Genomic DNA, 56,755 nt, shown 5'->3' on the forward strand with positions numbered 1-56,755 from the left:
TTTCTTCAGCAAAAACTACAACCCAAAAAAGGTGAAATTGTAGAAATTCCTGCTGAAGAAAAAATGTATTCACAAAAAGCGGAAGAATTTTCTTCAACTCAAGAAAAACTAGAACAATTAAGTCAGAAATACAGCTATCAAAAAGAATTAGGAAAAAAAGTTGGTGTGCACAACGGAGCTCATTATTTTACAAAAGGACAACGTAAAGGCTTGGCTGTTGGCGGCACTCCCGAACCTCTTTTTGTAATTGAAACCGACGTAGAAAAAAATATTATTTACACAGGGCAAGGTAAAAACCATCCCGGACTTTTACGCCAAGGACTTTTTGTTCAGCAAGATGAAATTCATTGGGTGAGAGAAGATTTAGAGCTAGAAAACGATCAAGAATTAGAAGTCAGCGCCAGAATTCGTTACCGTCAACCTTTAGAAAAAGCTAAACTATATAAGACAGAATCCGGTTTGTACGTAATTTTTGAAAAACCACAAACTGCCATCACCGAAGGGCAATTTGTAGCTTGGTATCACGGCGAAGAATTACTAGGTTCTGGTGTAATTTCATAACTTTGGTTTCAATTTAAGATCAACTTCATGCAAAAAAATAGAATCACTTCTTTATTCAATATAAAATATCCACTAATTCAAGCCGGAATGATTTGGGCCAGCGGGTGGAAATTAGCTAGTGCTGTTAGTAATTCCGGTGGTTTAGGGATTATCGGTTCAGGTTCTATGTATCCTGAAATTTTTAGAGAACACGTTCAAAAATGCAAAAAAGCTACCGATAAACCATTTGGTGTAAATGTGCCGATGTTATATCCGGATCTCGATAAAATCATGGATATTATTATTGAAGAAGGAGTTGAAATTGTGTTTACTTCTGCGGGAAATCCAAAAACATGGACGCCAATTTTAAAAGAAAATGGAATTAAAGTTGTTCATGTTGTCAGTAGTGTAAAATTTGCCTTAAAAGCTGAAGCAGCTGGAGTAGACGCTGTGGTTGCCGAAGGTTTTGAAGCCGGCGGACATAATGGTAGGGAAGAAACAACTACATTTACTTTAATACCGATGGTAAAGGAGAAATTAAGCGTACCGCTTATTGCTGCCGGAGGTATTGCCAATGGAAATGGAATGTTAGCTGCAATGGTGTTAGGCGCCGATGCCGTACAAATTGGTAGTCGTTTTGTAGCTAGTAACGAGGCTTCTTCTCATCAAGCGTTCAAAGATTTAGTGGTAAATTCTCAAGAAGGTGATACGCAATTAACCTTAAAAGAATTGGCTCCCGTAAGAATGATTAAAAATAAATTCTTTGAAGATGTAGTAGAACTCTACAAGAAAAATCCATCTAAAGAAGAATTAATAGAATTATTAGGAAGAGCACGCGCTAAAAAAGGAATGTTTGAAGGCGATTTAGAAGAAGGCGAATTAGAAATAGGTCAAATAAGTGGACTCATCAATGAAATAAAACCCGCAGCAGAAATTGTTAACGAAATAATTTCTGATTTTGAAGCTGCAAAAAAAAGAGTTGCTGAGTTGTAGTTTTTTTTAATAATTAAAGATGAATCGACTATTAATAACTCTTTTAATAATTCCTCTTCTGAGTTTTTCTCAAACTCATTCTAACTGGAAAAAAGGTGATTTAAAAAACTATAAAGTTTATAAAGATTTAAAAATAGCTCTTGAAAATCCAGCTAAAGTTAAAATACTAGATTTAGGAGGTAAAAATCTTAAAAAAATACCTAAAGAAATTTCTCAATTCAAAAATCTTCGAGTTCTATTACTTGGTTGGAGACCAAAGACAGATTTAGATAGCAGTACTCATAAATTGGCAAAAAATATTGGTTGAGGTTAATTTGCATCTGGATCGAAAAAAAGGGACTGTATTGGAATATAATTATATAAAAAAATTACCTCCTGAGCTTTTCACCCTTAGTAAACTAGAATATCTGGAACTAGATTATAATCTAATTAAAGATTTACCTGATGAATTGGCTAATATAAAAAACCTAAAGCAAATTTCGCTCTATGGTAATTCAACTATTTTCAAAAACCATAAAATCGTAGAGAATATTGAATTAAAAATGCCAAGCTGTGAGTTTCTTACTTCGGATAATTATTTAAAAAATAAAGACAACAAAAAATAAAACATTAATTTTTTAAAAGCTCTAACACAAATTCTTGAAATAAAAATAAGAGGATGTCTAAAATGTCCATTTTTGTCAACCTGAACCTGATTCAGGTTCTCATACTAATTTGTATTTCGGCAAGATGATATTCTGAAATAAACTCAGAATGACTCTTTTTAATCTTTTTAGACAGCCTCTTGATATATTTTAGTTTATTTTCATTAAAATTCTGAACTTCCTAAAGAACCTAATAAAGCTGTTCCGCCGATAACGAAGAAGAAAAGAATATTTACAATAATTAAAATAAGGTAAAGTAATAACATGCCTTGTGCCCAATTTTTTCGGGTTTCGTTACCATCATTTCCAAAACCCCAAACAAGCAACATTATCAAGCCGATTAGCGGAATACTTGCCACAAAACCATATAAAGCCCATTTTTTTGGTGTTATTTTTTTCTGAGAAGCGTAATTTTCTTGAACTTCCATAAAATTTAGTTTTAGTTAGTAATAATCTAAAATACTAAAATTTAAAGTAAAAAGAGTATCGGTTTAATTGAAGTAAAATTAATCACTTAATTTTTGTTGAATTAAAAGTGACCATTTTTTTTGAGATTCCTTATTATTTCCGTGTTGTGTTTCTTTATCATATTTATTTTGAATCGCTTCACGTTCGTGTTCTATACGCTGATAGATTTTCTTCATGCGTTGTTTTATTTGGCTTATAGAACCAGAAGTATCAAAGCTTGACAATGCTTTTTCAAATTTCCGAGCTTGTAATTCAGAAATATCAAAATGTAATTGTTCGTGAGCTAATAAATATGGATTTGCTTTTCCTTTTTTTACCCAAGATTGATTTGGTAGAAAATAACTTTTTACATCAAATGAAAAATTTCTTCCATTTTCATCTTGATTAATCGACCAAGAAAAAGTAAACCCTGAATAGGTATTGGCATGATAAGGATCTGATGGATCCGGTTGTGCTTTAAAATCTTGCCAAGTTAATTTTGTAGTTGACCAATATAATTTTTCATCATTTTCTTGAGCTTGAATTACTGTAAATCCAAACAAAAAAATTAATATGAAAAATTGTTTAATCATTTGGATAATTAAAATGTATTAACTTTTCAATATTAGGATGTAAACTGTAAAAGACAGGGCAAGTAACGGCGGCTTTTTCTAAAATTGCTTTTGTTTTTTTATCAAATGCATTTACAAAATTCATCTGAATTTCAATCTTAGAAATTCGTCGCGGATTAGAAGCCATTGTTTTAGTGATTTCTGCCGTAGTCCCAATGATATTAACCTTTTTTTCTTCGGCTTTAATTCCCATAATTGTGAGCATACAATTTGCTAAAGCTGTAGCAACAGTATCGGTCGGAGAAAATGCTTCTCCTTTACCATTATTATCTATTGGGGCATCGGTAAAATAAGTAGAGTTACTTTGCAGGTGCGTATTTTCTATACGTAAATTCCCTTTGTAAATCGCTTTTGAAGTCATTTAGTTTAATACTTTTAATTCTAAATTCTTCTCGTATTGAATAAGAAAAACTGCATCATTAAAATAACCACCAATCATTTTTTTGTGATAATTAAAACGATTTTCAACATATTCAGTTGTGCCCTCACGCTCTATAGATTCGATTAAGTTTTCTGAAGTTGCCATGCGCAGTAACAAATCATACGTAATATCAAAACCTCTTACGGCATATTTGCTCGGTGTAATTCCGTAATTAGCTACATAGTTTTTAACAAATGAATCAATAGGTTCTTTACTATATTCTGCAGCTATAGAAGCGTAAGTAAATTTTAAATTACTTAAATATTGATTAGAAACCTCATCATCATAAGGTTCACTTTTATTTGAAGTAAATAACCTGATATCATATTCATCTACCAAAGAATTTAGATAGGAAGTTGCATTACTTATTAGCCCTAATTCATCTGATTCTAAAACGATCCAGTTTTCCTGTTCTTTAGATAAATTATTTATCAAATCTTCCCGCTGCAAATATTCTTTATTTTTTTGCTGAATAACCTTTGCTTCAGGAAAACGATACGAAAGTTTGTTACGTAAATACGTATGTTTCTGGTCGGTTAAAATAAGTATATTTTTTCCTTCCTTTAAACTATCAATATACGTCACTAGCGCTTTTTCCATTACAATAGAAGAAGGTCTAGTTTGAAATAAATTTTCTTCGCCTTCTAATTCTCCATTAGTTAAAGGAGATAAAACAGGAATTTTAAAAGGATTCAATTTTTTGGAAACTGCTTCTAAATTTGAACTTAATAACGGACCAATAACCGCATGATAATTTTGAAAGTTTTCCTCCGTTAAAAGCGACTCTATATGATTTTTACTTTGTTGTGTATCAAAAAATTTAGCTTTTACCGGAATTCCTAAATGCTCTACAGAATCTATTGCAGCAACCACTCCGCTATAAAAATCTAAAGAAATTCGTAAAATACGATCACTTTTAATCTGCTCTTTTTTATTTACACTATCTTTTTTAAACTCGTGTAAGTTAAAAGGTAACATTATTGCAATACGCTTTTCTGAAGTGTTTGTTATGTAATTCTCTAATTGAATTATACTAGTTTTTCCTACTTTCAGCGTATCACTTTCCATATAATCCGGTTTAGGGATTTTAAGTGTCATTCCTGCCTCTAAACCTTCTTTTGCTAATTGTGGATTTATTTGTTCAAGTGAATCTTTAGAAATTTGAAATTGTCTTGTTAAACTATAAAAAGTTTCTTTTGGTTTAACTTCATAAGTTAGAAAACCATCATTCTTTTCCTCCTTCTTTTCTTTTTTAGCTTTAGGGTTTTTCACATTTAATACTTGACCCGGTTTTAACGTTCCCATTTCAGGATTTAGGGCTTCAAGTTCTTCAACACTCATCCCGTATTGCTTAGCAATTCTATACTTCCCCTCTTTTGGTAGAACAATATGCTTTAAATTTTTAAAAGTAGAGTTTTGAACAGATTCATTAAAATTTACAACCTCTTTTTTATTGAAAATAGGAATACGAATTCTGTCTCCATTTCCTAATTCTTCTTCATATAAATAAGGATTGTATTTTTTTAAATCTTCAACACTAATATTATTATCCTTAGCAATGCTGTACAAAGTCCCCTTAGCTTCTACTTCGTACTCTTTGAAACGCAACACATTAGACCCCGAAACGCCGTCTGGTGTTTCTCCATAAGGAATCACTAAAACCGTTGCTAAAATATTTCCATTTTTAGCATCAGGATTTAGTTTGTAAATAGCAGCTTCGGTAACTTCGTATTTTTTTGCAATTTCTGCTATTGTTTCGCCTTGTTGAACGCGATGCGTTTTATAGTTTTGAGCCAAAACAATAGTTGAAAAGAAATTTACAACTACTAAGAAAACCAATATTTTTTTCATCTAGAATAATTTTATTCCCACTCAATCGTAGCAGGTGGCTTAGAGCTAATATCGTACACTACTCTATTAACGCCTTTTACACGATTTATTATAGTATTTGATGTTTTTTGTAAAAATTCATGTGGTAAATCTACCCAATCTGCAGTCATTCCATCAGTAGATTCTACAGCACGAAGAGCAACTACTTTTTCATAAGTACGTTCATCTCCCATTACTCCTACAGAACTCACTGGTAGTAAAATTGCGCCGGCTTGCCACACTTTATCATACAACATCCAATCTTTTAGTCCTTGTATAAATATGTGATCTACTTCTTGTAACACACGAACTTTTTCTGCTGTAATATCACCTAAAATACGAATTGCTAAACCTGGTCCGGGAAATGGATGTCTTCCTAATAATTCAGGATCAATGCCCATTTCTGCTCCTACTCTACGCACCTCATCTTTAAACAACATGCGTAAAGGCTCTACAATTTTTAATTTCATAAAGTCAGGTAAACCACCAACATTATGATGTGATTTTATAGTTGCAGAAGGCCCATTTACTGAAATAGATTCAATAACATCTGGGTAAATTGTACCCTGTGCTAAAAAAGTTACACCGGTAATTTCATGCGCCTCATCATCAAAAACTTCAATAAAAGTGTTTCCTATCTTTTTTCGTTTTTCTTCAGGATCACTTATACCTTTTAGAGCATCTAAAAAACGTGCAGAAGAATCTACACCCTTTACATTTAAGCCCATGTCTTTGTATTGATCTAGTACGCTATCAAATTCATTCTTACGCAAAAGACCATTGTTTACAAAAATACAGTATAAATTATCACCAATAGCTTTGTTTAATAAAACCGCCGCAACAGTAGAATCTACTCCACCACTAAGACCTAAAACAACTTTTTCATTACCAATTTGTTGTTTTAAATCTGCTACCGTCATATCAACAAAAGCCTCTGGTGTCCACTCTTGTTCAACTTTAGAGATTTTAACTAAGAAATTTTCTAGTAATTGTTTTCCATCGGTTGAATGATAAACTTCTGGGTGAAATTGTATAGCATACGTTTCTTCGCCATCAATTCTATATGCTGCATTTAGTACGTCGTGCGTACTTGCTAAACGAACGCCATTTTTTGGTAATTCTTTAATAGTGTCACTATGCGACATCCAAACTTGCGAATTTTCAGTAATATCATCAAAAAGCATTTCTGCATCTTTAATTACCGAAAGATTGGCTCTACCATATTCTCTTGTTTCTGATGGTTCTACTTTTCCGCCATGAAAATGAGCTAAGTATTGTGCTCCGTAGCAAACGGCTAACATTGGCACTTTACCTCTAATTTTTGATAAATCTGGATGCGGGGCATCTTCAGCTCTGACAGAAAACGGACTTCCAGAAAGGATTACCGCTTTAAATTCTGAAACATTCTCAGGTATTTTATGGAATGGATGAATTTCGCAGTAAATATTTAATTCTCTTACTCTTCGCGCAATTAATTGCGTGTACTGCGAACCGAAATCTAATATAAGTACGTTATTTTGCATAGGCAAAAGTAATCATTTGCGATAAAAATTAAAGGGCAAATTTCAGATTTTTATTCATTTAAAATAAGTAAAAGTTATACCTTACAGAAAGCCAATTACTTCATAGAGGCTAAAATTTCTTCGATATCTTTTTCTGTGGTATCTGGATTGATAAAGCAAAAACGAGAAATAGTTTCTGACTCTCCATTTTTGGTCCATTTAGTTGGAGTTACTAAAGCAAAACCAGATTTATGATTTTCGTAAGTCCAATCTCTATAATCCTCTGCCGTCCATCCTTTTCTCCTAAACAAAACACAAGATAAACTTGGCTCTCTTACCAACTCTAAATGTGGTGTTTCTTCAATTTGTTTAGCAGCATTAATCGCTAAACTTAGCCCCCGTTCTATAGCTTCGGTATATTTTTCGGTTCCGTGCATTGCCAGAGAAAACCATAACGGCAAACCACGCAAACGTCTGGTTAATTGAATTTGATAATCTGCAGGATTAAAACCCTGTGCACCTTCATCTTTAAAGATATCTAAATAAGCACCTTTTTGCGAATGGGCGTTTTTAGCGAGTTCTAAATCTTTATAAATTACCGCACCACAATCATACGGAGAAAACATCCATTTATGCGGATCTATAGTAATGCTATCTGCGCGTTCTATTCCGTTAAATAAATGCCTAACCGAAGGAGCTGCCAACGCACCACCACCATAAGCTGCATCTACGTGAAACCAAAGTTGTTCTTTTTCGCAAACATCGGCTACGGTATCTAGTTCATCTATAATTCCCGCATTTGTGGTTCCGCCGGTTGCCACTACCGCAAAGAGACGTTTTCTGTCAAACTCGCTTAAATTATCAATGGCTTTTTGCAACCATTTTCCTGTTAATCGATCATCTTCATCATCATCAACTAAAATAATATCTGCATCAATAACTTTTGCCATCGATTTTACAGATGAATGCGCTCCGTTAGAAGTGATTAAAAGGGCTCTAAAAGCTCTATTTTCTTCATTTTGATCTCGCCAAGCTTCACGAGCTGCAATCATTGCCGAAAGATTTGCTGAAGTACCGCCACTGGTAAAAACACCAAAAGCACCTTCGGGTAAACCGGTTAAAGAAACTAACCACTTCATGGCTTGGTTTTCACAAAAAATTCCGCCGGCACCCGTCATCCAATAAGCACCGTGCATACTTGATGCAGAAGTAACCAAATCAAATAAAGTTGCTGCTCTGGTAGGTGCTGCTGGTACAAATGCTAAATGCCTTGGGTGATCTGCAGGAACAGTTGCTTTTACAAAAACATCTTTAAATAACTCAAATGCTTTTTCGCCACCAATTCCTTTTTCGGTGACTGTTTCTCCCACTAACTTTAGTAAATCTTCTTCTTTTTTGGGAGAGCCCATTTCTGGAGCAGTATTTGAAATTCTATGAATGGCATATTTCATAATATCTAAGGTCATTTCAACCGTATCGATATCAATGGAGTGCATACTTTTCATGATGGTTATTTTTTTTGCGAAAACCTAGATTCGCTTTTTATGATAGGTAAATAATTGAAAATTCTTGTTGAAGTGGATTTAATTCTTGCTTTAATTGCTGAATTAAACCTTTACCATAAGCTTGATAAAATTCACTAAAATTAGCCTGACGCTCTTGTAAATTTTGCTTCGGAAATAATTGATCTTGTAAATTTACTAAACGATCTAGCTCGTCTTTTAATTTTCTCTTTTGCGCTTTTAGCAAGCGTTTCTCTAAATGAGACAATCCGTTAATTTGTTTTTTTTCTTGCGCTGCAACTGCTCCCACAAAAGATTTATCTGTTTTTTCTGCTAAAGCATATAAATCTTCAAATTGTTGCTGAAGGTGTTTTTTTTGCACAGAAAAATCAATATCAATTTTAGAAATTTCATTGGTGCGCTTTGTTTCTAAGTCGGATTGATTTAAAAATAAATCGGTTACACGTAGATTTAAATTCTTTATTTTTTTGTCTTGTTTTTCTGTAATTAACAAGGCAGAATTTCGTAATAATAAGATTGGAAATGGAATTTTTTCTACTTCAAAAAACTCTTTTAATTGTAACCAGTAAGCCAACTCTCCGCCACCGCCAATGTAGCAAAGGTTTGGTAATATTACTTCTTGGTATAAAGGACGCATAATTACGTTTGGCGAAAAACGTTCCGGATAATTTTCTATTTCCTTTAAAAGTTCATTTTCGGTAAAACGGATTTCAGTTTCATGAACAAAATATAAATCTTCTTCTTTTATGATTCTTTCTCGAAGATTCTCTTTTAAATAAAATAGATTGATTTCACGCGGATTTACTTGAATTTTAAAACCTTCACTTTCTAACTTCTCAGTGGTTTCTGTAACTTTTTTAAAAGAAGTCTGTTTTATTAACTCATTTTTTACAAATGGGCTAAACTCTTTTTTTAAAGCTTTATCGTTTCCATCTAAAATTACCAAACCATATTTCCCGAATAATTCATTTGCTAAAAACCGTGTAGCTTCGGTTAAAGTTGCGTGTTCCGTATATGCTTTTTTGAAAATGCTTTTTATATATTCTGCATTTTCAGAACTGTTTAATTTTGAAGAAAATTGCTCTAAAACTTCTTGTAATCCTTCTGTTGAAAGTTCTCCTACAGCTCCTTTCGATTCTTTTTTCCACTGAATTTTTTCTTCATTAAAATTAAAGAAATTAATTTCCTCAAAATCATGATCTTCCGTTGCCATCCAATAAATTGGCACAAAATTTTTATCGGGATATTTTTCAGCTAAACTTTCGGTTAAATTTAGTGTTGATATTATTTTATATAGAAAATAAAGTGGTCCGGTAAATAAATTTAATTGATGACCGGTTGTTACCGTAAATGTATTTTCTTGAGCTAAGGCTTGTATATTTTCTTCAGTTGAGGCTGAAATCAACATATTTTTGTATTGCTGCTGAAGACTTTTTACTAAAACTTTTCTGGTTTTAGTTGAATAGTTTTTTTGTTTTTCTTGAAGCTGTTTTTCAAAATTTTCTAAGCTGGGAAAATGTTGATAAAATTGTTGAAGTGATTTTTTTTCAGCTAAATAATCTATTATTAGTTTAGAAAAATAAAAAGTCTCTTCGTAAGAAATACAGTCGGCCATAAGTAAGAAAATCTTGAAAGTGCAAAGATAAGTTTATCTCATATTTTTTCTACTAATTTTTAGTTAAAGGCTGAAAGCAAGATTAACCTATAATAATTATCATTGTTATCTGGTAAAGAATTAAGACCGCTTTGCTTTTAGAACCAAGAAACAAGACTTGACTGTAACTAACTGATAAACAATAATAAAATTAATTAGCATTACTACCTTTATATTTTTACAAAAAGCAAAGCGTCATATTTTGAAAGCATTTGAAACTCAATTGTAATAGTTCTTTATGTTAATTCAACAAATTTCACTCGGACTCGAACGAATAATTATAGATAAGACTGTTCTATGATTGCACGTTATCTAGCATAAAACTGTATGGTCACCCTAAATCTAATTCAGGGTTTCATATTCTAAATATTGATTTTTAACACTGTATGAAATTTCGTATCAAGCCCGAGATGACGAAAATCACAATTATCACAAGTAACAAATATCCTAAAAAGTAGAAGCATAAAAAAGCCGAAACAAAACTTCGGCTTTTAGAAATAAAAATTCAATATTTTTTTATGAATTTATCGGGACACCGTACAAATCAAAATCGGCAGCTTCGGTAATTTTAATTTCTGTTAAATCTCCGGTTTTTAAATAATGTTGAGTAGCATCAATTAATACTTCATTATCTACATCAGGAGAATCATACTCAGTTCTTCCAACAAAATAATTACCTTCTTTCCTATCAATTACGCATTTAAACGTTTGCCCTATTTTTTGTTGATTAAGCTCCCAAGAAATCTGCGATTGAATTTCCATAATTTCGTTAGCACGTTCTTGTTTAACATCTTCAGGAACATCGTCTTCTAAATTATACGCATGTGTGTTTTCTTCGTGTGAATATGTAAAACAACCTAAACGCTCAAAACGCATTTCTTTTACCCATTCTTTTAATTCTTGAAAATGCGCTTCGGTTTCTCCCGGATAACCAACAATAAGTGTCGTTCTTATTGCCATTTGTGGCACGATTTCTCTGAATTTATAAATTAAATCAGTCGTCTTTTTATGAGTAGTTCCGCGACGCATAGATTTCAGTAAATCATCAGAGATATGCTGTAACGGAATATCTAAATAATTACAAACTTTTGGCTCTTCGTTTATTACATCTAATACATCCATTGGGAAACCGGTAGGAAATGCATAATGCAAACGAATCCATTCTATCCCTTCGACTTTTACCAATGCACGGAGTAATTCTGCTAAGTTTCTCTTTTTATAAAGATCTAATCCGTAATAGGTTAAATCTTGCGCTATAAGAATCAATTCTTTTACACCATCTCTTGCTAAACCTTCGGCTTCTTTTACCAATTGTTCAATCGGAGTAGATTTATGTCCACCACGCATTAATGGAATCGCACAAAATGAACACGGACGGTCACAACCTTCAGCAATTTTTAAAAATGCATAATTTTTTGGAGTAGTTGTAACACGTTCTCCTAATAGTTCGTGTTTATAATCGGCTCCTAATGCTTTTAAAAGTGAAGGCAATTCTGTTGTTCCAAAGTATTGATCAACATTCGGAATTTCTTTTTCTAAATCAGGTTTATAGCGTTCAGAAAGACATCCAGTTACAAAGACTTTATCTACAATTCCTGCTTCTTTCTTCTGAGCAAAATCTAAAATTGTATTTACCGATTGTTCTTTAGCATTATCTATAAATCCGCAGGTGTTAATAACAACTACGTTACCTTCTTCTTCGTGAACAACCTCTTTATTATTAGCTTTTAATTGTCCCATCAACACTTCAGAATCATAGATATTCTTACTACAACCCAGCGTTACTACATTAATCTTGTTCTTCTTCCGTGATTTTGTTCGCATAATTTTTTAAAATGTGTGCAAAGATACAAAATCTTATTTTGAACCTTTTTGAAACTATTTTTTGGGGTTAGGACTGAATAATTAAAAGTTTATCTACAAGGTCTTTTGAAGATATTGCATGAAAGTGAATTCATAATAGCGCATAAAAGAAACTAGTAAAACACCTAAAATAACATACCACCAAGAAAACTTATTGTTTCTTGTCATCCACAGACCGATAATTGCAAAAATTAAATATGGTAGACTTAGTATTAGATTAGGGATTACAGCCATTCCTTTAAAAGCTGCAATAACTTTCATAACCACATAAAAAACGCTGTAGAAGAAAATCACTTTGCATATGGTTGCCTTAGTTCGCTCTTTTGAAAATGGCTTTGGTCTATTTTCGTTATCCATTATTTAAATACTTTGTTTGAAGAATGAATCTACAAATTCCATTTTATTGAAAATTTGCAAATCTTCTATTCCTTCCCCTACGCCAATGTATTTTACAGGAATTTGAAATTGGTCACTTATACCAATTACTACACCCCCTTTTGCTGTACCGTCAAGTTTTGTAACGGCGAGAGAAGTTACTTCTGTCGCGGCGGTAAATTGTTTTGCTTGTTCAAAAGCATTCTGCCCGGTAGAACCATCTAGCACTAGTAAAACTTCGTCAGGAACATCATCAACAACTTTTTTCATAACGCGTTTAACCTTAGTTAATTCATTCATTAAATTAACTTTATTGTGTAACCTTCCGGCAGTATCTATAATTACAACATCGGCATCATGTTTAACAGCACTTTGAATAGTATCAAAAGCCACAGAAGCTGGATCGCTTCCCATTTTTTGCTTCACAATAGGAACATCTACTCGATCTGCCCAAATTTGTAATTGATCTATAGCTGCTGCTCTAAATGTATCTGCTGCACCTAAAACTACTTTCTTACCTTGCTTTTTAAATTGATGCGCTAACTTGCCGATTGTAGTTGTTTTCCCTACACCGTTTACACCAACAACCATTATTACGTATGGTTTTTTTTCTGGCAATGGAAAACTAGCATGATCTCCAGAACCGGTTTCACTTAAAAGAGCGGCAATTTCTTCTCGAAGAATTTTGTCAAGTTCGTCTGTACCTAAATATTTATCGCGAGCTACACGCTCTTCAATACGATCTATAATTTTTATTGTTGTAGCAACTCCAACATCGCTAGATACGAGTACTTCTTCTAAATCATCTAAAACTTCATCATCAACTTTTGACTTTCCGGCAACTGCTTTACTAAGTTTACCAAAAAAACTTGATTTAGATTTTTCTAGCCCTTTATCTAAGGTTTCCTTTTTTTCTTTTGAAAATATTTTCTTAAATAACCCCATATATACTCGTATTTGCGTTAGGGATAAAGGCTTTGTTGGAGCTCATTTGTTTACTCAAAAAACAAATAGCGACTGCCGATAGCCCGACCCCGTTAAAACGGGGTAACGCCCTAATTATTTTTAAAAAGCAAATATACACAAAACAAAAAAGCCGTCCCGAAAAAACGGAACGGCTTTTTTATTATATAATGAACTTATTTTTTCTTGAAAAAGTCATTTACCTGGTCTGGTGCCATAATTTGCTCTACAAATGTATATGCTCCAGTTTTTTCTGACTTCACCATTTTTACAGCTTTGGTAAGTCTTTTAGATCCCGTTTGTAATGATGCTACCGATTTCTTTGCCATAACTTATTACTTTATTTCTTTGTGAACCGTCATTTTATTAAGAATTGGGTTAAATTTCTTTAACTCCATTCTATCCGGCGTATTCTTTTTATTTTTAGTTGTAATGTATCTTGAAGTACCTGGTTTTCCAGATGACTTATGCTCTGTACATTCTAATATAACCTGAACTCTATTTCCTTTCTTTGCCATTTCTCTTAGGTATTAAAGGGTTTGATTACTTTTTTAAGAATCCTTTTGCTCTTGCATCTTTGATGACAGCAGAGATCCCTCTTTTGTTAATATTTTTTAAAGCAGATGTAGATACTTTTAAGGTAATCCATTTATCTTCTTCAGGAATATAAAAACGTTTTTTAACTAAATTCGCATTGAATTTACGTTTAGTTTTATTCATTGCGTGAGAAACGTTATTCCCAACCATTGCTTTCTTCCCGGTAAGTTCACAAACTCTTGACATTTTTTCTGATCTTTTCTCGTTATTTCAAAACAGGATGCAAATTAACAATTTTTTTACCTAACTTACAACTATTACTTTATAAATTTTAATTTATTTCTTCCAATTCTTTCAGCAACAGCTCAAAAGCTTTATTTACTGCTTTTTCTGTAACTTTTTCTCGTTGATTTCCTAAATTGAATTCAAAACTTTTTACTGTACTTGAAGTGGCTACTGCAATAAAAACAGTACCAATATCTGCCTCACTGTCTCCTTTTGTAGGGCCGGCATTTCCGGTTGTGGCAACAGCAAAATCTGAATTAAACAATTTTTGCGTACGTATTGCCATTTCTTCAGTGATTTCTGCACTTACTACTGAGTATTTTTCAATAAAATCTTTAGGAATATTAAGGACATCATTTTTTGCTGATGTGGCATAAGTAACAATACTTCCTTTAAAAAATAAAGAAGCTCCCGGGATTGATGTAAAACGAGCTGCAATTTTTCCGCCAGTACAACTCTCGGCAGTAGCCACACTCCATTCATTTAAAGTGAGGTATTTTGCGATTCGCTCTTCAATATTTTCTTCTTCTTCGTAACCTTTTATTATATCACCAATTAAATGATGTAAACCTTTAATTTGTTCGTCTATTGCTGAAATTAATTTCTGTTCGTTATCACCCCTTGCTGATAAACGCAACCTTACTCTACCTAATCCAGGTAAATACGCTAACTTTATAAAATTTGGCAAGTTATTTTCCCAAGATCCAATTTTCTGAGCAATGGTACTTTCGCCAACACCGTAGGTTAGAACAGTTTTATGAATTATATATGGGCGCTGAAACCGATCTTTTATTAGCGGAATTACTTGATCGGTCAACAGGCTTTTCATTTCAAAAGGGACACCCGGTAAAGAAACATACACTACATTATTTTCTTCAAAAAACATTCCCGGAGCTGTGCCGTACGCATTATGAAGCGCAATTGCTTTTGAGGGCAACATAGCCTGATCTCTATTTAAATCTGAAATTTCTGTGTCTAATTTTTCAAATAGTTTTTCAATATGTGTCAGAACACTTTGATGATGTGTTAACTCATCTTGAAAATAAGTACATAAAGTTTTTTTTGTTATATCATCATTTGTAGGACCTAGCCCTCCAGTGAGAATAATAACTTTTGCACGTTTTGAAGCTTGTTTTAAGCTATCTAAAATATGCTGTTCTTCATCTTGAATAGATGTTATTTGCGCTACATCTATTCCTATTTTATTAAACTCTTTTGCAATGAAAGCAGAATTTGTATCAATTATCTGACCTATAAGAATTTCATCGCCAATGGTAATTATTTCTGCATTCATAAAAATCAATTAGAGATTAAAATCTTCTTTTAATTCTTTACAAGCAGTTAGAACAGTTTCTGAAACACTATTAGCGTAAGGTAAAATTTCTTCTTTCGTAGAATCGCTTTTTGCCCAACCTTCTATTTTTTTAACTTCTGGCGCAAGGTCTAATCCAAAAATAATTAAGTTTGGTTTCATTTTGTGTGCGCTTTGATATGCTAATTGAGCATTACCGTTTTCTACAGCTTCGTTCATCGCTCTAATATCTTCTGGCAATTCTTCAATAAAAGTGGTTACCATTTCAAGAATAAATTCTTGATCGCCTCCTGCCATTTCTTCAACTTGCTCTAAATTATACTTTTTCATTTTCTTACTTCTTAAATCACTTTACATCTATAGCAAATACACTTTTTTGCTCTATAAATCCTTCTAAACGATCATTTTTTTCTACCGGACCAACTCCTGCGGGTGTTCCTGTAAAAATAACATCACCTATTTTTAAGGTAAAAAACTGCGAAATATACGCAATTAATTGGTCTATTTTATATATCATTTGCTCGGTATTACCTTGCTGAACGGTTTCTCCATTCTTTTCTAAATGAAATGAAAGTGACTGAATATTAGTGAAATTTTCTTTTGAAAACCAATGTTGCCCAATTACGGCTGCACCATCAAATCCTTTTGCTTTTTCCCAAGGCAATCCTTTTTCTTTAAGTTTTTGCTGCAAATCTCTTGCCGTAAAATCTATTCCTAAACTAATTTGATCGTAATATTTATGAGCAAATTTTTCTTGTATAAATTTACCTACTTTTTTTATACGAACCAACACCTCTACTTCATAGTGAACATTTGAAGAAAAATCTGGAATAAAAAAGGGTTGTTTTTTTAGTAAAACCGATGTGTCTGGTTTTAAAAACAATACTGGATCGGTCGGTTTTTCATTTTTTAATTCGTCAATATGCTTTGCATAATTTCTACCTACACAAATTATTTTCATAAACCCCTAATTTAATTTTTCTGAGAGTTTTCTTAATTTAATTGCGGTAAGCACTTTTTTTGTATAAAGCGGAAAATCAGCATTTTGCATCCATCCATAATAACCCGGCTCTTCATCTAGTACTTTCTCTACTAATTTGCCACGGTGTTTACCAAAAGAGAATATTTCTTTACCTTCTTTATTATAAGCTAGTAAACCCGCAAAATCTGCAAATTTTTTATGTGCACTAAATTCTGCTAACCATTTGGTATCATTTTCTAAGTCTGGGTAACGATCTAATTGTGATTCTAAAACTTCAAAAGTAGCCATTGTATCTGCTTCAGCACTGTGAGCGTTTTCTAAATTTTTATCGCAATAAAATTTATAAGCGGCTTCTAATGTTCTCTTTTCTTTTTTATGAAAAATTGTCTGTACATCAATTGCAACAGCATTTTTAATATCAAAATCTATTTCTACTCTTAAAAATTCTTCTGCTAAAAGTGGAATATCAAAACGATTACTATTGTATCCGCCAAGATCGCAACCTTTAATAAATTCGAATATTTTTTTTGAAAGTGCTTTAAAGGTTGGTTCTCCAGCCACATCTTCATTAGAAATTCCGTGTATTTTTGTTACTTCAGGCGGAATCGGCATTTCTGGATTTACCCTAAGCGTTATGCTTTCTTTATTACCATTAGGAAACACTTTAAGAATAGCAATTTCTACGATTCTGTCTTTAGCTATATTTGTTCCGGTAGTTTCTAAATCGAAAAAACAAATAGGCTTTGTTAGGTTTAATTTCATTGCAATAGAATTTGACAGCAAAGGTACTACAAGGTAGCGAAGTGATAAAAAAAATAGCCTGTTTTAAAATATTTTTTTAATTTTAGTCCTCAAAAATATTTCAGTTCTAACTAAACTGAATTTTTTAATTGACTAAAACTTATAACAACAACCAAAAAACGCCCGATAATTCGGGCGTTTTTTTATTTATATCTACAAGAAATTAAATATCTCTATTCTCATCAAAAGCTTCTAAGTATTGTGCAACACGTTGCACAAATTGACCGCCTAGAGCTCCGTTTACCACACGGTGATCATAACTATGAGATAAGAACATTTTCATTCTAATACCAATAAAATCTCCATCTGGCGTTTCTATAACTGCCGGTACTTTACGGATTGCTCCTAAAGCTAAAATACCTACTTGTGGTTGATTGATAATTGGAGTTCCCATAATACTTCCAAAGGTTCCCACATTGGTTACTGTATACGTTCCCCCTTGTGTATCGTCTGGTTTTAATTTTCCGTTTCTGGCTCTGTTTGCTAAATCATTAACTTGTTTAGCCATTCCTATTAAATTTAACTGATCGGCTTTTTTAATTACCGGAACAATTAAGTTTCCATCTGGTAAAGCAGCAGCCATTCCTAAATTAATATCTTTTCTTTTTATGATTTTATCACCATCAACAGAAATATTAATTAATGGGAAATCTTTAATAGCTTTTGTTACCGCTTCCATAAAGATTGGGGTAAAAGTAAGCTTCTCTCCTTCTCTTTTTTGGAATTCGTTTTTTACTTTATTCCTCCAGTTCCAAATTTTAGTAACATCAACTTCTATAAATGATTGAACATGAGCTGAAGTTTGTACTGAATTTACCATATGATGAGAAATCATTTTGCCCATTCTAGACATTTCAATAATTTCATCTTCACCATTTACACTTACTGGTGCAGCAGCTGGTTTTGGTGCGGCGGCTACAGAAGTTTTATTTGATTGTTGCTTTTTAGCTGTTTCTTGCGGAGCATTTTGACGATTTTCTATGTATGCTAAAATATCGTTTTTAGTAACTCTTCCATCTTTTCCTGTTCCTTGAACTTTTTCTAATTCTTCTAGGCTAATATTTTCTTCTGAAGCAATACTTTTTACCAATGGAGAATAAAAACGTTCTGAATCAGAAAAATCCTGCTGACCTGTACTTTCTTGAGCTTTATTAACCGTATCTTGAACAGCTTCTACATTTTCTTTAGTTGCTGGAGTTTCTGAAGTACTTTCTGTTTCTGGAGCTTCATCTCCATCTGTTTCAATTATAGCTACAGCTTGCCCTACTTGTACCACATCATCTACATCAAAAAGCATTTCAACCAAGGTACCTTCAACTTCACTAGGCACTTCGCTATCTACTTTATCTGTTGCTATTTCTAAAACGGCTTCATCTTCTTCAATTCTCTCTCCTACTTCTTTCAGCCAATTGGTTACGGTTGCTTCCGCAACACTTTCTCCCATTTTGGGTAATTTCAGTTCAAATTTTGCCATATTTATAACCCGAAGGTGCTTTTTTTGTTATCGGTTGCGAATTTAATTAAAAAATGCTTTTCTTAGTAATAATATTTCAAACTTTTAGATTTTAATAACATCTCCTTTTCCTGTATTGCTATCGCTACCGATGATAAAATTAAAATTTGTTGGTTTTATACGAAAATAATTCTGTCCTTTTTTCTGATTTTCCATGATACTAAAAATTTTCTTTAATGCCATAAATTTTGAATCAAAAACAAATAAAGAATTATTGATTTTCTTTGTTGATATTTTTTCAGGATTCAAATAATTAAAGGTAACCCCTTCAATCCTTGGTGTTTTCTCATCCTTAGAAACCCAGTACGTTTGTTTGTAATCTATAATTTCGCTTTGAGCTGAAGAAAAAGAATGGCGCAGTTTTGCCATTTGTAAAGCTAAAGTAACGGCAGAATTTAAAAAAAAATTTTGCTTAAAATGTTTATGGTAAAAAATCTGCATTGCGCCATAAAATCTTTTTCTATAAATTTTATCTTTATTGGTACTTTCACCTTTATAATGCAAAACCGTTTCTGATCCTACATAATAATTTTTATAACCAAATTTCAAGAATTTATAACTTAAGTCTATATCTTCTCCATACATAAAGTAATCTTCGTCAAGACCGCCAACTTCTATATAGCGATCTTTTCTCATCAACATAAAAGCACCGACTAAAATGTCCACTTCTCCTTCTTTATCTGAACCTAGGTTTGAATAATACTTACTTGAATTTCCTATTAATTTTTGAAATGCTATTTGGGGTGTAGGTAAATTGCGTTTACTTTCCGGTAAAAAAAAGCCTCTACCATCTATTAATTTAACTCCTAAAGCTCCAATATGCTCATGTTTTTCTGCAAAAAGCAAAGTTTTTTCAAAAACTGTTTCACTAACCACCGTATCAGGATTTAGCAAACAAATATATTTTCCACGAGCAATTTTCACTCCTTGATTATTACCTTTACTAAAGCCACCATTTTTAGTATTTTCTATTAGGATAACTTCAGGAAAGTGTTTTTTCACCAGTGTGCAACTTTCATCCTCAGAATTATTATCAACAACAATAATTTCTGATTCAATATTTTCTACCGCTTTCTTTACACTCCAAATACATTGAAGTAAATAAAAAGGAACTTTGTAATTTAAAATAATAACCGATAAATGCACTTACTGACTTTTAAGTGAGTTTTCAAAAGGAACTCGATTAGTTATACTTCTTCCTAAAGTAATTTCGTCTGCATATTCCAATTCATCACCAACGCCAATTCCTCTTGCAATTGTAGACATATTAACCTCAGAATTCTCTAATTGTTTATAAATATAAAAGTTTGTAGTATCTCCTTCCATAGTACTGCTTAGTGCAAAAATAAGCTCTTTAATTTCTCCCTCTTTAACTTTTTCTACTAGTGAATTTATAGTTAATTGACCAGGACCAATTCCATCCATTGGACTAATTTTTCCTCCCAAAACATGATACAAACCTCGAAATTGACTCGTGTTTTCTATAGCCATAACGTCACGAACGTCTTCTACAACGCAAACCAAACTTTTATCACGAGAAGTATTAGCACAAATTGCACATAATTCTGTATCACTAATATTATGACACTTTTTGCAGAAATTTATTTCAGTTCTTAAATCGACTAATGCTTTTGCTAAATGTGCTGTTTGACTTTCTGGTTGACGTAATAAATGTAAAACCAAACGCAAAGCTGTACGCTTACCAATACCTGGCAATTGCGACATCTCTGAAACAGCATTACTTAACAATTTCGAAGAAAATTCCATAGCCGCAAATTTACAATTTTAAAAAGGCTATTTTATAAACTTTTAAATTTTATTAATAAAAAAGCCTGATGATTATCTCATCAGGCTTTTTATAATGTGCGGGCGGAGAGACTCGAACTCTCACGCCGTGAAGCACTAGATCCTAAGTCTAGCGTATATTGCACCAAATTGAAACAAAGTCATTCATTTTCAATTGATTATACGATTCTACATTTTCTTTAATATCATCTAATATCAATTGATTTCAACATTTGTTGTACCTATGTTGTACCTGAAAAGAACAATAATTTCGTATCTTTATGGTGTACTTAGGTAAAGGAATACATTCAAAATGGAATGTTGTACCTATGTTGTACCTGATTTGACTTTCGTACTCAAAACAGGTCAATTATGTCATCAAACGCAAAGATAGTTCTACGTAAAAAACCAAACAGTAAAGGGCTTTACCCATTAGCTGTTCGAATTACAAAAAATCGTCGTTCAACATATCAATATATAGGTCATTATATTGACATAGAGGATTGGGACGAAAAAAATATTCGAGTAAGAAAGTCTAATTCAAATGCTGATAGTTTAAACAAGTTGCTATCACAGGAACTCTCGAACGCCAATAAAGCACTTATTGACTTACAATCCGAGCATAAAGATGCATCTGCCAACCAAATCAAAAAAGAGATATATGCCTCGGGAAACTCTGCTACCTTTTTTGAACTAGCACAAGAGCATCTGGACGAATTGGAAATCGCCGAAAAATTAAACCGCTTATCTACGGATAGTGCTTTGGTTAGCTATATCATAAAGTTTAATAAATCAAAACAGTTGGCTTTTCAGGAAATTAACGAACGCTTCCTAAAAAAGCTGATGATATATTTGAAAGCCAAACACGAACTTTCAGAAACATCAGTAATGAACATCTTAGTCCTCATTAGGTTGTTGTTCAACAGAGCTATTAAGCTCAAAATAGTTAGTAGGGAATTATATCCTTTTGGTGGTGACAAGATTAAAATTAAGTTTCCAGAAACAAGCAAAGTCGGGTTGAATATTATTGAAGTAAGAGCCATAGAAGCTCTTGAGAATTTAACTTTGAGTGAAATACACACTCGAAATGTCTGGCTCTTTAGTTTTAATTTTGCCGGAATGCGAGTTACCGATGTATTGTGGACAAAGTGGTCTGACATATACGACAAAAGGTTGCATTATAGAATGAACAAAAACTCAAAATTACTATCATTAAAAATTCCAGATAAGGTTTTCAAAATTTTAGATTATTACAAAGAAGACAAAAGATATGCAACCGATTTTGTTTTTCCCGAATTGAAAAAAGCGAATCTCGATGATGCAAAAGATGTCTATAACAAGAGAAAGACAGCTACCAAGAAATTTAATGACAACTTAAAATCTATAGCTAAAAAGGCGAAAATTGATAAGAAAATTACAATGCATATTGCGAGGCATACCTTTGGCAATATTGCTGGTGATACCATCCATCCCTTTATGCTGCAAAAATTGTATCGTCATAGCGATTTAAAAACCACATTGAACTATCAAGCTAATTTTATTCACAAAGAAGCAGATGATGCTTTGGATAGTGTGGTAAATTTTTGAACTATTATCAGCCATCTGCAAATATTTTAAAGTCATATTTCAACATATTCAATTGCCATTCCCTTACCTTTACCAACATAATTTTATGTTTATGGTGTTAAAGGTTAAATGGACTGAATTTAAAAGTAGTCTTGAAAATTTTCAGTCCGAAGGAAATGCGCTTATTAAAAAATATAAAGCAGCAAGAACTGAGGATTTATTAAATGAATTGAAAGAGGAAAAACAATCGTGGGAAAGCGATGTAATCAGTTATGTAAAGGCTTCTTTTGACCCTGAACACACCAATTTTGCATACGAGTTTAAGGCTCAACAAGGATATAATTTCGGAATGAAATTAGGTATCGACCAAAGAGTCAAAAACACTATTCAAACCATTAAAGATGAAATTAATGGGCTTGATTACTATTTAAAAATATTATTCATTTCAGATGCTATTGTGCGAGCTGATGACATTGATTTAGAAGAGCGTAAAAACCTTGATACCGAAGGCATTCTTGATCTTATACTTTCTAAACTATATGAACTGTATAATGATGGGAAATACTATTCTATTAAGTGGATTCTTGAAGGTAACGGCCTAAAGTTAGGTGGGCGTAGCGAAGATTGGGACTATGGTAGAATGCTTGAAGAACGAGGCCTTATTGAGACTATGAATGGTCGTGAGGTAAATGCCAAACTAAAACTTGAGGGAAAGTATGCCATTGAACAAGCCAGAAAATCCCAAGTGCCCGACTACTCAAAAATTAGCGATTCTGATGAAGAATTAAAAACACTTCTCAAAGAGGTACTTGCCGAAGTTAAAAGATCAGGATATGGTCAGCAAATCATCTTCGATGAGTTTGATGAGCTGCGCAAAGACATTCCGCATCTTAGCAAAAAATCGTTTGGTCAGTTATTAAAATCAAAACTTGGCGATTTGGTCGCAGCCAAAGCCTTTGACAAAGCTATCGCCAGCGACATATTCAAACAATTTACTAACCAAATATTTCCATTTTAACGTATGAGAATATGGGCAGGTATTAAAAATAGAATAGTTCAATTCTTCCGAAAAGAACCACCACCAGAATATGAGGTGACAGAATATGTGTTTTCGGATAGACAACCTCTTGATGGTTCTTCGACCATTTCATTTTTCGTAAACAATCCCAAGCCAGATGTAAGTGTTACCAGAACTTTTGATAGCGAAGACCAAGCCGTTAATTGGCTTATGGAAAATCGAGATTTCAAAAAGATGTTATTTAGTAATGTATTTCCATCCGCAAATTCGGTGAAATACCAATGTGGCGTTAAAGAACCTATCACAATCCCAAACAAAATGCCAGGGGATATTGACATTCTTCTGTATGAACAAGGAAAGGAACAAAATGCGGTTGGAATAGAATGTAAAATAGTAAAAACCGAATCGCTTGAAAATCAACCACCAAAAATAAACAAGATTACAAGCGTTCAAAAAAAGGGAACTATTCAGGCAAATGGATATACCGAAATTGGATTCAACAGGGTTTATCTGCTAATCATACTATTGGATGATGGCCGGCATTACAAAAACCCCAATGTTATGTTCAGAACTACACCTTTTAAATGGTTGAAAGAATTGTATGGTTTTGACTGGCAAACCCGAATGAGTGATGATATTGGAATTATTTACGTTCACATAAATCAATTTACTACTAACCATATAAATCAGACCAAAGGATTGGGATTGCGTGTAGAACGTGAAGCAATACCAATTTTACAACCTGAAGAACTAACTGATAAAATCAAAAAACTGGATTCATAGGATAATTTGAAACGTAAAGGAACTTGCAGGATATGCGGAAATCATAGTAAACTAACGTTTGAGCACGTTACACGAGAGTGTAAACTGAACTCTCTATAGTTTGCCTGATTCATTTTCTCAAGTGCTCGGTTCTTGCCTAAAACATTCCACCAACATCCCATAAAGTTCTGGATGTTTTCTTTTTAGTAAATCCGCTCGTTCAAAAAAATACTCTGAAGCAACCGCAAAGAATTCAGCTTGATTTGTTCCACCATATTTACGAATATCTGAATGGTTATCGTTAATCGCTTCCATTTCTTTATGGATTAAGTTTAACCAAGGTATGGCATATTGATGTTCCATTAGCCGCTCTGGCACACCGTCTGTTCTATCGTCCAACTTATCTATAAGGTGCACAAATTCGTGTATGCCAGTATTGCTTTTATCGGTTGTATTTTTAAAGCCGTGGTACAATGCTTTCTTGGAAAGTATCATCTGTTTCTCGAACCTTCCATTTCCAACTATTCCACCAATATTCCGTGAGTTATCCTTACTGCTAAATTGCATATCCTCATTAAAATTATCAGGATATAAAAGGATGCCACTTAAATTTGTGTAGTGCCATTCCTTGAAGCCAAAAACTGGAATGACGGCACTTGCTGCAATTAAAACCTTATCCAACTCTTCCAGTTCAAACTGCACAGCATCGATATAGACCTCACTTAAAAATAGCATCATTTTTTGCTGAAAAATTAGCTGTGCGTCTTTTGATAGATTTCTATAAAACAGCACATTATCCGTCAATAATTTATGCCAATGTTCTGGAAATGGCTTTACACTATGACGTTTTGCTTTTCTATAAAAATGAACAGCAAAAAGAACAATCACAACCGAAATAAAAATATAAGCCATATTAAAAACGTATTAATCTACAGGTTCGGCCTTAAATCCCACTTTTTGCAAAGTCGCCTTTACATCTTCTTCGGTTACACCATCGCTTTCAATGGTTAGGATTTTATCAGGATTAGAGGTATCTACTTCCCAACTTTCTACACCTTCTTGTTTGTTTAAAAAAGGGGTGACTTTTGATACGCACCCACCACAATTGATATTTGTTTTAAATTTTAAAGTTTTCATAGTATTGAATTTATTTATTATTAAAGTTTTACTCGTTTAAGTCTTAAGCTATTTGCAACTACGGATACACTACTGAATGCCATTGCTGCACCTGCAATCATCGGATCCAACAAAAACCCATTTACAGGATAAAGAACTCCCGCTGCAATTGGAATGCCAATAATGTTGTAAATAAATGCCCAGAATAAGTTCTGACGTATGCCCAACACGGTTCTTTTTGATAGTTTCAATGCTTTTGGGATAGATTGTAAATCTGATGTTATCAAGGTCATTTTTGCTACATCCATTGCGATATCCGAACCTTTGCCCATAGCAATACTCACATTGGCTTGCGCCAGGGCGTGCGAATCGTTGATACCATCGCCCACCATTGCTACTATCTTTCCGTCCGCCTGTAATTTTTCGACAAAAGCCGCTTTGTCCGAAGGCATCACTTCTCCTTGGTAATTTGTTATTCCTACTTGTTTTGCGACAGCAGATGCGGTTTTATTGTTATCTCCAGTAAGCATATAGACCTCAATGCCTCGTTCTTGAAGTGTTGCTATGGCCATTTTTGAAGTTTCCTTAATCTTGTCTGCAATGGCGAGTATCGCCAGCACTTGTTTTTCATTGCCAAAGAAAATGACGGTTTTCGCTTGCTCTTCGAGACTTTCTGCTGTTTGCATCAAGGAAGCATCGATTTGAATATTTTTCTCAAGCATTAGTTTATGGTTTCCAACATAGTATGGTGAACCATTTTCTGTTTGAGCTTTCACACCTTTTCCTGTAATACTTTCAAAAGAAGCAATTTCAGCTTTTTCAATATTTTCATCTTTTAAGTGATTGACTACAGCTTCCGCCAAAGGGTGTTCTGATTGTGCTTCAATAGCTAGAAGAACTTTTTTGTATTCGTTGATATCTTCGAGTTTATCCTTCCAAAATATATCAGTTACTAAAGGCTTTCCTTCTGTAATTGTACCTGTTTTATCAAGAATGACAGCATTCACTTTATGACCGAGTTCTAAACTTTCGGCATCCTTTATAAGGATATTATTTTCTGCGCCTTTACCAATTCCCACCATAATGGCGGTAGGTGTTGCCAATCCCAAAGCACAAGGACAGGCGATTACCAATACTGCTACAGAGGTCAATAAGGCTTGTGAAAAGGCATTATCGCCTCCTAAAGACATCCAAACAATGAAGGTTACAATGGAAATACCCAATACCACAGGAACGAAAATACCGGCAATCTTATCGACCAGTTTTTGAACGGGTGCCTTACTCCCTTGCGCTTGCTGAACCATTTTAATGATTTGGGAAAGCAGGGTTTCTCCACCTACTTTTTCAGCGGTAAATTGAAAACTTCCTTTTTGATTAACGGTACCAGCGAATACCTTTTCCCCTTGGGATTTCTGAACTGGAACGGGTTCTCCAGTAATCATACTTTCATCTACATATGAGCTTCCCTTGGAAACTTCGCCATCCACGGGAATCTTTTCTCCGGGACGCACCAAAATGGTCTGACCAACCTGTACGGATGAAATAGGGATTTCCCTCTCTTCCCCATTCTCAATAATTTTAAGGGTTTTAGGCTGAAGCCCCATTAGTTTTTTAATGGCTGAAGATGTATTTGATTTTGCCTTTTCTTCCAATAGTTTCCCCAAGGAAATAAAGGTGATAATCACGGTAGCCGCTTCGTAATATACGTGAGGCTCGATGCCACGACTTAACCAAAATTCAGGAAAAAAGGTATTGAATACACTAAAGAGGAAGGCGATTCCGGTACTCAACGCCACCAAGGTATCCATATTTGCTTTACCGTGTTTGGCCTGCTTGAAGGCATTGATGAAAAAACTGCGCCCAAACCAAAAAAGAATTGGAAAGGCCAATACCAATGAAATCCATTTGCCTGGTTCCCATTGCATAAAAAACATTCCTAATACAAAAATGGGAAGGGTAAGTATCGCCGACCAGATGGTTCGGTTTTTTATGTCCTGATAATGCTTTTGCTGAAGTTCTTGCTGTACTTCCGAAGGGTCTTCGGCATCAATTATAATATCGTAACCGACCTCACGAAGCGCGTTTTGAAGTTGATTTGGACTCAACTCCTTGTCATATTCCACAAGAACGGAACTATTGGCAAAATTAACACTTGCATCAAACACACCTTCTGTGTGTTTTAATACAGATTCAACACTCGCTGCACAAGAGGCACAGGTCATTCCCGTAACTGGAAATGATTCTTTCACACCCTGTTTATGATTCTTCTTTTTGGTTTCAAATATGTTGATTGTCTCCATAAATCCGTTCTTATTTGTATGTTACAAATTTCAGGATTAAAAGACTGTAATGTGTTACGTTATATGCTGAATGATTTGTAGAATTTACTCTTCACGAATTATTACTACCAATTGGATAAGTCGTTTTTAATTTATCTTTTATCACCGCAATGGATACGTGTCTATCAGTCTCTACTATTTGTAATCAAATACCCTTTTGATTGAATGACCTTTTTTATCTCATCGACATTCGTTTTAGTGGTATCAAATTCTATAATTGAAGTCCCTTCTTCAAAAGACGTAGATACATTTGTAACCCCGTCAATTTTGTTTACCGAATGGTTGATGTTTTCTTCACAACCCGAGCATACCATCCCTTCAATATTCAACTTTACAGTTTGAATATCGGTATTGTTTGTTGCAACAATTCCTACTTTCTCCGTTGAATGAAATATTTGTGGATAATAAGAAACCAATGTCATTACAACAACAAACACTGTAACCAACCACAAATAGAATTTCGACTTAAAAAATGATGGCTTAGCCATATCACAGTTACCACAATCGTCCACCTTCTTTTTTTTATAAACCTGATAAAAGGCCAGTCCCAATGACAAAAATGCTATAACCAACAGATAAGGTTTCAAGGCAATAAGCCAAGAAAAATAGACAGAACTTCCACTAATACCAGCTACACTTGTAAGTAGCAAAGGACCCCAGCAGCATAGTTTAAGGGAAACTGCTGAAAATACAGCAGTCCCCATAGATGTTTTTTTGTTCCATTTAGTAATTGCCATACCTAACAACTTCCTATTCCCGCGTTTACCAAATCCTCTTTTGTGATTTCGATTTTGGTGCAGCAATTCAGTAGTTTTCCGTCCACAGCAATGGCGGGAACTCTTGTAACCCCATATTCCTTCATTTTTGAAACACAGATTTTACTTTCGCATTGCTCGGACAGATTATGAAGTGTGATTTCGCAGTCCTTTCCTGCTGTCTCTTTTACTAATTGCACCACAGGCTCGCATACCGGGCAACCTGCTGTAAAAATCTCGATTTGTCGTTTCATCTTATTTAAGTTTAAATTAATAATGGAACAAAGATGAGAACGTGAGGTAGGGGGTCACCAAACTTTTTTTAACCTTTTTTTTCGTTGTAGTTTTTTAATCTGGTTTCAATAGTTTGGATTTCTTTTAAGCGATTGGTCAAATCGGATAATTCCAAATTGGGGAATTCACTTTTTAAATATTCAATTTTATCTTCATTGCCACAATTTCCTGGGCAAGAGTCCACGGCCTTTACAATTCCAATAGCAAGTGCTTTTCGATAGACTTCATCCAGCAGTAAGTAATGTGCTTTTTGAATCCCCTTATCAATGGATCTGAACTGTATGTTTATTTGTTCGGGGTCCTTTCCTTCATCAAGCATTTTAACAATGCCGTTTATTTGACCACTCAAAGTTTTTAATCTGGATTTAATATCCAAGATTAAATCAGTAGGTAATTTGTACTGTTCCATATTCATAATTTGTCCATTATAATGTTTAGCAACAACTTGAATTATTACATCTTTTATTTTCTTGAATTGGTGGGCAGGCCACAGTACCGTAAGAACAGAATACGCAGCAATCTCCTTCTTTTGGTTTAAGTATTTGTTTGCAATTATCACATTCATAAAAGAATTGACAGGATTCTGTTGGCATTTCTTCTACTTTTTTGTGTCCACAATTTGGACAGGTAATTTCTGATTTTAATTGGATTTCCATTAGTTTTTTCTGTCAGTTACTTTATAGCCTGTTGCGTTAATTGCATTTTCAATTTCTTTTTCATTGGTTTTGGTTTTATCAAACTCAATGATTGCATTTCCATTTTCGTAAGACGCCTTTGAGTTTACAATTCCGTTGAGTTTGTTTACTTCGTGATTGACGTGTTCTTCGCAACTTGCACAAGTCATTCCGCTAATTTTAAATTCCATTGTTTTAATATCCGATTTGTCAACTACGATTATTTGCTTTTCTATGTTTGGATAAAAAATGGATGAATAATATGGAAATGCCAGCATTATAATTGCAAATACAGTTACAATTCCTAAAAACTTTTTTGATTGTATAAATTTTGGTTTTTCGTCTGTTTCACATTCGCAGTCAATTTCTTTTTGAGGTTTTAGTTTTTGATACCAAGCAAAGCCGAGCACTAAAATTGTTAGCCCGATTAGATAAGGTCTAAAAGGCTCAAGCCAAGAAAATGTTGAGGCAATTCCACTTGTTCCCGCGATTAAAGCCAAAACGGGTGTAATACAACATAATGAAGCTGTAATAGCAGCAAGTAAACCTGCACCAATTAATTTGTTCTCACGTTTCATATCGTTTCTAAAACTTTGTTTTTATCGAGTATTTCAAAAAACGGATTTAATAATGTTGAATATTCAGGGGTTAGTGAGTAAAAAATCGTTTGAGCATCTCTTTCGGTTTCCAATAAATTTCTGTCCTTCATTTTTCTCAAATGTTGAGAGATAGCAGAAATATTCATTTCGAGAATATCACTTAAGTCGCAAACGCAAAGTCGTTTCTCCTCAAAGAGTAGGTAAAGAATTTTTAGCCGAACATTATTTCCGACTAAAGAAAGTCCATTTGCCAAATAGTCAAACGATTCATTTAATTCTGAAACTGTCTTTTTACAACGGTTTATCTGTTCAATATCTGCCTGTTGTCTTATGCAAGAATTATTTTTCATAAGGCAAAGTTACAATTATTTCTTATTTAAGCAAATACTTAAATACAAAAAAGAATGATATGTAAATTTTGATCATTATGTTCCTTTTGTTTTGATTTGTGTTTTGCAAAAACTAAAACTACCGAATTGTACATCTGTTCTTTTAGCTTGTAGGTGAAGGTATTGCTGGCTTTACAGTTAATTGTCTTTTAAAACTACAAAACAGAAAATTCTGTATGGTGTTGAATGGTGTTGTGTGGTCCTCTGATACACAGCGAATTTTGTCAAATCCTTTTTTTAATTCCGATGTTAATTCCTCTTCATTGTATTGTTTTATTTCAAGTCCGCTACATTTTTTTGGTCCGTTTTGTGAAAAGGTTCCTATTATTAAATAACCTCTTACAAATTTTGTCGCTATGTTAGTATATTTTTTAATCTGATCATCTGTTGTAAGAAAATGAAAAGTTGCTCTGTCGTGCCAAACATCGAAAGATGTATCTGGTTCAAATTCGGTAATGTCGCTTACAATCCAATTTACTTTACTTGCCTTTTCTCCCAGTCTTTTTTTAGCTTTCGCAATTGCTTTTTCTGAAATATCAAGTACAGTAATGTTATTATACCCTTCCTTGAGTAAATAGTCAACAAGTTTACTGTCGCCACCACCAATGTCTATAATTTTTGCCTTTTTATTTAGTTTGAACGAACGTATAAACTTCAGTGAAGTTTTTGGTATTTCTTGCGTCCAACTTACCTGGTCTGGATTTTTAGTTTCGTAAACTGTTTCCCAATGTTTCTTTCTGTCTAATTTCATTTTGATATCTAAATTCGGTTCATTGGTAAATCAATATATCATCTACTGATTTAAATACCCCTTTAATAGTGGTAAACACACCCTAAATCTCATCCAAGGATTTTCGGTTTTTGTCTACAGATTTCTTGAACTGCGTAGGTGTCATTCCGGTTACTTTTTTGAATTGATTGCTTAAGTACGCAACGCTACTATAATGTAGTTGAAAAGCTATCTCGCTTAATGTCAATTCGTCGTAGACAATGAGTTCTTTTACACGTTCAATTTTTTGGTTGATGATGTATTGCTCGAACGTGATGCTTTCTACCGACGAGAATAGGGAACTTAAATATTTATAGTCCAAGTTAAGTTCGCCAGTAACAATATCTGCCCATTTTAATTCGGTCTTTTCATTAGAATAATGTATCTTCTCAATTACCAAATTCTTCATTTGCTCAATAAGCTGACTTTTACGGTCGTCAATCAAACTAAATCCTGCATTTTGTAGCTTTTTTTGCAAAGATTCTTTTTCGAATTCATTGAGCATCGAAACCAATTCTACTTCTCCTAACTTGACAGCTTTGTAATCAATATTCAAGCCTACCAAAATTTGGGAAACTGCCGATAAACATCTCGGACAGACCATATTTTTTATGTGGATGGTATTATTCATAGGTTGAACAAATGCCTAATAAAATCTAAATTTAGATATATGATTAGTATTACAGCAGCAATAAATAATCCTATCATCGCTGAAATTCCGATTACCTTATCTTTTTTTGTAACCGGATTTTTCTGTTTATATGTATTTTTCTTGTTTTTTCTTCTATTTCTTCTACTTTCACTCATCATCTTTCTTCACTTTAAAATATTAAAGGCTGAAGAATCCGCTTTTACCAATTAACTCTAACCCTGATTATTTTAACGTATCTCTAACCTCACCACAGGTTAACATTGCTTCGCCATAATATGGGTTACGGACTTCTTCCTCTAAACTTATCCAGTACGCTCCCTTATTATTGTCTGCCATTGGACAAAACTGGATATAAACATTTTCATTGACCCCAAAGAGCTGTACACTACTTATCATATGCGCAGACAAATGCTTAAAATGCCCTCTTTGTTTTGAAATATCCGTATTACTTGAAATAGCATCTGCCGAAGTATTTAATTCTTTCTGAATGGTCATCCAATGGTTATGTGCTTTTTCATCAGACAACAACTTCATATCTACATATTTCAGGGATTGTATTATTTGTTTTCCTGCTTGCTGTGCACTTTTGGCATCGTCATTAACCAAAGCATCTTTCAAAAGAATATAATCATCAAAAACCTGTTTTAACTGGCCTTGAAATTTGTTTGAAACGGCTATCCTTTCTTTCATTTCTGAATGGTCAGTATTCCCCTTACTATCTCCAGAATTGTTTCCTTGTATACCTAAATGCCCTTCGTGACCGGTCATTGTTTTACCTCCTGCTGTGTTCATCATAGATTTTTTGCCTTGTAACTGTGCAGCAGCATCTACCGTAAACGTACCATTAGTTACAACCTCATCTCCATTTTCAAGACCTTCAATTATGGTATAGGTGTCTCCATTGGCATTACCGAGTAAGACTTCTCTCATTTCAAAAACAGCTTCGTTAGGATTAGTTTTAATATAAACCACAGAACGTTCACCAGTCCACATCACAGCTGTAGCAGGAACTGTTATTTTACTTGAAGTGCTTTCTTGAGCACCTTCAATTTTACCTTCGACAAACATTCCTGGTTTAAATAGGTCGTTCTTATTATTAAGTACAGCTCTAACTACGACGGTACGTGTAGAAGAATTTAATAAAGGGTCAATAAATGAAACCTTTGCATCAAATACTTCATTGCGATACGCATTGGTAGTCACTTTAATGGTTTGACCAACTTTCAAGGAAGCAATCTGATTCTCATAAGCATCAAATTCTGCCCATACTGTATTGAGATTGGCAATTTTGTATAAGGGTTGTCCTTGTTTTACATAGTCACCTTCTTCTACCATTTTCTGTGTTACCGTTCCTGATACGGTTGCGTACACAGGAAAGTTTTCTTGTACTTTCCCAGAGTTTTCTATGGCGTTGATTTGCTTTTCTGAAAGTTTCCAAAGTTTGAGCTTGTTTCTAACAGCTTTATATAATTCTGGTTGCGATTCTTTCAATGATGAAGCGGTAAGCAGTTCTTGTTGTGCCGCAACTAATTCTGGCGAATAAATAGTTGCCAAGCGTTGTCCTGCGCCAACACGTTCTCCTGTTGAATTAACGTATAGTTTTTCAATTCTTCCTCCAAAATATGTGACCTGTACGGCATTTGACTCTTCATTTGCTTTTATCTTTCCAGATAATTTTAGGGAATTATTTCCTATTTGTCCTTGTCCCACAAGTGACGTTTGAATATTGGCTAGAGCCATTGCGTTATCGGTCATTTTGATTTCATTGGCATTGAGGCCATCGGCACCCGATTCAGCTGGAATTAAATCCATTCCACATATTGGGCAGTCGCCAGGTTCTGGTTGCATAATCTGTGGGTGCATAGAACAGGTCCACATTTGATTAGTAGCAATTTCTTCTGAATGTTCGTGATTGTCTTTAGCACTATTTGTTGCCTTATCAGTAGAATCTCCACCGAACAGTAGAAAGCCACCTAGAAGGCCAACAATCAAGGCAATACCTATATAAATGATGTTTTTTTTCATTGTCTTTGTTTTTATTTGTTATTTTCTAATCGTTTAATCATTGCTTTCATTTCTGCAATTTCCTTTTCTTGTGCTTTAATTATATCATCTGCTAATTTCTTCACTTCCGGGTCTTGTATATCCGCTCGCTTACTGGTTAAAATGGCGATAGAGTGATGCGGAATCATAGCTTTCATATAGAGCACATCGCCAATAATTGGGGCCTGTGCCCTCACAAGGCCTAACGCGCCACCAAATAGAACAATACTTCCAAGAACAATTGCTATATTTTTCTTTTTGTTTTGGTACATATTACGCATTGTTACAAACATAATAATGGCCATAGCGGCAATACCCAAACAGCTCATATAAAATCGGGTAAGACTAAAATAGACGTGGTCAATTTCATAAGAGTTTAAGTACATTGTAACGTACATTGCTATGAAGGATGCCACGAGCATACCTACAAATTTTGTGTAGTTGTTTTTCTTTGAATTTTGATTTGAATTTTCCATTTTATGTTGGTTTTAGTGTTACTTATTTTCGTTTCTTTTTAACCAATTTTCTAATTGTGGGCGACGATATGTACCAAAGTAAGAACCCACTTAATACTGTAATTAACCCTAACAATGAAAACGCCCGCAGGATTATGGTATTAAAGTTGTCCCTGCCTTGATAGTCCATAGTGTGGTTCATCCACAAAAAATCGAACCAGCGCCAGTTTCTATGACGAACGGTCTGAAATGCACCATTTTCTATGGCGACATAAGCCTTCAAGTTTTGTGGGGTTTTATATGAAATCTCATAGGCTGGTAATGGACGACCACGGTATTCGTGATGTGCATCTACTTTCTCAATTCGTTTTATACCCCTTATTTCCAAATCGGGCAGCATATATCTATTGGCTACCTGTTTTGCTTCAGCTTTAGTAATACCATTTTTTTCATTTCCCGTTTTAGCACTAAATAAATTAGCTTCGTTAATCCAATAGTACGGCTCATTGGCTATTTCCAATAATTTTAGTGTTTGGATTGGTTCTTCACTCGCTAATTGCTCAGTCCCCAATAGGTTGGAAAAAGCAGTTTGCCGTGGCTTTTCTTTTTTGAACTGGTCGCCGTGTATTTCATCAATGTCCGTCCAGCTAAAATACATTCCGCTGATAGTCCACATCAAGAACTGAATGCCGAGGAATATACCCAAGTATCGGTGCGCTTTTCGAATCCATTTTGCTGTCTTTCTGTTGACCATACTTTCTATAATTTAATTCACAAAATATTTGACAATTATTCCACCTACCAACCAGACGTAACAGATATAGGCAACATACTTTAAAATCTTTTCAAGCAATGGGCTTTTAGGTGCCATCCCGCTCATCGTACTTTCAACACCCTTATTTTTAAAGAACCCTAAATAGTTGTTTGTAAAACCCTGTGTTTTCAGATTTTTTTCTTGTTGTCATTAACCATTTTAATTTAAGCTCTTAACTAAATAATTGAAGTGCCAATGCACCACCAACTATTAATATTAGGATTGTATATACTATATAATTGAGCCATTTTTTAACCACAGATTTACCTATTATTTGTTGGCAACCGTTCTTGCAACATTCTTTCATTGTTATAAATTCTTTTCTTTATTGTTATTTGCAAAACCATATAAATAATACTTGAAGATGAGAGGTAAACTTTAATGAACCAACCAAATTTTTACCCCTCAAAATCAAGCATCTTCACTAAACTTCTTTTCTGCGAAATTTTAATTTGCCCGACCTAGGAAGAGAGACGCTATATTTAGGGATTTAATCTCTCTCCCAGTTCAGGCTGCTATTAACCAAATCAACTTCTCTTTTTCAAAAGTTCATTGTGCCTGACTTGGGAAGGAACTAACACTAATCATCAACATTGTTTTCCTTCCCACGACAGGACTTTACAACTATTCAGGTAACCCTGCCATCTCCTAAGCTACTGTTAACTAATAAACCAGTATATTTAAAAGAGTATTAAAGGCAGGGGATTATTTATTGAATAGTTTTTTGCACTTTTCCACATTTAAGCATTCTGCTACCGTAATATGGGTTTTTTACTTCTTTGCTGGTACTCAACCACGCACTACCTTTATCGTACATTGGGCAAAATTGTTGGTAAAGCGTGTTTTTTGTTCCCGTAATAGCTACCAAATCTGTTATGTCCTTACTTAAGGTCTTAAAATGTTCGCGCTGGTGGTCTATGGCACTTTCAGAAATATGCTCGGCGTGCTCTACGGCATCTTCTATAATATCTTCTAATTCTTCTTGATTTTCTTTTGAATAACTGTCCGTATCAAAAGCTTTAAGAGAAACTACCAATTTAGACCCAGCTTGGGCTGCTTTTTTGGTGTCATCTGCAACCAAAGCATTTTTTAAATTAAAGTAATCACTTAAAATTGTTTCTGTTTTTGCATCACTTTTCATAGTTGTCATTTTACTATGATCCATTTTCATATCTTCGTGATCGTGGTTCATTTTTTCTTTTTCCTGTGCATTGGTAAAAGAAACTGCTAACAATAGCATTGCTGCAATACTCATTTTTAAATTTTTCATTTTAATTACTTTTAAATTATTGTTTATAAACTATCTTTTAATTGTGTGATAAAATTGATTAACTCTTCTGCTTCAGCTTCTGTAAATGTTGCCTCACTATGTATCAAAGTGTAAGAATCCAAAGGCATTTCGCCATTTTCAATCTGCTTGATAATAGACCTTAACTTACTTGCTTTTCTTCGGCTGGATAATGAATCCCATTCGTTGAAATTAAGTTCAGCTTTTCCTTCTTTAATATGGTCTTCCAAAAACCAAGCAACAGGTTGAATCTTATTATACCAAGGGTATTGAGTATTATTGCTGTGGCAATCATAGCAGGATACCTGTAACTTTTTTTGAATAGTTTCTGGTACATTATTGACCAGCATAAAATCAGTTGACGGTACAGTATCACTTTGATTGCGTGTAGTCGGAATAAATTGAATTCCCACGAACGCTACCAGTAGTACTATTGTTATAATCTTTACAATTTTCATTTAGTTAATTTCACGTTGTACTTTGCCGCATTTTAACATTTGACTACCATAGTATGGATTGCGCACTTCCTCTTTAGTACTTAGCCAAGCTGTACCGCCATCATACATAGGGCAAAACTGCTCGTAAAGCTTCATCTCTGCTCCTGTTATAGCAACCATATCTATAACATCTTTACTTAAAACTTTAAAATGTTCGCGCTGGTGTGCTATATCACTTTCTGAAATGTGTTCTGCGTGTTCAACTGCATCCTCTACAATATCCTTTAATTCCGATTGCTGGGTATCGTTATATTGTGAGGCGTCAAAATTTCCTAAGGATGTTGCTAGGGTTGCCCCAAGTTCTTTGGCTTTGCCATTATCATCTCCCACCAAGGCATTCTTTAAGTTGAAATAGTCATTTAATACCGCTTGTGTATTACTATCTCCACCCATTGCCATTTCCCTCTTTTCGCCGTCGTGATGACCATCACTGTTATCGTGGTTCATTTCTGAATGGTCTCCATCCGTGCTATTTTGTTCTTTGCTGTTGTCTTTACAAGACATTACTGTTAAGGTTATGAATGCTATCGCAACTATACCTAATGTTGATTTTAATTTGCTCATTTTGTTTTAATTTAAGTTTGTGTTTATTAATTATTATTACTGCCTTTTTATAGTGTCTTATAATTTTTCAATGACGTTTTCCAACATTGCAGTTATTTCGCTGGCTACCTCATTCAATTTTTCATTTTTTACAGCTTGCATTGAAGCCATTGGGTTTACGGCCGCAACTTCAATGATACCTGCTTCGATTTCCTGTACTATGACATTGCAGGGCAACATCGTTCCAATTTTATCTTCTGCTTGCAAAGCTTTATGTGCATAGGGCGGATTACAAGCTCCGAGTATCCTATACTTTTTAAAGTCTATATCCAGTTTTTTCTTTAGTGTTTCTGTTACATCAATTTCTGTAAGGATTCCAAAACCTTCTTCCTTTAATCCTTGTGTCACTTTCTCTATGACCTCTTCGAAGGTTCCATTGATTGTTTTATTAAAATAATAGTTCATCTTTTTTTAATTTTTAGTTGTTTAAAATCTTGCTAATAGTCCACCACCCAATCCATATCGGTTATTGTAGTTAGCTTGGATTGAAAAATTGCGCGAAAGAATGTATGCAACCCCTACCAACCATTGTGTTTCGCTTTCAAATGATTTATTATTCTCTAAATCATTGACCCATCCAAAATCTGCTCTGTATTCGTATTCGCCTTCCAAAAAAATTCTTGGAAAAATCAATAATTCTCTGTCCAAACGTATTCTTGGGCGTAGCTGATGGTCCATACTCACATCTACATTAAATCTATAAGGCGTAAAATACTTTACACCAACCAATCCTACGGTATTAAATGTATCGTAAGAATCTGGTGTTGACGTTTCGGTATTTACTCCTGCATAAACACGTACCCAATCGTTCAGATACCTATTATAACTTATTTCGGCTTCAAGATTTTGGTCGTAATCGAACTCTGTTCTCAAACCAAATTCATTTCGGATATTGCTCGACGTTAAAAAGAGTTCATTAAAATTTGAACCTGCACGAGCCAATCCCCACGAATAATAATGGTCTGTCTCATCGATAAGTTTCTGAACTGGATAATCTTTCATTCTATCATCCCTTGGGGTATCGTAACTAAACACTCTTGCCATACCACCCATCATATGGTACAATACGTGACAATGAAAGAACCAATCGCCATACTCTTCGTTATAAAATTCAATAATAACTTTCTGCATTGGTGGTACGTTCACGGTATGCTTTAATGGGGAACGTTCTCCTTTTTCATTAATGACTCTGAAAAAATGACCGTGCAAGTGCATTGGATGGTGCATCATAGTCAGGTTATTTAATGTAATTCTGGTTACCTCGCCTCCTTTTATATTTATCTTATCGGTTTCTGATAATGGAACCCCATTCATACTCCATACATAGCGATTCATATTACCTGTTAGGTTAAGCAACACTTCATTTACTGGTAAATCTGCCTTAAATTCAGTTTTTTCTTTTGCCTCTAAAAAATCATAGTTGAAGTATGTCTTTCGCTCCTCATAATCAAAAGAAGTAGAATCCTTCTGCATCATTGGCATATTGTGCATATGACCTTCCATTTTATTTGATGCTCCATTATGGCTCATTGACATCGAGTCTTTTTTCATTCCCATTGTATCATCCATCTTCATATCCATTTGGTCATTCATTTTGCCATCTTTCATCGACATCTTATCGTTCCCCATTTTCATCTCGCCGTCCTTCATATTCATCTTCATTCCGTACTTCTGCATTAAAACTTCGGGTGTATTCTTCTTCTTGTTTCCAACCATTGCAGGTGCTCCCATTTTCATATCCATTTTAGCCATTTGCTTCATCATCGCTACCTTATCAGGTCTATCAATTCTTTTGGCTGGGTAAAGAGTGCCATTACCTAACTGTATAGAGGTATGACCTGAACCATCTTGAGCGGTTGCGGTAATTTCAATAGTTCCTTCTGGAATAGTTACAATTACATCATACGTTTCGGCTATGCCAAAGAGAAATCTGCTTTTGGAAACGGGTTGCACGTCAACACCATCACTGGAAACCAACATTGGGTTACCTCCGCCAAAGTCCATCCAATAATAGGTAGAAGCCGATGCGTTAATGAAGCGAAGCCTTACTTTTTCGCCAGCCGTAAATTCTGGATACTCTGCCAGTTTTTTACCGTTGGACAAAAATGCGGGATAATAAATGTCTGCAATATCTGCACCTTCCATTCTGTCCCGCCAAAATTTGAATTGTGCTCCTAATGCACCTTCTTTTATTACTCTACTTAAAGGTACTGCTGTTCCTTTTTTTACTTGATACCATTCGTTTCCTCTTTTAAGGTTACGTAATACATTCATTGGTTTTTCGTTTGTCCAATCCGAAAGAACTACCACTAAATCCTTGTCGTAGTCCAATGTTTTTTCTTTGGGCTGAATAACGATGGAACCGTACACTCCTTTTTGCTCCTGAAGCATTGTATGGGAATGGTACCAATATGTTCCCGATTGGTTGATTGGAATCCTGTATTGGAAGGTTGTTCCTGGCTCAATCGGTGGGGTAGTTAAATATGGAACCCCGTCGTAAAAATTGGGAAGTATCAATCCGTGCCAATGCACTGAAGTTTCTTCATCCATTTTATTGGTTACGTTGATTATAGCAAGGTCTCCTTCATTAAATTCCAAAACAGGCCCAGGGATACCTCCATTGATGGTCATTGCATTGGCAGTAACACCTCCAAGTGTCATTTCGTTTTCCTCAATGGTAAGGTTATACTCCTTAACAGGTCGCCCATCTTCCTTTCTATCATTTCCGTTTGTGCCTACTTGGGCAAAAATTGAAGTTGTGAAAAGTAATAGCGTAATAATTTTTATTGTTTTCATTTTGTCAAATAATTTATGATGGCATATTCTGTATAATACCCTCTATTAGATTCGATTAAATTGATTTGAAACCTTAACTGCAATTCTTGTACATCGAGCACATCGTTAAAATCTATAGTTCCGGTTTCGTAATTCTTAATGAGAATTTCTTCGGCGTCATTCGCCTGCTTTAAATTGTCTGTTTGTACATTAAACTTAATTCTCATTGTATTTCTATTATAAATAGCTTGTGCAAGACGTGTTTCAAGGTTATTGAGCCTCTCTTCTTTCTGTGATTTTATTTCCAATTGTTTCAATTCATTTTGCTTTGTCACTGACTTATATTTATTATTGAAAATGGGAATTGAAATAGAAACCATAGGCATCACAATGTCTTTACCATTATCGGAAAAATTCATATCTGGACGTTCTGACACAGGCACATAGTCCAAACCAAAACCGATATTGGGCGCACTCTCTTTTTGGTTTAATAATTCGGCTTCTTCGATAGATTCATATAATTTATCGTATTTGATAAGTTCTGGGTTAAGCTGTAGATTGTCAGTCAAAATAAACACATCTTCTTCGGGAATTATCATCTGCTTTACGACCTCTACGGCAATATTTTCATCACGATTCAAAAGATTATTAAAGAGCGCTTGCTCCGCCAAATAATCCTGTTCCAGCACTTCTTTCTGCTGAATCAACTCGTTCTGTCTTATCTGAAGGCGAAGTACATCAACCGCTGATGCCTTTCCCACTTCTACAGAGGTTAATGCAAGGCGTTCATAGGTTTCCAGAAGTTCTATATTCTCATCCAGAATACCCTGTTTTGCACTTATGGCATAGAGTTTATAATAGGATTGGGATACTGATAACGAAAGTTTTCTTTTTGCAATCGCTATATCAACAAATTGGGCTTCGGCCATTGATGAAGCATAGTTTTCCCTTGCTGATATGGTTCCAAACCAAGGCAACATTTGCTTTACTGAAAAACGTGCACGTTGCGCCCCTGTTCGGGTTTCTGGTTCGCTCACAAAGTAGCCTACGCCAATCTCTGTATTTGGTAACCAATCTGCTTCATTTACCTTTTCTTCCGCTATGTTGTAGCGCAATTCAAAAGCTTGGATTTCTGGATTGTTCTTTTCAGCTTCCTGAATATAGGATGCTAAATCTTGTGCATTTACTTCCGCGAAAGCGAAAAAAACAAGTGCTATTAAAATTATATATCTCATTTTGTAGCTCGTTTTAATTGAAATTCTTCTTTCCAGCTAAATAAAACTGGCACAACAAATAGGGTTACAAGTGCAATTAACATCCCACCAAAAGAAGGAATAGCCATTGGAATCATTATATCACTCCCTCGACCTGTTGATGTTAATACAGGCAACAAAGCAAGAATAGTTGTCGCCGTTGTCATTAAACACGGACGGATACGTTTTTCTCCTGCCTCAACTACGGATGCCCTAATGCTTTTTCTATCTTTAGGTTTGTTTTTGTCAAAGGTTTGCGTAAGGTAGGTAGCCATTACTACGCCATCATCGGTAGCAATACCGAATAGAGCAATAAAACCAACCCATACAGCGACACTTAAATTAATGGTGTGCATTTGAAAGAGGTCTCGTAAATTTTCTCCGAAAAAGCTGAAGTTTAAGAACCAATCTTGGCCGTAGAACCATATCATTAAAAAACCTCCCGCAAAGGCGACAGCAATTCCAGTAAAGACCATTAATGACGTTCCAACAGAACGGAACTGGAAATATAGGATTAGAAAAATAATAGCCAAAGCCAGAGGTACTACCACGCTCAATGTTTTTTCTGCTCGTAACTGATTTTCATACGTTCCCGTAAATTGATAATTGATACCCTTTGGAACGGTCAATTCGCCATTGTCAATTTTTTCTTGAATAAGGGCTTGGGCATTTTCCACCACATCTACTTCGGCGAAACCATCTAATTTATCAAAAAGGACATAGCCTACTAAAAAAGTGTCTTCACTCTTTATAACCTGTGGTCCTTTCTCATATCTAATAGTGACCAACTCACTTAACGGAACCGGACTTCCTTTTTCTACAGGCACATAAATATCTTTTAAATCGTTTGGATTTGCGCGTAATTCCCTTGGGTAGCGTACACGAATACCATAGCGCTCCCTACCTTCTACTGTTTGTGAAAGCACCATACCACCAACAGAAACCTGTATAACTTGCTGTACTTGCTCTATGGTTATGCCATAGCGCGCAAGTCGTTCTCTGTCAATATCTATAAGTAGGTATGGCTTCCCCACAATACGGTCGGCAAAAACTGCTTCATCCTTTACACCCTCTGCTTGTTTTAAGATATCTTCCAATTGTACCCCAAACGCCTCAATTTCTTTTAAATCCTGTCCTTTTACCTTAATCCCCATAGGTGCTCGCATACCAGTCTGTAGCATCACCAAGCGTGTTTCTATGGGCTGTAGCTTGGGTGCAGAAGTAACACCTGGAAGCTTTGTAACCCTTACGATTTCTTTCCAAATATCGTCTGGCGATTCAATTTCAGGTCGCCAATTTCTAAAGTACTCTCCATCGTCATCTGGTATTAGCTGTGAACTTGTCACAGAGAATGGGTCTGTAATTTTTGAGGCTTTATAGTCATCATCTTCTACTTCAATTTCGCTATTAGGGTTGGTTACTAAACTGCCATCCTTTAAAACAAATAAGCCGTCTTCGTTTACCTTAAAGCGTTGTCTTTTGCGATTTTCATTTAAAATATATTCAGATTTATATTGAATAACATTCTCATACATCGATAACGGTGCAGGGTCTAATGCTGATTCTGTACGCCCAGATTTACCGACTACGGTTTCAATTTCTGGGATACTGGCTACTGCCATATCCAATTGTTGTAATACGCGTTTGTTTTCTTCAACGCCGGCGTGTGGCATTGATGTGGGCATTAACAAAAAAGAACCTTCATTAAGTGACGGCATAAATTCCTTACCTGTATTATTCATAATCATAACTCCAAAAATTACGATGGTTGTAGGTACAGAAAGGAACAACAGCTTGTTGCGTAATGCCCAATTTAATATTCGAACATAATAATTTCTAAAAAGTGTAAATACACCCAAAAGACCAAAACAGATAAGACCAACGAAGATTAAGTTTATAAGGATACTTCTATCTACTCCCAGTGGTCTCCAATATTCCGCCAATAGGAATATGATAGCAAAAGCCGAAACAAATATATTGATGATGTTGGCGCGTTTTGACGTAATCTTTTCCTTTAGTGAAAGGAAGCCAACAACGCCAAATGCAACTAATATTAATCCAAGCGGATAGCCTAAAATTAAAGATAAAACGCCAAAAACAATCAATGCTCCATTTAGCATATAACTAAAAGAAGTTTTTAAATTTCTCTTTTTAAATAAATAGGCCGCAAATGGTGGAATTAAAAATAGGGCAACAATAAGAGATGCGGTGAGTGCTGCCGTTTTTGTAAATGCCAATGGCCTAAACAATTTCCCTTCTGCACCAATCATAGTAAATACAGGAATGAAACTAATAATAGTGGTCATTACTGCCGTTAAGATGGCGCCAGAAACTTCGGCAGTCGCATTATAAACTACCGTATTCATAGGTAGCTTTTCTTCATTTTCATCAATATGCCGCAAGACATTTTCCGAAAGGATAACGCCCACATCGACCATAGTTCCAATAGCAATTGCAATACCAGATAAGGCGACAATATTTGCATCTACATTGAACAGTTTCATAGAAATAAAGACCATCAAAACCGCAACAGGCAATAATCCGGAAATCAATACGGAAGCCCTTAAATTGAAGACCATTATGATAATCACAAAAATGGTAATCAATATCTCTAAAGTTAGCGCTTCATCAAGTGTGCCCAAGGTTTCTTGGATTAGTTCTGTTCTGTCATAAAAGGGTACGATGGTTAATTGCGAAGTCCTCCCATCGCTTAATGTTTTTGATGGAAGCCCAGAACTTAACTCGTTTATTTTTTCTTTAACATTGTTGATGACTTCCATAGGATTGGCCCCATAACGAGCCACTACAACACCACCAACAACCTCGGCTCCTTCCTTGTCCAATAAGCCTCTTCTTGTAGCAGGACCGTGTGTTACTTTCGCAATATCCTTTATACGGATGGATGTAAAATCTTTTGAAGTAACTACCGCGTTTTCTAAATCAGATAGTTTCTTAATATAACCCAATCCTCTTATAAGGTATTCAGCTTGGTTGATTTCAAGCGTTTGTGCACCAACATCTTTGTTGCTTTGTTTTACTGCTTTTACAACCTCACTCAAGCCTATGTTGTATTGCCGCATTAATTCGGGATTAACATCCACTTGATATTCCAAAACATATCCGCCGATGGAAGCCACTTCTGAAACGCCACTCGCAGATGACAACGCATATTTCACGTAGAAGTCTTGAATGCTTCTTAATTCTTGTAAATCCCATCCACCTGTAACATTACCATCTTTATCACGTCCCTCAAGGGTGTACCAATATATTTGCCCTAATCCTGTGGCATCGGGACCTAGAGCTGGATTAACGCCTTCTGGTAGAAGTCCGGCTGGTAATGAGTTTAATTTTTCAAGTATTCGGCTTCTGCTCCAATAAAATTCAATATCTTCTTCGAAAATGATATAAATGCTCGAAAACCCGAACATAGATGAACTACGTATTGTTTTAACCCCTGGAATACCAAGAAGCGATGTGGTTAGAGGATAAGTAATTTGATCCTCAATATCTTGAGGGGAACGACCATCCCATTTAGTAAATACAATTTGTTGGTTTTCGCCAATATCTGGTATGGCATCTACGGCAACAGGGTCTCGAGGAAGTGAGCCTGTATTCCATTCAAACGGGGCGTTTACGACTCCCCAAGCAATAAAAAGTGTAAGTAGTAGAACGGCTACTAGCTTGTTCTCGATTAAAAATTTGATGCTTTTATTCAGCATTACAATGATTATTAAATAGTTATACATCGAATAATATCTTGATAAAATCAAAACATTAAACACAACAAAGTAAGCCCAAGATGGAAGTAACCATAGAGCAAATCTTTCCGATAATTATCGGAAACTGTTTAAAATCAAATTAAATACGTCTCGTGCAGTTTTTGTATATCCCGTATGAGAAAGGGAACCGCATAATCTCTAAATGGTACAATGTGTGAATCAAGAGTCTCAAAGAGATTGATATAAGAATGTACAAAAGAGACAACAAAGACTTGTTGCTCAAAATTTAAGGTGTTAAAAGACATCTTCAGGTCGTCCTGACCTTCAACAACTAATTGCTTATCTGAACAGCAGGAATCATCCTGAACTTCACTTTGACAATCATTTTTGGATAGTTGTTTATCCATTCCGCAAGTTTCAACGTGCCCAAATAAAGAAGAATCCACTAAAGTATCGCCACAGTAATGACTATCAATAGTAAAAGAAACTGTTGACAATAGCACGATAAGTGCTATACTAAAAGATGATATTTTGTAGAAAATCTTTTTCATTAATGTTGCAAATTTATAAAAAAATTTATCTCAATTTGTTTATTTAACAATTTTTTTTGATTTATCAATGTTTATTTTGCACGAAACCGCTTAAATATTATTTGCAAATAAAATTCTTTTGCAGCTTCCTTTATATGATATAAATCATAGTTCTGTTGAACTTTTAGAATTATATTTGTACTGATTAATTTTGTTGTTTTTTTGTAAAAAACTGATAATAAAATAATTGAACAGTTTAATTTTATTTTCCAAAATCCTTTAATGTTAATCAAAATTTATTAACTTTACAATGTGAAAACATTTTTTACTAAAATATTGTCTTTCTTTTTAGCAGTTTTAATACTGTTTTCTACCTCTTCTTTTACGGTAGATATGCATTTTTGTTGTAATCAATTGGTAGATATAGCTGTTTGGAACAAAGCAAAAACCTGCACAGAAAAGGTTCAACAGAAAGATTCACCGTTAAAGCAGTGCACTACGTTACAAGAAAAAGACTGTTGTAGTAATGAATCTTTTGTAAAAACTGGAAATGACACCATTAAAAAGGCTAATACAAAACTTGAGGCCGAAACCGTAATTTTCCTTAATACTTTTTTTTACGTTTATGTAAATTTATTTGAAGGGCTTGAAAAAAATATAGTTCCTTTTAAACAATATAGGCCGCCCTTGATATCCAAGGACATACAAACTCTTTACGAGACTTACTTAATTTGATTTTCTTCCTTGCAGATTGAACATATCAATCTGTATCCTCTATTATAGCCAAAGAACATCTTCTGGCTAAATGTTGCTGTACCCAATTCTCAACAACACTATTAACCTTGTACTATTAAGAAAATTCAAACTATTTGGCAAAATGCCTAATAGCAATACATCGATTATTATGAAAGGACCCAAAGAATTTTGGATTAAGAATATGGTCTGTAGCCGCTGCTTAAAAGTTATTAAGCAAGAACTACAAGAATTGGGAGTTACTGTGCTTTCATTAGAATTAGGAAGATTATTGGTAGAAGCACCAAAAAAAACCAGCAATGAAATTGTCGAAGCTGTTACAACTGTGCTTCACGCCAATAATTTTGAAATTGTTCAGAATGAAGAAGAAATGCTCACAGAAAGAATCAAGATTATTCTAATAGAACAATTGCAAGAGCTACCGTTACATATTAAGGTAAAAACATCTGAACTATTGGCTTCAAGACTTCATAAAGATTACAAGACATTGAGCAGATTGTTTTCAGCAAATCAACAGACAACCATTGAAAAGTACTTTATCAAATTAAAAATAGAAAAAGTCAAAGAGCTCATTCAGCTTAAACAACATTCCTTTTCAGATATAGGATGTTTATTGGACTACAGTAGTGTCAACCACCTGTCTAGACAGTTTAAGGAAGTGGTGGGAATGAGTATGACCGATTACAAAAACACAGAAAAATGGAAACGAAATTTCTATGATGAAATTATATAAATAACAACGAAAGTTATGCAGATGAAGTAGCATAAAAACAGATAGCTTTCGTGTTAATTATAATATTAAAAACCCTAAAGCCTGAACTCCCTAAGGCTTGTGTTGATAATCCCCCAATTACAACATAAGCCAGTTCAGGTCTTAAAAAGGCGAGGAATAAACATTAATTAAAATAAAAAACAATGAAAAATCACTGGTTATGGATGGTCCTCGGTTGTGGACTGCCGCTTTTACTCATCTTTTTAGCACCATCTATTGGAATTGGTGGTGGCACCTGGCTTTTTGCATTTATTATAATAATGTTCGCAGTACACTTGTTAATGCCCATGCGGCACGGGAGCCATACGCACGGATTGTCCAATGAGAACTTAAAAAAGAAGGATAAAAAAAAAGAAGGACAACATCACTAAAATTTATGTTATGAAACGAAAATTTCAAATTAATGGTATTAGTTGCGGCGGCTGCATTAGCAGGGTCAAAAAGACATTGGAAGAACATCCAAAGATTGAAAAGGCAGAAATTTTTCTGGCACCAAAAGGAGCTACAATCATCACTATGAAGGAAACGCTTTCAGTAGATGAATTACAAAAACAACTCAGCAACCTTGAGGGTTACACAATTGAAAAACTATAAAAGTAACTTAAAATCAAAAATTATGTTTTTTCACGACGGAAGTTTCGGAGGTATGCACCTGATATGGTGGATTATTTGGATGGCGTTTATCATTTGGATTTTCTTTATCCCAACTGATATCCCATACCAAAAACCAAAAAAAGAAAAGCCATTGGACATCCTAAAAAACAGGTTTGCCAAGGGCGAAATTTCAAAGGAAGAATTTGAGGAATCCAAAAAATTATTAAAATCAGACAACTAACTCAAAACTTTAAAATTATGTATCGATTAAACGTAAAAAAACTCGGATTTGCTTTCGGTCTTACGGCGGCACTAATTTACTTAGGCTGTATGATAGTTATGTCAACAGCAGGTCGAGAAGCCACTATCGATTTTTTCAACAGCCTATTGCACGGTTTAGATACCACAAGCATTATCAGGATGGATGTGCCACTATGGGAAGCTGGTTTGGGAATAGTACAGATATTCATTTTAGGATGGCTAATAGGTGCCTGTATTGCGGCTTTTTATAATGCGCAAATAAAAGTCAAAAAATAAGAGAGTAAAATAAAATTTATGCAATATGTCTGGTTCATATGGTCTCTTATAATTCTTGCTCTTTGGGCAATAATCTATTTGTCAAAAAAGGGGTATAGAAAAGAAATGCTCAAAATGAGCCTTATTACGATGCCCTTTGGTTTAACAGAACCATTATTTGTACCAGAATATTGGATGCCACCTTCCTTATTCCATTTAGCGGAAAGAACAGGTTTTGATATTGAGAGCCTTATCTTCTCTTTTGCCATTGGCGGAATAGGGGCGGTATTGTATAATCTGATATTCAAAAAAGGCTATATAGATATGCCTCATACCGAACGGAGCCACCAAAGACATAAGCTACATATTTATATACTTTTTGTTCCAGCCATTGTATTCGTCATATTTAGTCTTTTCACCACGCTTAACCACATCTATTGTGGCATCATTGCAATGTTTTTTGGTGGTTTGGCAACATTGTACTGTCGCCCAGATTTAAAAGGAAAGATATGGGTTGGAGGAATCTTGTTTACCATACTGTACTTCATTTATTTCGGAAGCATCCTTCCGTTTTATCCGCAATATGTGGAGCTGTACTGGAATCTAGACAACCTGACCCATATTCTTGTTTTGGGAATCCCAATTGAAGAGTTACTGTTCGCTTTCACCTTTGGTATGTATTGGTCTGGATTATATGAACACTTGTATTGGAGAAAACTTATAAAATCGAAAGAAATGTCAACCAACTAAAACATTCAAATTATGAAAATATTATTGGCCATAGATGGTTCAGATTTCAGTAAAGTAGCCATTCACGAACTTATAAAAATGACCCTATCCTCAAATAGTGAAATTCATATTATAAATGTTTATGAACTTCCTAAAACAACCGGTCTGGGATTGCATACTATGGGCGGCAAGATAGGAAATTACATAGAAGAAATTAGAAGTAACGCTCAAAAATTGGGAAACAAAATCGTTTCAGAAGCTTTCGATAAAATCAAGGCCGAAAACAAGGCACTTACCATAACCACAAGTGTTGTTAGTGGCCTGCCCAAAAGTACTATTAATGAAAAAGCAGAAAATTGGGGTGCAGATTTAATTGTAGTAGGCTCTCAGGGTCACGGTGCACTTTCACGCTTAGTATTGGGCTCTGTATCCCAATATTTGACCACAAATGCCAAATGTTCAGTACTGATTGCAAGAGATAGAAATAAAAAATGAAAGAAAAGCAAACACATAGCATTCCGTTGGAATCCACCTGTAAGATAACAGATGAGATATGTCTTCCCGATACTAAATTACCTCGTGTGGTTATCGTTGGTGGAGGATTTGCAGGTTTGGCATTGGTTGAGAAACTGAAACACAAAGAAGTTCAAGTGGTTTTACTCGATAAAAATAACTTCCATCAGTTTCAGCCTTTATTATATCAAGTGGCAACGAGTGCCCTGGAGCCTGACAGTATTGTATTTCCATTCAGAAAACAAATCAATGGCTATAAAAATGTTTTCTTTCGTTTGGCTGAAGTTGAGGAAATTCAACCTGATTCAAATACTATATTGACCAATAAGGGAAGTGTTTCTTATGACTATTTAGTGTTGGCTACTGGCACGACCACCAATTTCTTTGGGATGGATTCTGTGGCCGAAAATAGTTTGGGGATGAAGGATATTCGCGATTCCCTCAACATCCGTCATATGATGTTGCAAAATTTGGAACAGGCAGCTATTACTTGTGATGATAAAGAACGCGACGCGCTGACAAATTTTGTAATAGTAGGTGGTGGTCCAGCAGGCGTAGAAATGGCAGGAGCTTTGGCAGAGTTTTGCAAATACATCCTTCCCAAAGATTACCCAGAGTACCCTTCTTCCATTATGAATATTTATCTAATAGAAGCCATTGATGAGTTGTTAGGCACAATGTCAGACAAGGCATCATCGAAAACCCTCAAATATTTAGAGGATTTGAATGTAAAGGTATTATTAAATGAAGCTGTAAGCAATTATGACGGCAACGAAGTCACTACCAAAAGTGGTAAGACCATTTTGGCTAAAAATCTTATCTGGACGGCTGGCGTAAAAGGACAATTCCCAAATGGTATTGATGAAAAACACATAGTCAGGGGCAACCGGATTAAAACCGATGCTAATTTAAAAGTAGAAGGCTACGAAAACATTTTTGCCATAGGCGATATAGCTGCGCTTATTTCTGAAGAAAGACCCAAAGGGCATCCACAGGTGGCGCAGGCAGCAATTCAACAAGGAAAATATCTGGGTAATTCTATATTAAACCTCATAAATAATAAACCCACACAACCTTTCGAATATAAAGACAAAGGCTCCTTGGCCACTGTAGGAAAACGCAAGGCAGTTGCCGATTTGGGCAAATTTAAATTTGCAGGCTATTTCGCCTGGTTGCTGTGGTCCGTTGTTCACTTGATGTCCATAAGTGGATTTAGAAATAGATTGATGGTTGGTTTTAATTGGGCGGTAAGTTATTTCACTTATGAAAAGAGCAACCGCCTGATTATTAGAAACTTTAAACCGAAATCTTCGGTTAAAAACAGAACAAAATAATTTTGAAATGAAAAACACCACAGATAAAAATAATAAGCTTTCCCTAATAGGTTCCATATCTCTTGGTACAGGCGTAATGATTGGTGCTGGCATATTTGTCCTTATGGGGCAAATAGCAGAGTTGGTGGGTGATCTATTTCCCATTGCATTTATTGCAGGTGCTGTTGTGGTGGGTTTTAGCTCATATTCCTATGTCAAGTTTTCAAATGCTTTTCCATCGTCTGGAGGTGTGGTTAAATTCCTTAACAAATCCTATGGACCTGGAACAACAACAGGGTTTTATTCTTTGCTGATGTACGTATCAATGGTAGTTTCCGAAAGTCTGGTGGCGGGCACTTTTGGAGCATATACGTTGAGACTATTTCCCGAGTCCTATGCAGGTTATGCCTCTACCCTGGGTGTTGGGCTAATTGTTGTTGCTTATATAGTGAACATCCTGGGCAATAAGGTTATTGGTGCCACCGCGACATTTACCGCTATTATAAAGGTAGTGGGAATAGCAATTTTAGCTATTGCCGGCCTTGCAATTTCAGGTTTTGCCGATATTACGGGAAACTATATTCCCAAAAATACTGAGACATTACCACAAGGCTTCGGATTTGTGGCCGCTTTGGCGTTATCTATCCTTGCTTATAAAGGCTTTACCACTATCACGAACCAAGGGGCCGATATTAAAAACCCGCATAAAAATCTTGGTAGGTCTATCGTGTTTTCCATACTTATCTGCACACTGATATATGTAGCCTTGGCATTAGCTGTTGCGGGAGGTTTAAGCATTCCTGAAATAATCGAAGCTAAAGATTATGCCCTTGCAGCCGCCGCAAAACCTGTTTTTGGGGAATGGGGTTCCTGGATTACCATTGGCATTGCCATTATTGCCACGGTTTCTGGGGTCATTGCCAGTATCTTTTCCTCTTCACGCTTGTTGGCAATGCTCAGCAATATGAAACAGGTGCCTTCTTTAACCAAACTTGGTAGCTTAAAAAATCCAGCACTAATATTCACGTCTTCCCTCGCCATTTTACTGACCGTGCTTTTCGATTTGACAAGGATAGCATCCATTGGGGCTATTTTTTACCTTATTATGGATATCGCTATCCATTGGGGGCTGTTCCGTCACCTTAAAAACAAAGTGGTTTTTCAGCCTATCATCCCATTAATAGCCATCGTATTGGACATTGCGGTATTGGCAGCTTTTCTTTATATAAAATATCTGAACGATCCTTTGGTGCTTATCGTAGCAGCGATTGGGATTGTTCTAATACTTGTTGCAGAACGCCTTTTTATGATTTCACACACAGACGATGAAGGTAATATGCCAATGGGAATGGAAACTACGAACAATAAAACATAATTAATAAAAATCAATTTATATGAAAAATATAGCAGTTATAGGATACGGAGTCATTGGAAAAAGGGTGGCAGATGCCATCAACTTACAAAACGATATGAAGCTTTCGGGAGTATGTGATATCATTAGCGACTGGCGAATTCAAAATGCCGTAAGAAAGGAATACGACATTTATGCAGCAACTAAAGATGCTGCTGATAAAATGAAATCTGAAGGGATTTCGGTAAAAGGCGATATGCAGGAACTTTTAAAGAAATCAGATCTTGTTGTGGACTGTACACCCAAAAAAATTGCCGCTCAGAATGTCGTTATCTACAAGGAGCAAAACATCAAATTTATTCTACACGGTGGCGAAAAACACGAAACCACAGGGCATTCCTTTAGTGCAGAAAATAATTACAAATCAGCTCTAAACTTGAATGCGACAAGAGTAGTTTCCTGTAATACTACGTCTATTTTAAGAACCTTGACCGCTTTAAAAAGAGCCGATTTATTGGATTATGCCAGAGGTACACTTTTAAGAAGAGCTACAGACCCTTGGGAAAGTCATTTGGGTGGTATTATGAATACGATGGTTCCCGAAAAAGATATCCCAAGCCATCAAGGTCCGGATGCTAAAAGTGTTGACCCAGAACTGGATGTCATCACCGCAGCAGTAAAAGTACCGCAAACCTTAAGCCATCTGCACTATTGGAATGTGAAATTGAAAAAACAGGCGACAAAGCAAGAAGTGCTAAATGCTTTCAAAACGTCCAGCCGTATTAAATTGATTCAATATGACCAAGGTCTGGTTTCTAACAATACCATTAAGGAAATGTTCTTGGATATGGGAAGGCCTTGGGGCGATATGTACGAAGTAGCACTATGGGAAGATATGCTGAAGGTACAGGGAGACGAACTCTTTTATGCCTACGTGGTCGATAACCAAGCTATTGTAATCCCGGAAACAATTGATGCTATTAGGGCTTTAACTGGAATTGAAACAGATGGTACAAAATCCATAGCCAAAACAAATGAAAGTTTAGGAATCCATTAAATACTATCAAAATGAAAACAGACAAGAATATAGTAGAACTTTTAGGAGAAAAAGCAGACTTCTATTTAGAACACGTTTGTGAAAAAATAACAAAGGATGAATTGCAAGTGCCAAGCAAAAATAGTTTAGAAAAAGTATTTGGCAGTAGCAACAGAAATCCGCAGGTGCTTCGAAGTCTTTCACAATTGTACAACAACGGAAATCTGGGAGGTACAGGCTATTTAAGTATCCTTCCTGTGGACCAAGGTATTGAGCATAGCGCGGCCTTTTCATTCTATAAAAACCCAGATTATTTCGACCCAGAGAACATTATAAAACTCGCCCTTGAGGCCGGTTGTAATGGGGTGGCTTCCACGTTTGGGGTTTTGGGTTTGAATGCCCGAAAATATGCCCATAAAATCCCTTTTATCGTTAAGATTAACCACAATGAACTGCTTACCTACCCGAACAAATATGACCAAACACTCTTTGGTAAGGTAAAAACCGCTTGGGATATGGGAGCAATTGCCGTAGGAGCTACGATTTATTTTGGTTCAGCGGAAAGTAACAGACAACTCAAAGAAATAGCAGAGGCTTTTGAAGAAGCTCATAATCTTGGTATGGCTACCATTTTATGGTGCTATACACGAAATGAAGCTTTTAAAACCGATAAAGAAGATTATCACGCATCGGCCGATGTAACCGGACAAGCCAATCATATTGGAGTAACGATACAGGCAGATATCATCAAACAAAAATTACCAACCAATAATTTTGGTTTCAAAGAGATAGGATTTGGAAAATATGATGATGAAATGTATAAAACCCTTACCACAGACCACCCTATTGACCTTTGCAGGTTGCAAGTAGCCAATTGCTATATGGGTAAAATAGGGCTGATTAATTCAGGTGGTGGTTCCAAAGGCAAATCAGATTTGTCCGAAGCTGTAACAACTGCCGTCATCAATAAAAGGGCTGGTGGCTCTGGGCTGATAATGGGAAGAAAAGCATTTCAAAAGCCCTTTAGCGAAGGCGTGAAAGTATTACAATCTGTTCAGGAAGTTTATTTGGACGATAAAATTAGTGTAGCATAATCAACAGAATGTTTGACACAGAGATAAAATCATTAAAATCACTTAACCACTACCTCCTTAAACTGGTAGAAAGCCGTCTATGGCTTAAAGTAATCATTGCTTTGTTGTTAGGTGTTGGATTTGGTCTGTTATTGAGTCCACAAAATGGATGGATTTCTAAAGAAACAGCAGATATCGCGGGGAATTGGCTGGCATTGCCCGGTGTACTATTTCTGAAACTGGTTCAAATGATTATGATTCCGTTGATTGTGGCTTCCATCATCACAGGAATCGCAAGTAATGATAAGGACAGTTTAAAAAAATTAGGTGGTGGTGTTTTACTATATTTTTTGGGCACAACAATAGTTTCGGTTAGCATTGGTACGATACTATCCCAAATTTTTAGACCGGGTCGTTTTCTTCATAAACAAGCACTAAAAGAGCATAATGAAATTACGGCAGTTTCAACTGATGAACCCGAGCTTTCCTTCGGAGTTGAAACGATTCCTGATGCCATCTCAAACCTGCTTCCTGAAAATCCATTGGCATCTATGGTAAGTGGTGAAATGTTAAGTATTGTGATTTTCACAATCATTATTGGTGTAGCTGTGCTATCTCTTGAAAATGATTTACTGCGCCCAGTAAAGCTGCTTCTAAGTGCCATTCAGGAAGTCTGTATGACGGTGGTAAAATGGTCTATGTTATTAGTCCCTATTGCTGTTTTCGGACTTATGGCGCAGCTTACCTCTAGTGTTGGTTTAAGTTCTCTATCTGGTCTCACCTATTATGTTGGCGTCGTCCTGCTCGGTCTATTACTTTTGGTAATTTTCTATTTAGGGCTAATTGTGCTTCTTGGAAAAGCAAACCCTATGCATTTCTTAAAAAAAATAAGGGACGTTCAATTATTGGCCTTTTCAACCACAAGCTCTGCGGCCGTGATGCCACTTTCCCTTCAAACAGCCGAAGAAGAATTGAAGGTGGACAAGACCATTAGCAATTTTATCATTCCCATAGGTGCAACCGTCAATATGGATGGCACTGCACTTTATCAAACGATAACAACCCTTTTTATAGCCCAAGCCTATGGACTGGAAATGAGTTTACTCAATATTATTGTGGTCATTGTAACTATCGTTGCTGCTTCAATCGGCACACCTGCCATTCCCGGAGGTGGTGTGGTGATACTCGCTTCTGTTTTGGGAAGTGTCGGTATTCCAGCCGAAGGCATCATCATTATCATTGGTGTAGAAAGATTGTTGGGAATGTTCAGGACTGCTGTAAACGTAACGGGTGACCTTACAGCTTGTATGGTTTTTAATAGGTTGTATGGTATAAAAAATACTGAAATTCTTAAAAAAGAAGCTTTATAACTATGGATAGTACTATAAAACATATAGGTGTATTTACCTCTGGAGGTGATAGTCCAGGGATGAATGCAGCCTTGTACGCCATTACAAAAACGGCTGAAGTAAATGGTATAAACGTAAGCGGCTTTCGAAAAGGATATGAAGGATTGATAGACGGTGACTTGGTTCAATTAAAATCACACGAATTACAAAAACTGACCCAAAAGGGTGGCACTATCCTTAAGACAGCCCGAAGCAAACGTTTTCTCGAACTGGAAGGTCGAAAAAAAGCCTTGCAAACTCTAAATGTAAACAAAATAGACGCTTTAATTGCCATTGGTGGTGATGGTACATTTAAAGGATTACTTGCTTTTTCAGAGATATGCGATATCCCATTCATAGGGATTCCCGGAACTATTGATAACGATATTTCGGGTACGGATTACACCCTTGGTTTTGATTCCGCAGTTAACACAGCCATTGAAAATATTGATAAAATAAGGGATACTGCCGAATCCCATAACCGTGTGTTCATTGTTGAAGTAATGGGAAGGGATTCGGGTTACATCGGTATTCATTCTGGATTGATGGTTGGTGCGGACGCCATATTAATTCCGGAGAGCGGTACGGACTTTATTAACCTTTTGGGTAAGGTGAAAAATTACGATAGCGAGGATGCTTTTCTAATCGTAGTTTCTGAAGGTGACGAAATTGGTGCCGAACTTGTTTCTTCAAAAATAAAGGAAGTCAATCCCAATGTCGATTTACGCATAACAAAGCTTGGCCACATACAGCGAGGTGGAAATCCTTCTGCTTTGGATAGAATGTTGGGCATAAGGCTTGGGGTGGAAGCCGTAAAATCGCTTTTACAAAGTAAAAAGAATGTAATGATCGGGATTTTAAACAATCAATTGCACTTAACCCCTTTTAATGAGGTGGTCAAGCAACATCAGGTCAATAAAGAATTGCACGAACTTTTAGAACTATTTGGAACATAAATTATGAAAACAACAATATACAGCACACATAAATTCGATAAGCCTTCCATTGAAAACGCTAATAAAGGAAAACATCAATTGAATTTTCTGGAATTTAGGCTAACAAAGGAAACCGCCTTATTGGCAGAAGGTTCAAAGGCCATAGCACTTTTCTCAAGTGACGGTGCCTCTTCGGAAGTTTTGGATATTTTACACAAACTAGGCATAAAA

Annotated in this window: 65 protein-coding genes (2 of these 65 only partly in view); 23 read left to right on the forward strand and 42 right to left on the reverse strand. The window is 35.2% G+C overall.

Annotated elements, in window-relative coordinates; translation table 11 throughout:
• The 4 genes in view from mnmA to D9R05_RS05660 are tightly spaced (at most 37 nt apart) and all read left to right on the forward strand, a layout consistent with a single transcriptional unit that may run on beyond the window.
• Positions 1-561 carry the end of a tRNA 2-thiouridine(34) synthase MnmA gene (gene mnmA / locus D9R05_RS05645; RefSeq protein WP_121666506.1) on the forward strand. 633 nt of this gene lie to the left of the window's left edge, so the window shows 561 of its 1,194 coding nt (coding positions 634-1,194); its start codon lies off the left edge, out of view; it ends in the stop codon at positions 559-561.
• A 27-nt stretch (positions 562-588) separates the two neighbouring features.
• Entirely contained in the window at positions 589-1,533 is a 945-nt protein-coding gene (locus D9R05_RS05650) for an NAD(P)H-dependent flavin oxidoreductase (RefSeq protein WP_121666273.1), read from the forward strand.
• Between the two features lie 19 nt (positions 1,534-1,552).
• Positions 1,553-1,840 (forward strand): hypothetical protein, encoded by a 288-nt coding sequence (locus D9R05_RS05655; protein ID WP_121666274.1) that lies wholly within the window; start codon positions 1,553-1,555, stop codon positions 1,838-1,840.
• Positions 1,841-1,877: 37 nt separating this feature from the next.
• A complete protein-coding gene (locus D9R05_RS05660) occupies positions 1,878-2,138 on the forward strand; it encodes a leucine-rich repeat domain-containing protein (protein WP_162984912.1) in 261 nt (86 codons plus the stop codon).
• 203 nt (positions 2,139-2,341) lie between these two features.
• On the opposite strand, the gene D9R05_RS05665 is transcribed toward D9R05_RS05660, so the two are convergent.
• From D9R05_RS05665 to recR, 20 genes are all read right to left on the reverse strand, one after another.
• Positions 2,342-2,605 carry a hypothetical protein gene (locus tag D9R05_RS05665; protein WP_121666276.1) on the reverse strand — a complete coding sequence of 88 codons (264 nt, stop codon included), beginning with the start codon at positions 2,603-2,605 and terminating at the stop codon, positions 2,342-2,344.
• A 78-nt stretch (positions 2,606-2,683) separates the two neighbouring features.
• On the reverse strand, positions 2,684-3,217 hold the full coding sequence (locus tag D9R05_RS05670) for a DUF922 domain-containing protein (protein ID WP_121666277.1): 534 nt from the start codon (positions 3,215-3,217) through the stop codon (positions 2,684-2,686).
• Entirely contained in the window at positions 3,210-3,617 is a 408-nt protein-coding gene (locus D9R05_RS05675) for an OsmC family protein (protein ID WP_121666278.1), read from the reverse strand. The genes D9R05_RS05670 and D9R05_RS05675 overlap by 8 nt, the downstream gene beginning before the upstream one ends.
• On the reverse strand, positions 3,618-5,528 hold the full coding sequence (locus D9R05_RS05680; RefSeq protein WP_121666279.1) for a PBP1 and LysM peptidoglycan-binding domain-containing protein: 1,911 nt from the start codon (positions 5,526-5,528) through the stop codon (positions 3,618-3,620).
• Positions 5,529-5,539: 11 nt separating this feature from the next.
• On the reverse strand, positions 5,540-7,069 hold the full coding sequence (gene guaA / locus D9R05_RS05685; protein WP_121666280.1) for a glutamine-hydrolyzing GMP synthase: 1,530 nt from the start codon (positions 7,067-7,069) through the stop codon (positions 5,540-5,542).
• 95 nt (positions 7,070-7,164) lie between these two features.
• Entirely contained in the window at positions 7,165-8,553 is a 1,389-nt protein-coding gene (locus D9R05_RS05690; RefSeq protein WP_121666281.1) for a pyridoxal phosphate-dependent decarboxylase family protein, read from the reverse strand.
• Between the two features lie 37 nt (positions 8,554-8,590).
• Positions 8,591-10,186 carry a bacillithiol biosynthesis cysteine-adding enzyme BshC gene (gene bshC, locus D9R05_RS05695; RefSeq protein ID WP_121666282.1) on the reverse strand — a complete coding sequence of 532 codons (1,596 nt, stop codon included), beginning with the start codon at positions 10,184-10,186 and terminating at the stop codon, positions 8,591-8,593.
• Between the two features lie 555 nt (positions 10,187-10,741).
• On the reverse strand, positions 10,742-12,049 hold the full coding sequence (gene rimO / locus D9R05_RS05700) for a 30S ribosomal protein S12 methylthiotransferase RimO (RefSeq protein WP_121666283.1): 1,308 nt from the start codon (positions 12,047-12,049) through the stop codon (positions 10,742-10,744).
• A 93-nt stretch (positions 12,050-12,142) separates the two neighbouring features.
• The gene (locus D9R05_RS05705) at positions 12,143-12,445 is read right to left on the reverse strand and encodes a hypothetical protein (protein WP_121666284.1); all 303 of its coding nucleotides are present in this window, start codon (positions 12,443-12,445) and stop codon (positions 12,143-12,145) included.
• A gap of 3 nt (positions 12,446-12,448) precedes the next feature.
• On the reverse strand, positions 12,449-13,408 hold the full coding sequence (gene ftsY / locus D9R05_RS05710) for a signal recognition particle-docking protein FtsY (RefSeq protein WP_121666285.1): 960 nt from the start codon (positions 13,406-13,408) through the stop codon (positions 12,449-12,451).
• Between the two features lie 194 nt (positions 13,409-13,602).
• On the reverse strand, positions 13,603-13,755 hold the full coding sequence (locus D9R05_RS05715) for a DUF4295 domain-containing protein (RefSeq protein ID WP_121666286.1): 153 nt from the start codon (positions 13,753-13,755) through the stop codon (positions 13,603-13,605).
• Positions 13,756-13,761: 6 nt separating this feature from the next.
• The gene (gene rpmG, locus D9R05_RS05720) at positions 13,762-13,944 is read right to left on the reverse strand and encodes a 50S ribosomal protein L33 (protein ID WP_121666287.1); all 183 of its coding nucleotides are present in this window, start codon (positions 13,942-13,944) and stop codon (positions 13,762-13,764) included.
• A 25-nt stretch (positions 13,945-13,969) separates the two neighbouring features.
• Positions 13,970-14,209, reverse strand: a complete 240-nt coding sequence (gene rpmB / locus D9R05_RS05725) for a 50S ribosomal protein L28 (RefSeq protein ID WP_121666288.1) — start codon at positions 14,207-14,209, stop codon at positions 13,970-13,972.
• 85 nt (positions 14,210-14,294) lie between these two features.
• Positions 14,295-15,542, reverse strand: a complete 1,248-nt coding sequence (locus D9R05_RS05730) for a competence/damage-inducible protein A (RefSeq protein ID WP_121666289.1) — start codon at positions 15,540-15,542, stop codon at positions 14,295-14,297.
• A 9-nt stretch (positions 15,543-15,551) separates the two neighbouring features.
• Positions 15,552-15,890, reverse strand: a complete 339-nt coding sequence (locus D9R05_RS05735; RefSeq protein ID WP_121666290.1) for an Hpt domain-containing protein — start codon at positions 15,888-15,890, stop codon at positions 15,552-15,554.
• Positions 15,891-15,906: 16 nt separating this feature from the next.
• Positions 15,907-16,521, reverse strand: coding sequence for a fumarylacetoacetate hydrolase family protein (locus tag D9R05_RS05740; RefSeq protein WP_121666291.1), 615 nt, complete (start codon positions 16,519-16,521; stop codon positions 15,907-15,909).
• Between the two features lie 6 nt (positions 16,522-16,527).
• Positions 16,528-17,304, reverse strand: a complete 777-nt coding sequence (locus tag D9R05_RS05745; RefSeq protein WP_121666292.1) for a 3'-5' exonuclease — start codon at positions 17,302-17,304, stop codon at positions 16,528-16,530.
• Positions 17,305-17,506: 202 nt separating this feature from the next.
• The gene (locus tag D9R05_RS05750) at positions 17,507-18,817 is read right to left on the reverse strand and encodes a dihydrolipoamide acetyltransferase family protein (protein WP_121666293.1); all 1,311 of its coding nucleotides are present in this window, start codon (positions 18,815-18,817) and stop codon (positions 17,507-17,509) included.
• An 84-nt stretch (positions 18,818-18,901) separates the two neighbouring features.
• Entirely contained in the window at positions 18,902-20,002 is a 1,101-nt protein-coding gene (locus tag D9R05_RS05755; protein ID WP_121666294.1) for a glycosyltransferase family 2 protein, read from the reverse strand.
• Positions 20,003-20,623 carry a recombination mediator RecR gene (gene recR, locus D9R05_RS05760; RefSeq protein WP_121666295.1) on the reverse strand — a complete coding sequence of 207 codons (621 nt, stop codon included), beginning with the start codon at positions 20,621-20,623 and terminating at the stop codon, positions 20,003-20,005. It abuts the gene before it with no gap.
• Positions 20,624-21,013: 390 nt separating this feature from the next.
• Between recR and D9R05_RS05765 the strand changes: the two genes are divergently transcribed.
• The 3 genes from D9R05_RS05765 (at position 21,014) to D9R05_RS05775 (ending at position 24,008) form a co-directional block, all read left to right on the forward strand.
• Entirely contained in the window at positions 21,014-22,228 is a 1,215-nt protein-coding gene (locus D9R05_RS05765; RefSeq protein ID WP_013072776.1) for a site-specific integrase, read from the forward strand.
• 91 nt (positions 22,229-22,319) lie between these two features.
• On the forward strand, positions 22,320-23,225 hold the full coding sequence (locus tag D9R05_RS05770; RefSeq protein ID WP_240462943.1) for a hypothetical protein: 906 nt from the start codon (positions 22,320-22,322) through the stop codon (positions 23,223-23,225).
• 3 nt (positions 23,226-23,228) lie between these two features.
• Positions 23,229-24,008 (forward strand): hypothetical protein, encoded by a 780-nt coding sequence (locus D9R05_RS05775; protein WP_013072778.1) that lies wholly within the window; start codon positions 23,229-23,231, stop codon positions 24,006-24,008.
• A gap of 117 nt (positions 24,009-24,125) precedes the next feature.
• Here the strand turns inward: D9R05_RS05775 and D9R05_RS05780 are convergent, their stop codons facing one another.
• From D9R05_RS05780 to D9R05_RS05830, 11 genes are all read right to left on the reverse strand, one after another.
• Positions 24,126-24,899, reverse strand: a complete 774-nt coding sequence (locus tag D9R05_RS05780) for a M90 family metallopeptidase (RefSeq protein WP_110473885.1) — start codon at positions 24,897-24,899, stop codon at positions 24,126-24,128.
• Between the two features lie 12 nt (positions 24,900-24,911).
• Entirely contained in the window at positions 24,912-25,124 is a 213-nt protein-coding gene (locus D9R05_RS05785; RefSeq protein ID WP_008616468.1) for a heavy-metal-associated domain-containing protein, read from the reverse strand.
• Between the two features lie 20 nt (positions 25,125-25,144).
• The gene (locus tag D9R05_RS05790) at positions 25,145-27,403 is read right to left on the reverse strand and encodes a heavy metal translocating P-type ATPase (protein ID WP_121666297.1); all 2,259 of its coding nucleotides are present in this window, start codon (positions 27,401-27,403) and stop codon (positions 25,145-25,147) included.
• Between the two features lie 164 nt (positions 27,404-27,567).
• A complete protein-coding gene (merTP, locus tag D9R05_RS05795; RefSeq protein WP_240462945.1) occupies positions 27,568-28,146 on the reverse strand; it encodes a mercuric transport protein MerTP in 579 nt (192 codons plus the stop codon).
• A 35-nt stretch (positions 28,147-28,181) separates the two neighbouring features.
• On the reverse strand, positions 28,182-28,451 hold the full coding sequence (locus tag D9R05_RS05800; RefSeq protein ID WP_072316380.1) for a thioredoxin family protein: 270 nt from the start codon (positions 28,449-28,451) through the stop codon (positions 28,182-28,184).
• Positions 28,452-28,519: 68 nt separating this feature from the next.
• Positions 28,520-28,906: a metal-sensing transcriptional repressor gene (locus D9R05_RS05805; protein ID WP_072316381.1), complete on the reverse strand. Its 387-nt coding sequence runs from the start codon at positions 28,904-28,906 to the stop codon at positions 28,520-28,522.
• 19 nt (positions 28,907-28,925) lie between these two features.
• Positions 28,926-29,147: a GDCCVxC domain-containing (seleno)protein gene (locus D9R05_RS15595; protein ID WP_072316382.1), complete on the reverse strand. Its 222-nt coding sequence runs from the start codon at positions 29,145-29,147 to the stop codon at positions 28,926-28,928.
• Positions 29,147-29,743 (reverse strand): mercuric transport protein MerTP, encoded by a 597-nt coding sequence (merTP, locus tag D9R05_RS05815; RefSeq protein ID WP_013072783.1) that lies wholly within the window; start codon positions 29,741-29,743, stop codon positions 29,147-29,149. Before merTP (D9R05_RS05815) ends, D9R05_RS15595 begins: the two co-directional genes overlap by 1 nt.
• Positions 29,740-30,114 (reverse strand): ArsR/SmtB family transcription factor, encoded by a 375-nt coding sequence (locus D9R05_RS05820; RefSeq protein WP_008992796.1) that lies wholly within the window; start codon positions 30,112-30,114, stop codon positions 29,740-29,742. The genes merTP (D9R05_RS05815) and D9R05_RS05820 overlap by 4 nt, the downstream gene beginning before the upstream one ends.
• Before the next feature lie 142 nt (positions 30,115-30,256).
• Entirely contained in the window at positions 30,257-30,904 is a 648-nt protein-coding gene (locus tag D9R05_RS05825; protein WP_121666298.1) for a class I SAM-dependent methyltransferase, read from the reverse strand.
• 82 nt (positions 30,905-30,986) lie between these two features.
• On the reverse strand, positions 30,987-31,553 hold the full coding sequence (locus D9R05_RS05830) for a helix-turn-helix domain-containing protein (protein ID WP_121666299.1): 567 nt from the start codon (positions 31,551-31,553) through the stop codon (positions 30,987-30,989).
• 39 nt (positions 31,554-31,592) lie between these two features.
• Between D9R05_RS05830 and D9R05_RS15460 the strand changes: the two genes are divergently transcribed.
• The gene (locus tag D9R05_RS15460) at positions 31,593-31,784 is read left to right on the forward strand and encodes a hypothetical protein (RefSeq protein ID WP_162984913.1); all 192 of its coding nucleotides are present in this window, start codon (positions 31,593-31,595) and stop codon (positions 31,782-31,784) included.
• A 12-nt stretch (positions 31,785-31,796) separates the two neighbouring features.
• Here the strand turns inward: D9R05_RS15460 and D9R05_RS05840 are convergent, their stop codons facing one another.
• The 11 genes from D9R05_RS05840 to D9R05_RS05895 form a co-directional block, all read right to left on the reverse strand.
• On the reverse strand, positions 31,797-33,599 hold the full coding sequence (locus D9R05_RS05840; protein ID WP_121666301.1) for an efflux RND transporter periplasmic adaptor subunit: 1,803 nt from the start codon (positions 33,597-33,599) through the stop codon (positions 31,797-31,799).
• A gap of 11 nt (positions 33,600-33,610) precedes the next feature.
• Entirely contained in the window at positions 33,611-34,093 is a 483-nt protein-coding gene (locus D9R05_RS05845; RefSeq protein ID WP_008992801.1) for a DUF305 domain-containing protein, read from the reverse strand.
• A gap of 22 nt (positions 34,094-34,115) precedes the next feature.
• Complete coding sequence (locus D9R05_RS05850) at positions 34,116-34,826, reverse strand: PepSY domain-containing protein (protein ID WP_008616453.1); 711 nt, start codon at positions 34,824-34,826, stop codon at positions 34,116-34,118.
• Between the two features lie 769 nt (positions 34,827-35,595).
• Positions 35,596-36,156, reverse strand: a complete 561-nt coding sequence (locus D9R05_RS05860) for a DUF3347 domain-containing protein (RefSeq protein WP_121666302.1) — start codon at positions 36,154-36,156, stop codon at positions 35,596-35,598.
• 23 nt (positions 36,157-36,179) lie between these two features.
• Positions 36,180-36,632, reverse strand: a complete 453-nt coding sequence (locus D9R05_RS05865) for a heme-binding domain-containing protein (protein ID WP_121666303.1) — start codon at positions 36,630-36,632, stop codon at positions 36,180-36,182.
• Complete coding sequence (locus D9R05_RS05870) at positions 36,633-37,235, reverse strand: DUF3347 domain-containing protein (RefSeq protein WP_072316388.1); 603 nt, start codon at positions 37,233-37,235, stop codon at positions 36,633-36,635.
• Positions 37,236-37,292: 57 nt separating this feature from the next.
• Positions 37,293-37,679, reverse strand: a complete 387-nt coding sequence (locus tag D9R05_RS05875) for a DUF302 domain-containing protein (protein ID WP_008991354.1) — start codon at positions 37,677-37,679, stop codon at positions 37,293-37,295.
• Positions 37,680-37,700: 21 nt separating this feature from the next.
• The gene (locus D9R05_RS05880; protein ID WP_121666304.1) at positions 37,701-40,070 is read right to left on the reverse strand and encodes a multicopper oxidase domain-containing protein; all 2,370 of its coding nucleotides are present in this window, start codon (positions 40,068-40,070) and stop codon (positions 37,701-37,703) included.
• Complete coding sequence (locus tag D9R05_RS05885; protein ID WP_121666305.1) at positions 40,067-41,284, reverse strand: TolC family protein; 1,218 nt, start codon at positions 41,282-41,284, stop codon at positions 40,067-40,069. The genes D9R05_RS05880 and D9R05_RS05885 overlap by 4 nt, the downstream gene beginning before the upstream one ends.
• Complete coding sequence (locus tag D9R05_RS05890) at positions 41,281-45,021, reverse strand: efflux RND transporter permease subunit (RefSeq protein ID WP_121666507.1); 3,741 nt, start codon at positions 45,019-45,021, stop codon at positions 41,281-41,283. Before D9R05_RS05890 ends, D9R05_RS05885 begins: the two co-directional genes overlap by 4 nt.
• Positions 45,022-45,155: 134 nt before the next feature.
• Entirely contained in the window at positions 45,156-45,572 is a 417-nt protein-coding gene (locus tag D9R05_RS05895; RefSeq protein ID WP_121666306.1) for an HYC_CC_PP family protein, read from the reverse strand.
• Between the two features lie 291 nt (positions 45,573-45,863).
• On the opposite strand from D9R05_RS05895, the gene D9R05_RS05905 reads away from it, so the two are divergent.
• The 15 genes from D9R05_RS05905 to D9R05_RS05975 form a co-directional block, all read left to right on the forward strand.
• Positions 45,864-46,286 (forward strand): HYC_CC_PP family protein, encoded by a 423-nt coding sequence (locus D9R05_RS05905; protein ID WP_121666308.1) that lies wholly within the window; start codon positions 45,864-45,866, stop codon positions 46,284-46,286.
• A 169-nt stretch (positions 46,287-46,455) separates the two neighbouring features.
• The gene (locus D9R05_RS05910) at positions 46,456-47,037 is read left to right on the forward strand and encodes a helix-turn-helix domain-containing protein (RefSeq protein WP_121666309.1); all 582 of its coding nucleotides are present in this window, start codon (positions 46,456-46,458) and stop codon (positions 47,035-47,037) included.
• Positions 47,038-47,219: 182 nt separating this feature from the next.
• Positions 47,220-47,447: a hypothetical protein gene (locus D9R05_RS05915; RefSeq protein WP_034892122.1), complete on the forward strand. Its 228-nt coding sequence runs from the start codon at positions 47,220-47,222 to the stop codon at positions 47,445-47,447.
• 10 nt (positions 47,448-47,457) lie between these two features.
• Entirely contained in the window at positions 47,458-47,670 is a 213-nt protein-coding gene (locus tag D9R05_RS05920) for a heavy-metal-associated domain-containing protein (RefSeq protein ID WP_027884438.1), read from the forward strand.
• A 22-nt stretch (positions 47,671-47,692) separates the two neighbouring features.
• The gene (locus D9R05_RS05925; protein WP_121666508.1) at positions 47,693-47,911 is read left to right on the forward strand and encodes an SHOCT domain-containing protein; all 219 of its coding nucleotides are present in this window, start codon (positions 47,693-47,695) and stop codon (positions 47,909-47,911) included.
• A gap of 17 nt (positions 47,912-47,928) precedes the next feature.
• A complete protein-coding gene (locus tag D9R05_RS05930; RefSeq protein ID WP_041579015.1) occupies positions 47,929-48,207 on the forward strand; it encodes a DUF5676 family membrane protein in 279 nt (92 codons plus the stop codon).
• 18 nt (positions 48,208-48,225) lie between these two features.
• On the forward strand, positions 48,226-48,936 hold the full coding sequence (locus D9R05_RS05935) for a lycopene cyclase domain-containing protein (protein WP_121666310.1): 711 nt from the start codon (positions 48,226-48,228) through the stop codon (positions 48,934-48,936).
• A gap of 12 nt (positions 48,937-48,948) precedes the next feature.
• Positions 48,949-49,410 carry a universal stress protein gene (locus D9R05_RS05940; RefSeq protein WP_121666311.1) on the forward strand — a complete coding sequence of 154 codons (462 nt, stop codon included), beginning with the start codon at positions 48,949-48,951 and terminating at the stop codon, positions 49,408-49,410.
• The gene (locus D9R05_RS05945) at positions 49,407-50,762 is read left to right on the forward strand and encodes an NAD(P)/FAD-dependent oxidoreductase (RefSeq protein WP_121666312.1); all 1,356 of its coding nucleotides are present in this window, start codon (positions 49,407-49,409) and stop codon (positions 50,760-50,762) included. Before D9R05_RS05940 ends, D9R05_RS05945 begins: the two co-directional genes overlap by 4 nt.
• 7 nt (positions 50,763-50,769) lie before the next feature.
• Positions 50,770-52,116 carry an APC family permease gene (locus D9R05_RS05950; RefSeq protein ID WP_121666313.1) on the forward strand — a complete coding sequence of 449 codons (1,347 nt, stop codon included), beginning with the start codon at positions 50,770-50,772 and terminating at the stop codon, positions 52,114-52,116.
• Positions 52,117-52,135: 19 nt separating this feature from the next.
• Positions 52,136-53,149 (forward strand): type II glyceraldehyde-3-phosphate dehydrogenase, encoded by a 1,014-nt coding sequence (locus D9R05_RS05955; RefSeq protein ID WP_008616413.1) that lies wholly within the window; start codon positions 52,136-52,138, stop codon positions 53,147-53,149.
• Between the two features lie 11 nt (positions 53,150-53,160).
• A complete protein-coding gene (locus tag D9R05_RS05960; protein ID WP_008616411.1) occupies positions 53,161-54,222 on the forward strand; it encodes a class I fructose-bisphosphate aldolase in 1,062 nt (353 codons plus the stop codon).
• 8 nt (positions 54,223-54,230) lie between these two features.
• On the forward strand, positions 54,231-55,571 hold the full coding sequence (locus tag D9R05_RS05965) for a dicarboxylate/amino acid:cation symporter (RefSeq protein ID WP_121666314.1): 1,341 nt from the start codon (positions 54,231-54,233) through the stop codon (positions 55,569-55,571).
• Between the two features lie 2 nt (positions 55,572-55,573).
• The gene (locus D9R05_RS05970; protein WP_085767724.1) at positions 55,574-56,545 is read left to right on the forward strand and encodes an ATP-dependent 6-phosphofructokinase; all 972 of its coding nucleotides are present in this window, start codon (positions 55,574-55,576) and stop codon (positions 56,543-56,545) included.
• 3 nt (positions 56,546-56,548) lie between these two features.
• On the forward strand, positions 56,549-56,755 hold the beginning of the coding sequence (locus D9R05_RS05975; RefSeq protein WP_121666315.1) for a 2-hydroxyacid dehydrogenase. It continues 783 nt past the right edge of the window; the window shows 207 of its 990 coding nt (coding positions 1-207); the start codon lies at positions 56,549-56,551; its stop codon lies beyond the right edge, outside the window.

Origin of the sequence: Mesonia aquimarina (assembly GCF_003667275.1) — a bacterium.
GTDB lineage: Bacteria > Bacteroidota > Bacteroidia > Flavobacteriales > Flavobacteriaceae > Mesonia > Mesonia aquimarina.

Bases quoted from the DNA above. Each gene is read 5' to 3' on its own strand.
- D9R05_RS05870 (WP_072316388.1), bottom strand. From the start codon at position 37,235: ATGAGCAAATTAAAATCAACATTAGGTATAGTTGCGATAGCATTCATA.
- guaA (WP_121666280.1), bottom strand. From the start codon at position 7,069: ATGCAAAATAACGTACTTATATTAGATTTCGGTTCGCAGTACACGCAA.
- D9R05_RS05850 (WP_008616453.1), bottom strand. From the start codon at position 34,826: ATGGTCAACAGAAAGACAGCAAAATGGATTCGAAAAGCGCACCGATAC.
- merTP (WP_240462945.1), bottom strand. From the start codon at position 28,146: ATGGGGACTGCTGTATTTTCAGCAGTTTCCCTTAAACTATGCTGCTGG.
- D9R05_RS05970 (WP_085767724.1), top strand. From the start codon at position 55,574: ATGGATAGTACTATAAAACATATAGGTGTATTTACCTCTGGAGGTGAT.
- D9R05_RS05650 (WP_121666273.1), top strand. From the start codon at position 589: ATGCAAAAAAATAGAATCACTTCTTTATTCAATATAAAATATCCACTA.
- D9R05_RS05800 (WP_072316380.1), bottom strand. From the start codon at position 28,451: ATGAAACGACAAATCGAGATTTTTACAGCAGGTTGCCCGGTATGCGAG.
- D9R05_RS05680 (WP_121666279.1), bottom strand. From the start codon at position 5,528: ATGAAAAAAATATTGGTTTTCTTAGTAGTTGTAAATTTCTTTTCAACT.
- D9R05_RS05820 (WP_008992796.1), bottom strand. From the start codon at position 30,114: ATGAAAAATAATTCTTGCATAAGACAACAGGCAGATATTGAACAGATA.
- D9R05_RS05940 (WP_121666311.1), top strand. From the start codon at position 48,949: ATGAAAATATTATTGGCCATAGATGGTTCAGATTTCAGTAAAGTAGCC.
- D9R05_RS05750 (WP_121666293.1), bottom strand. From the start codon at position 18,817: ATGGCAAAATTTGAACTGAAATTACCCAAAATGGGAGAAAGTGTTGCG.
- merTP (WP_013072783.1), bottom strand. From the start codon at position 29,743: ATGAAACGTGAGAACAAATTAATTGGTGCAGGTTTACTTGCTGCTATT.
- D9R05_RS05780 (WP_110473885.1), bottom strand. From the start codon at position 24,899: ATGGCTTATATTTTTATTTCGGTTGTGATTGTTCTTTTTGCTGTTCAT.
- D9R05_RS05785 (WP_008616468.1), bottom strand. From the start codon at position 25,124: ATGAAAACTTTAAAATTTAAAACAAATATCAATTGTGGTGGGTGCGTA.
- D9R05_RS05715 (WP_121666286.1), bottom strand. From the start codon at position 13,755: ATGGCAAAGAAATCGGTAGCATCATTACAAACGGGATCTAAAAGACTT.
- D9R05_RS05885 (WP_121666305.1), bottom strand. From the start codon at position 41,284: ATGAGATATATAATTTTAATAGCACTTGTTTTTTTCGCTTTCGCGGAA.
- D9R05_RS05965 (WP_121666314.1), top strand. From the start codon at position 54,231: ATGTTTGACACAGAGATAAAATCATTAAAATCACTTAACCACTACCTC.
- D9R05_RS05675 (WP_121666278.1), bottom strand. From the start codon at position 3,617: ATGACTTCAAAAGCGATTTACAAAGGGAATTTACGTATAGAAAATACG.
- D9R05_RS15460 (WP_162984913.1), top strand. From the start codon at position 31,593: ATGATTAGTATTACAGCAGCAATAAATAATCCTATCATCGCTGAAATT.
- D9R05_RS05775 (WP_013072778.1), top strand. From the start codon at position 23,229: ATGAGAATATGGGCAGGTATTAAAAATAGAATAGTTCAATTCTTCCGA.
- D9R05_RS05740 (WP_121666291.1), bottom strand. From the start codon at position 16,521: ATGAAAATAATTTGTGTAGGTAGAAATTATGCAAAGCATATTGACGAA.
- D9R05_RS05730 (WP_121666289.1), bottom strand. From the start codon at position 15,542: ATGAATGCAGAAATAATTACCATTGGCGATGAAATTCTTATAGGTCAG.
- D9R05_RS05690 (WP_121666281.1), bottom strand. From the start codon at position 8,553: ATGAAAAGTATGCACTCCATTGATATCGATACGGTTGAAATGACCTTA.
- rpmG (WP_121666287.1), bottom strand. From the start codon at position 13,944: ATGGCAAAGAAAGGAAATAGAGTTCAGGTTATATTAGAATGTACAGAG.
- D9R05_RS05930 (WP_041579015.1), top strand. From the start codon at position 47,929: ATGTATCGATTAAACGTAAAAAAACTCGGATTTGCTTTCGGTCTTACG.
- D9R05_RS05840 (WP_121666301.1), bottom strand. From the start codon at position 33,599: ATGAAAAAAAACATCATTTATATAGGTATTGCCTTGATTGTTGGCCTT.
- bshC (WP_121666282.1), bottom strand. From the start codon at position 10,186: ATGGCCGACTGTATTTCTTACGAAGAGACTTTTTATTTTTCTAAACTA.
- rimO (WP_121666283.1), bottom strand. From the start codon at position 12,049: ATGCGAACAAAATCACGGAAGAAGAACAAGATTAATGTAGTAACGCTG.
- D9R05_RS05895 (WP_121666306.1), bottom strand. From the start codon at position 45,572: ATGAAAAAGATTTTCTACAAAATATCATCTTTTAGTATAGCACTTATC.
- D9R05_RS05805 (WP_072316381.1), bottom strand. From the start codon at position 28,906: ATGAATATGGAACAGTACAAATTACCTACTGATTTAATCTTGGATATT.
- D9R05_RS05955 (WP_008616413.1), top strand. From the start codon at position 52,136: ATGAAAAATATAGCAGTTATAGGATACGGAGTCATTGGAAAAAGGGTG.
- D9R05_RS15595 (WP_072316382.1), bottom strand. From the start codon at position 29,147: ATGGAAATCCAATTAAAATCAGAAATTACCTGTCCAAATTGTGGACAC.
- D9R05_RS05765 (WP_013072776.1), top strand. From the start codon at position 21,014: ATGTCATCAAACGCAAAGATAGTTCTACGTAAAAAACCAAACAGTAAA.
- D9R05_RS05880 (WP_121666304.1), bottom strand. From the start codon at position 40,070: ATGAAAACAATAAAAATTATTACGCTATTACTTTTCACAACTTCAATT.
- ftsY (WP_121666285.1), bottom strand. From the start codon at position 13,408: ATGGGGTTATTTAAGAAAATATTTTCAAAAGAAAAAAAGGAAACCTTA.
- D9R05_RS05925 (WP_121666508.1), top strand. From the start codon at position 47,693: ATGTTTTTTCACGACGGAAGTTTCGGAGGTATGCACCTGATATGGTGG.
- D9R05_RS05830 (WP_121666299.1), bottom strand. From the start codon at position 31,553: ATGAATAATACCATCCACATAAAAAATATGGTCTGTCCGAGATGTTTA.
- D9R05_RS05915 (WP_034892122.1), top strand. From the start codon at position 47,220: ATGAAAAATCACTGGTTATGGATGGTCCTCGGTTGTGGACTGCCGCTT.
- D9R05_RS05825 (WP_121666298.1), bottom strand. From the start codon at position 30,904: ATGAAATTAGACAGAAAGAAACATTGGGAAACAGTTTACGAAACTAAA.
- D9R05_RS05655 (WP_121666274.1), top strand. From the start codon at position 1,553: ATGAATCGACTATTAATAACTCTTTTAATAATTCCTCTTCTGAGTTTT.
- D9R05_RS05845 (WP_008992801.1), bottom strand. From the start codon at position 34,093: ATGGAAAATTCAAATCAAAATTCAAAGAAAAACAACTACACAAAATTT.
- D9R05_RS05875 (WP_008991354.1), bottom strand. From the start codon at position 37,679: ATGAACTATTATTTTAATAAAACAATCAATGGAACCTTCGAAGAGGTC.
- D9R05_RS05945 (WP_121666312.1), top strand. From the start codon at position 49,407: ATGAAAGAAAAGCAAACACATAGCATTCCGTTGGAATCCACCTGTAAG.
- D9R05_RS05745 (WP_121666292.1), bottom strand. From the start codon at position 17,304: ATGAAATTAAACCTAACAAAGCCTATTTGTTTTTTCGATTTAGAAACT.
- D9R05_RS05890 (WP_121666507.1), bottom strand. From the start codon at position 45,021: ATGCTGAATAAAAGCATCAAATTTTTAATCGAGAACAAGCTAGTAGCC.
- D9R05_RS05950 (WP_121666313.1), top strand. From the start codon at position 50,770: ATGAAAAACACCACAGATAAAAATAATAAGCTTTCCCTAATAGGTTCC.
- D9R05_RS05920 (WP_027884438.1), top strand. From the start codon at position 47,458: ATGAAACGAAAATTTCAAATTAATGGTATTAGTTGCGGCGGCTGCATT.
- D9R05_RS05790 (WP_121666297.1), bottom strand. From the start codon at position 27,403: ATGGAGACAATCAACATATTTGAAACCAAAAAGAAGAATCATAAACAG.
- D9R05_RS05665 (WP_121666276.1), bottom strand. From the start codon at position 2,605: ATGGAAGTTCAAGAAAATTACGCTTCTCAGAAAAAAATAACACCAAAA.
- D9R05_RS05670 (WP_121666277.1), bottom strand. From the start codon at position 3,217: ATGATTAAACAATTTTTCATATTAATTTTTTTGTTTGGATTTACAGTA.
- D9R05_RS05935 (WP_121666310.1), top strand. From the start codon at position 48,226: ATGCAATATGTCTGGTTCATATGGTCTCTTATAATTCTTGCTCTTTGG.
- D9R05_RS05960 (WP_008616411.1), top strand. From the start codon at position 53,161: ATGAAAACAGACAAGAATATAGTAGAACTTTTAGGAGAAAAAGCAGAC.
- D9R05_RS05705 (WP_121666284.1), bottom strand. From the start codon at position 12,445: ATGGATAACGAAAATAGACCAAAGCCATTTTCAAAAGAGCGAACTAAG.
- rpmB (WP_121666288.1), bottom strand. From the start codon at position 14,209: ATGTCAAGAGTTTGTGAACTTACCGGGAAGAAAGCAATGGTTGGGAAT.
- D9R05_RS05865 (WP_121666303.1), bottom strand. From the start codon at position 36,632: ATGAAAATTGTAAAGATTATAACAATAGTACTACTGGTAGCGTTCGTG.
- D9R05_RS05735 (WP_121666290.1), bottom strand. From the start codon at position 15,890: ATGAAAAAGTATAATTTAGAGCAAGTTGAAGAAATGGCAGGAGGCGAT.
- recR (WP_121666295.1), bottom strand. From the start codon at position 20,623: ATGGAATTTTCTTCGAAATTGTTAAGTAATGCTGTTTCAGAGATGTCG.
- D9R05_RS05910 (WP_121666309.1), top strand. From the start codon at position 46,456: ATGAAAGGACCCAAAGAATTTTGGATTAAGAATATGGTCTGTAGCCGC.
- D9R05_RS05860 (WP_121666302.1), bottom strand. From the start codon at position 36,156: ATGAAAAATTTAAAAATGAGTATTGCAGCAATGCTATTGTTAGCAGTT.
- D9R05_RS05770 (WP_240462943.1), top strand. From the start codon at position 22,320: ATGGTGTTAAAGGTTAAATGGACTGAATTTAAAAGTAGTCTTGAAAAT.